The sequence below is a fragment of the Pseudomonas sp. MF6767 genome (genome assembly GCF_016405475.1).
Classification (GTDB): Bacteria; Pseudomonadota; Gammaproteobacteria; order Pseudomonadales; family Pseudomonadaceae; genus Aquipseudomonas; species Aquipseudomonas paracarnis.
Window position 1 is genome coordinate 1 of sequence record NZ_JAEKCY010000016.1, and the last position, 57229, is coordinate 57229.

A 57229-nucleotide genomic window follows, 5' to 3' on the forward strand; every position below is an offset into this window, starting at 1 on the left:
AAACGATGCATCGCCGATGGTAGTGTGGGGTTTCCCCATGTGAGAGTAGGTCATCGTCAAGATTAAATTCCAAAACCCCAATTGCGAAAGCAGTTGGGGTTTTGTTTTGGGCGCTCGAAAAGTGTCCGCCTTGTCGCCGTACACTTGTTCGCCTTGTGTTCGCCCCGTGCACCACAGTGCTAAAGTCCATCCCTCGATTTTGCTTTTCCCAAGGAAGCCGTTATGCCGGACGCGACGTCCCTCAGTCCTGGATTCATGGTGGTTCATGGCAACCGCCTGGACGAGCTGCGAAGCCTGGTGGTCAGTTGGATGCGCCGTTACCCACTGGCGCCTTTGGAAAACGAAATCGCCCTAGTACAAAGCAACGGCATCGCCCAATGGCTCAAGCTGGCCTTGGCCGAAGACCCGCAAGCCGATGATATGGGCGGCTGTGGCATTGCCGCAGCCATCGACGTGCAACTGCCTGGCAGCTTTATGTGGCAGCTTTATCGTATGGTTTTGGGCCGTGACGAAATCCCGCCCAAGTCCCTGCTTGATAAAGCCCCGCTGACCTGGCGCCTCATGCGGCTGTTACCCGAGCTGATCGACCAACCGCACTTCGAGCCTCTGCAACGCTTCCTGACGCAAGACACCGACCTGCGCAAACGCTACCAACTCGCCGAGCGCCTGGCTGACCTCTTCGACCAATACCAGGTCTACCGTGCCGACTGGCTGGAAGATTGGGCCGCAGGCCGGCACCAACTGCGCAATGGTCGAGGCGAGTCCAAACCGCTCAACCCAGCCAACTGCTGGCAAGCCGAGCTGTGGCGCGCGCTCCTGCTGGATGTGGGTGAAGCAGGCATGGCCGAAAGCCGGGCCGGCGTACATCAGCGCTTCATCGAGCGCATCAACAGCCTTGAACAAGCACCGCCCGGCTTGCCTCCCCGGGTGATCGTCTTCGGCATCTCATCGCTGCCGGCCCAGGCGCTGGAAGCCTTGGCGGGTCTGGCCCGTTTCAGCCAGGTCCTGCTCTGCGTGCATAACCCCTGCCGCCATCATTGGTCGGACATCGTCGCCGACAAGGACTTGCTGCGTAACGAATACAAACGCCAGGCGCGCAAAACGAGCATGCCCGTCACTATCGACCCACAAACTTTGCACCAGCACGCCCATCCGCTGCTCGCTGCCTGGGGCAAGCAGGGCCGTGATTACATCAGCCTGCTGGACAGCTACGATGACCCCAACAGCTACCGCGCCGCATTTCGCGACGGTCGTATTGACCTGTTCAGCGACAGCGAACCCACCACGCTCCTCAACCAACTCCAGGACGATATCCTCGAACTGCGCCCGTTGAATGAAACCCGTGAGCTCTGGCCCGCTGTCGACATGCAACGCGATACGTCGATCCGTTTCCATATCGCCCACAGCGCCCAACGCGAAGTGGAAATCCTCCACGACCAATTACTTCATCGCTTCAGCGCTGACCCCACCCTGCGCCCTCGGGACATCATCGTCATGGTCCCCGACGTCGACAGCTATGCCCCGCATATTCGCGCGGTCTTCGGTCAGCTCGAACGGCATGACCCACGCTTCATCCCCTTCACCCTCACAGACCAAGGCCAACGTGGTCGCGACCCGCTGTTGATCGCCGTCGAGCACTTGCTCAAACTTCCCGACAGCCGCTTCCCTGTCAGCGAAATCCTCGACCTGCTCGACGTCCCGGCCCTGCGCGAACGCTTCGCCATCAAAGAGCGTGATCTGCCCACCTTGCATCGCTGGATCGAAGGCGCCGGCATCCGCTGGGGCTTGAATGCCGAGCAACGCGCCGGTTTGGGCCTGCCCGCGGAACTGGAGCAAAACAGTTGGCGATTCGGCCTGCGCCGTATGCTGCTGGGCTATGCCGTCGGTACCGGCACGGCCTGCGACGGTATTGAACCTTATGACGAAATCGGTGGCCTCGATGCGGCCTTGATCGGCCCACTGGTCGCCTTGCTTGACGCCTTGAACGATGCCCATCAAGCGTTATCGGAACCCGCGTCGCCACAAACCTGGGGCGAGCGTCTACAACGGTTGATGCAGCTGTTTTTCCTGCCCAGCAGCGAGCACGATGACTACCTGCTGGGCCAGCTCGAACAATTAAGAGAAACCTGGCTGGAAACCTGCGAATCCGTCGGCTTGCAAGACGAGTTACCTCTTACGGTAGTACGTGAGGCATGGCTGGCCGGATTAGATCAGGGGCGCCTGTCCCAGCGCTTCCTGGCGGGGGCGGTCAATTTCTGTACGCTGATGCCCATGCGTGCGATCCCGTTCAAGTTGGTTTGCCTGCTGGGCATGAACGACGGCGATTACCCGCGGGCCCAGCCCCCCCTGGATTTTGACCTGATGGGCAGCGATTACCGTCCCGGCGACCGTTCTCGCCGCGAAGACGACCGCTACTTACTGCTCGAAGCGCTGCTGTCAGCCCGTGACCAGCTGTACATCAGCTGGGTAGGCCGCAGCATCCGTGACAACAGCGATCGCCCGGCCTCGGTGCTGATCGGCCAACTACGCGACCACCTCGCCAGCGGCTGGCAGCACGCCAGCAACGATCTGCCGCTGATCGACGCAATGTCCCAGGAGCACCCGCTGCAACCCTTCAGCGCCCGCTATTTCCACGAAGGCGATTCGTTGTTCAGCTATGCGCGCGAATGGCAATTGCTGCATCAGGCACCGGCGGTCATCACCCAAGAGCAAGGCTTGACGCCTCACCATCAGGAAGAACCCCTGAGCCTTGGCCAGTTACAGGACTTCCTGCGCAATCCGGTCAAACACTTCTTCAGCCAGCGCCTGAAAGTATTCTTCGAAGCCGCTGAAGTGCCCCTGGCTGACGAAGAACCCTTCGTGCTGGACGCATTGCAACGCTACAGCCTAAGCGACAGCCTGCTGAACGCGGCCCTCACCCAACCCGACCAACTCGATCAGGCGCTCACCGCCCAGGCCCTGCGGCTGCAAGGCAGCGGCCTGCTGCCGATGGTGGGTTTCGGTGAATGCCTGCGTAACGAACTGATCGAGCCGCTGCCGGACCTGGTGCAACGCTATCAACAGCTTCTGGCGTTGTGGCCCACCCCGCATACTGGTGCTGAACCGGTCAGCTTTGCGTACCAAGGCATCCAGCTGGAAGGTTGGATCAGCGGTCTGCACCGACGCAGTGATGGCGGACTTTTAAGCGTCACCACCATCCCCAACAGTATTGGTTCGATCAAGACACGTAAGTGGCACCGCCTCATCCGCCCCTGGGTCAATCACGTGGTGGCCTGCGCCTGTGGCCTGCCCTTGAGCACCGGCCTGGTAGCCAGTGACGACACCTTGTTGTTGGCCCCACTGGACAAGGCCGGCGCCGAGGACATTCTCGGTAACCTGCTGTTGGCCTGGCACACGGGAATGAGCGCGCCGCTTCCGGTCGCAGTGAAAACCGCGTTCGCCTGGCTCGGCCAGGCTGATCCCGCCAAGGCCCAAGCGGCTGCGAGCAAAGCCTATGAAGGCGATGGCATCACCACTGACGGCGAACGCCGCGAAACGCCTGCCCTTACGCGGCAATTTCCCGACTACGCGGCCCTGGTCGCCAGTGAAGAGTTCGAAGGCTGGTGCGAAACCCTGTATCGCCCGCTGATCAACGCCCCCTGGCGATCGCTTTCCAGCACGGAGGCCAGCGCATGATCGGCAAACCCTTGGCCCTGGCGTTCCCGCTCAAAGGCAGCCAGTTGATTGAAGCCAGTGCTGGCACCGGCAAGACCTTCACCATCTCCGCCCTGTACCTGCGTCTGGTGCTCGGCCACGGCGGTGATGAATCCGGTTTCGGCCGCGAACTGCTGCCACCGCAAATCCTCGTGGTGACGTTCACCGACGCCGCCACCAAGGAACTGCGTGAACGTATCCGCATCCGCCTGGCCGAAGCCGCGCGCTTCTTCCGTGACGAAATCGAACAGCCTGATGCGCTGATTGCCGACCTGCGCGAGCAATATGATCCGCAGCAATGGCCCGCCTGTGCCAATCGCCTGGACATCGCCGCGCAATGGATGGATGAAGCCGCAGTCTCCACGATCCACAGTTGGTGCCAGCGCATGCTGCGCGAACATGCGTTCGACAGCGGCAGCCTGTTCACACAAACCCTGGAAACCGACCATAGCGACCTGCTGGGCGAAGTGCTGCGCGACTACTGGCGCTTGTTCTGCTACCCAATGCACGACGATGCGCTCAACTGGGTGCGCAATAATTGGGGTGGCCCCGCGGCGCTGATGCCACGGGTGCGTGCGTTGTTCGGCAGCGAGCGGCCCACCGACGAAACCCGCGAGCCAGCCGAACTGATCAGCGCCTGCCTGCAAGAACGCCGCGCCGCGCTAGTTGCCCTCAAGGCACCCTGGCAACAATGGGCTGCCGAGTTGCGGGATATCTGCCTGCAAGCCGTCGCTGCCAAAGCGGTCGATGGGCGCAAGATGCAAGCACGTTACTTCGAGCCCTGGTTCGAAAAGATCAGCGCCTGGGCCGCTGACGAAACCCTGGAACAACTGGACATCGGCACCGGCTTCACCCGCCTGACGCCCGACGGAATGGCCGAAGCGTGGAAAGGCGAGCCGCCGCAGCACCCTGGCATCGAGGCTATGGCCAGCCTCAAAGCCAGCCTCGACGCCTTGCCAACGCCCGACGCGGCGGTGCTGCAACACGCTGCCGGCTGGGTCGGCAAACGTTTCGAGGAAGAGAAACGTCGCCGCGCCGAGATGGGGTTTGACGACATGCTGATCCGCCTCAACGCCGCCCTCCAGGCAGACGGTGGCGAGCGCCTGGCCAGTGTGATCCGCGAGCAATTCCCGGTGGCCCTGATCGATGAATTCCAGGACACCGACCCGGTGCAATACAGCATCTTCGACAGCATCTACCGCATCGAAGAAAACCACCTCGACAGCGGCCTGTTCCTGATCGGCGACCCCAAGCAGGCGATCTACGCCTTTCGCGGCGCCGACATCTACACCTACCTGCGCGCCCGGCAGGCCACCACCGGCCGCCATCACACCCTGGGCACCAACTTCCGCTCCAGCCATGCGATGGTCGAGGCGGTGAACCATGTGTTCCAGCGTGCGGAAACCGGCCGTGGTGCGTTCCTGTTTCGCCAGCCTGATGGCGATAACCCGGTGCCGTTCCATTCGGTACTGTCCCAAGGCCGCAGCGAGCAGTTGCAGGTCGACGGTCACACGCTACCGGCCATGAACCTTTGGCACCTGCCCACCGACCAGCCGATTTCCAACGCGGTTTATCGTCAACACCTGGCCGCCGCCTGCGCCACGCAAATCGTTGCGCTGCTCAATGGTGGGCAGCAAGGCACCGCGGGCTTTGTAAAAAAGGGCACCCTAAAGGGCGTGTTGCCGTCAGACATCGCCATCCTCGTGCGTGATGGCAAGGAAGCCCAAGCCGTACGTGCCGAACTGGCCCGCCGCGGCGTGCGCAGTGTGTACCTGTCGGACAAAGACTCGGTGTTTGCCGCCCAGGAAGCCCATGACCTGTTGGCCTGGTTGAAGGCTTGCGCGGAACCGGATGTCGAACGCCCGCTGCGTGCAGCCCTGGCCTGCGTCACTCTGAACCTGTCCCTGTCGGAGCTGGAGTGTCTGAATCAGGACGAACTGGCGTGGGAATCACGGGTGATGCAGTTCCGTGGCTACCGTGCCATCTGGCGTACCCAAGGCGTGTTGCCGATGCTGCGTCGCCTGCTCCACGACTTCAAGCTGCCGCAAACCCTCATCGCCCGCAGTGATGGCGAGCGGGTGCTGACCAACCTGTTGCACCTCAGTGAATTGTTGCAACAGGCCGCCTCGGAACTGGATGGCGAGCAGGCGTTGATCCGTCATTTGGCCGAGCATCTGGCGCTGTCGGGGCAGGTCGGTGAAGAACAGATCCTGCGCCTGGAAAGCGACGAGCAACTGGTCAAAGTGGTGACCATCCACAAATCCAAGGGCCTGGAATACGACTTGGTGTTCCTGCCGTTCATCTGTTCGGCCAAGCCCGTGGATGGCAGTCGCTTGCCGTTGCATTACCACGATGAACACGGCAAGTCCCACGTCAGCCTGCGACCCACGGCCGAGTTGATCGCCCAAGCCGACGATGAGCGCCTGGCCGAAGACCTGCGTTTGTTGTACGTGGCCTTGACCCGCGCCAAACACGCCTGCTGGCTGGGCATCGCCGACCTCAAACGCGGCAATAACAGCAGCTCGGTCTTGCACCTGTCTGCATTGGGCTATTTGCTCGGTGCCGGCGCGTCGTTGAGCGAATCAGCGGGTCTGGCGCGCTGGTTGCTGGACTTGCAGCAAGGCTGCGCGGCCATCGGTTTTGACCTTGTGCCGGACGCCCAAGACATCTTGTTCCACCCGCCGCGCAACCAAGCGACCCTGCTCGCGCCGTTGCTGCCTGCACGCAAGGCCGCAGAAAACTGGTGGATTGCCTCCTATAGCGCCTTGCGCATTGGCGACAGCATGAGCGCCGCCAACCTCGAAGCCCCCGAAAGCCCACAGGCCCAGAAGCTGTTCGATGACGAACGCCTCGACCCCGATGCCCCTCGGGAAACGGTCGCGGCCGGCGGGGATATTCACCGTTTCCCACGCGGTCCCAACCCAGGCACTTTCCTTCACGGCTTGTTGGAATGGGCCGGTGAAGAAGGTTTCAACGTGACCCCGGAGGCGATCGAAAAAGCCGTGGGCGCGCGCTGTAACCGCCGCAACTGGGAAGGCTGGATCGTCACCCTCAGCGGCTGGCTGGAGCACCTGCTGCACACGCCACTGCCCCTGTACAACGAGCGCTTCACCCTCAGTGGCCTGCAGCAGTACCAGATCGAGATGGAATTCTGGTTTGCCAGTCACACCGTCGACGTACTCGCCCTCGACAAACTGGTGTGCCAGCACACCCATGGCGGCGTGTCCCGTGTGGCCGCCGAACCGGTGCTGCTCAACGGCATGTTCAAAGGCTTTATCGATCTGACGTTTGAGCACGATGGCCGTTACTACGTGGCCGACTACAAATCCAATTGGCTCGGCCCTGACGACTCTGCCTACACCCAGGACGCCATGGAACACTCGATCCTCGAGCATCGGTACGACCTGCAATACGTACTTTACCTGCTGGCCCTGCACCGCCAACTCAAGGCGCGCCTGCCGCATTACGATTATGACCAGCACGTCGGCGGTGCCCTGTACCTGTTCCTGCGCGGTAGCCAGTCGGTGAGCCAGGGCGCGTATTTTACCCGACCGCCTCGTGAGTTGATCGAGAGCCTGGACCTGTTGTTCCAGGGCAAGCCCATCCCACCCAAGGTTGAGCCCGCCTGGGAACAAGGAGTGCTCTTATGAGCCTGTCGCCGTTACCGCTGGAGGCGCTTTTGCCCCTCGATCGTGCCGCCGACCTGCTGCAGTTGCTTGCACGTTGGGTCGAGCGGGGTTGGCTGCGCGCCTTGGACAAAGCCTTTGTCGGTTTCCTGTACGAGCTGGACCCAAAGGCCGATCCCCTGGTGCTGCTGGCGGCGGCCTTGACCAGCCATCAACTGGGCCATGGCCACGTCTGCCTGGATGTGTTCGAAACCCTCAAGGCGCCGGATTTCGCCCTGTCATTGCCGCCCGAAGGCGACCTGCACACCGGCGCCATGCTGCTACCCTCACAGTTGCTGCACGGCCTGGATGGCGCGCATTGGTGCCATGCCCTGGCTTCAAGCCCGTTGGTTGCGCTGGCCGTCGATGGCAGCGAGGAGGCTCGTAGCCGCCCGTTGGTGTTGTCCGGCAAGCGCCTGTACCTGCGCCGCTACTGGGCCTACGAGCGGCGTATCGACCGCGCCCTGCGCCTGCGCCTTGCCAGCGTGGAAGACGCCGCCGCCGATCTGCCGCAACGGCTCAATCGCCTGTTCGACCAACCGGCGCCCGATGGGGTGATTGACTGGCAAAAGCTCGCCTGCGCCCTGGCGACCCGCGGCGCCTTCAGCATCGTCACCGGCGGCCCCGGTACCGGTAAAACCACCACCGTCGTGCGCCTGCTCGCGCTATTGCAGGCGCCCGCCGTGGAGTCCGGCAGCCCGTTGCGTATTCGCCTGGCTGCGCCCACCGGTAAAGCCGCTGCGCGCCTGACCGAATCCATCAGCCAGCAAGTGCTGTCACTGACAGTGCCCGACAACGTGCGGGAAAAAATCCCCACCCAGGTCACCACGGTCCACCGCTTGTTGGGCAGCCGTCCGGGCACCCGTCACTTCCGTCACCACCCGGGCAACCCGCTGCCTTTGGATGTGCTGGTGGTGGACGAAGCCTCGATGATCGACCTGGAAATGATGGCCAACCTGCTCGACGCCCTGCCGCCCCATGCACGCCTGGTATTGCTGGGCGACAAAGACCAACTGGCCTCGGTAGAAGCGGGGGCCGTACTCGGCGACTTGTGCCGCGATGCCGAAGCCGGCTGGTACAGCCCGCAGACTCGCCACTGGCTGCAAGCCGTTAGCGGTGAAGACCTCAGCAGCAGCGGCTTGCAAGAAGACCTCGATGGCAGCCATCCCCTGGCCCAGCAAGTGGTGATGCTGCGCTATTCGCGCCGCTTCGGCGAGGGCAGCGGTATTGGTCAACTGGCGCGTTGGGTCAACCAGCAAAACGCCGAAGAGGCCCGCCAGCTGTTAGCTGCAGGCCGTCACGACGACCTGTTCTGCGTCAGCCTCAAGGGTGAGCATGACCACGCCCTTGAGCGCCTGGTACTGGACGGGCAGGGCGATGGCGCCCAAGGTTATCGCTACTACCTGAACCTGCTGCAATCGGCGCGCCCCTCTGCGGACACACCGCGTGACGGTCCAGCCTGGACTGCTTGGGCGCAACAACTGCTGCACGCCTTCGACGCGTTTCAACTGCTTTGCGCCGTGCGGAAGGGCCCGTGGGGCGTCGAAGGGCTCAACCTGCGCATCACCGCGGCGTTGCGCAAGGTACGCCTGATCGAAGGTGACGAGCAGTGGTACGAAGGCCGACCGGTGCTGATGACCCGCAACGATTACGGGCTCGGCCTGATGAACGGCGACATCGGCATCGCCCTGAAATTGCCCGAAAGCGACGGTGGCCCCCACGTCCTGCGGGTGGCCTTTCCACGTAACGATGGCCAGGGCGGCGTGCGCTTTGTATTGCCCAGCCGCTTGAATGATGTGGAAACCGTGTACGCCATGACCGTGCACAAATCCCAGGGCTCGGAGTTCACTCACACCGCGCTGATCCTGCCGGATGCCCTTAACCCGGTGCTGACCAAAGAGCTGATCTATACCGGTATCACCCGTGCCAAACGTTGGTTCAGCCTGGTTGAGCCGCGCGGCGGCGTGTTTGAGGAAGCGGTGCGGCGCAAGGTCAAGCGTCTGAGCGGATTGATGTTGGAGTTGGACCTTCCGTCTGAAAAAAATGACTGGTAGGTCAGGCGATATTTCTTATTCAGATGTCTGATTTTTCTGAAAAAATAGCGAACCCCTCGAATGCTGTGCTTCGTGGGGATGTCCGCCGCTGTGCTATCGTTGCGGCATCATCCTGGAAAACACTTGAGAGTATCGCTGCATGAACGTGGCTGTCTCGCCCAAAGCGCGCAGTTTGAGTTGGAGACGCCTGTTACTGGTGACGGTGCTGTGCCTGCTTGCGCCGCGCCTATTTGCGCAGACGCCCAGCCTGGCCGAGCACCGTGCGCAGGCGGTCACCCAAGTGGTGCTCGGTATCCTCAGCTACGCCCGTTGGCCGGTTGAGCCTGCGCAATTGCGGCTGTGCATTGTCGGGCCGACTCAGTACACCGATGACCTGGTCAAAGGCACCACCCAGGCCACCGGTCGTCCGGTGCTGGTGCGGCGCCTGCTGGTCGATCATCCGGATATCGTCAATGCCTGTGATGCCGTCTACATCGGCAAAATCACCCCCGACGAACGCAACCGCCTGTTTACCTCATTGATCGGCCATCCCGTACTCAGCATCAGCGAAGGGGGCGACCAATGCACGGTGGGCAGCCTGTTCTGCCTGCGCGTCAGCGATGAGCAGGTGTCGTTCGAGGTCAACCTGGATTCCGTCGCCCGTAGCGGCGTGCGCATCCATCCCAGTGTGTTGCAGTTGTCCCGTCGTCGAGCGCCTGGCTCATGAGTCGCGATAAAGTGCGGCCGACCCTGCGCTCGGTAATTGCCCGCGGGCATATGATCCTGGCGCTGGTAGCCGTGACCCTGGCCAGTGTGTCCCTGACCCTGCTGGGCGTACTTGCCCTGCGGGTTTACGCCGAGCACAACCTGCACCTGATCGCCCGCTCGATCAACTACACCGTGGAAGCAGCCGTGGTGTTCAACGACAGTGCGGCGGCCACCGAAGCCCTGAGCCTGATTGCCTCTACCGAAGAAGTGGCCCAGGCAGAAGTATTCGATATCAACGGCAAGCTGCTGGCGCGCTGGGTTCGCCCGGAAACCGGCATGTTGTCACGGGTCGAGCTGCAAATAGCGCACGCCCTGCTCGAACAGCCCATCAGCCAGCCGATCCTGCGCCAGGGGCAAACCGTCGGCAGCATCCATCTGGTCGGCCACGGTGGCAGCCTGTTGCGCTTCTTGCTCAGTGGCTTGATCGGGATTCTGATCTGCACCGCCCTCAGCGCCTGGGTGGCGTTGCATCTGTCACGGCGTCTGTTAAATGGTATCACCGTGCCATTGCAACGCCTGGCTGCCGTCGCCCACGCCGCCCGCAGCGAGCGAGACTTCGACCGCCGCGTACCCTCGGCGCAGATCGCCGAACTCGACAGCCTGGGCAGCGACTTCAACGCCCTGCTCGGTGAGATGGAGGCCTGGCAAAGCCACCTGCAAAGCGAAAACGAAACCCTGGCCCACCAGGCCAGCCACGACAGCCTCACCGGCCTGCCCAACCGCGCGTTCTTCGAAGGCCGGCTGATCCGTGCCCTGCGCAGCGCGGCCAAGGTCAACGAGCGGGTGGCAGTGCTGTTCCTCGACAGCGATCGTTTCAAAGACATCAACGACAGCTTCGGTCACGCCGCTGGCGATGCCGTGCTGGTGGCCGTTGCCGACCGCGTGCGGGCGCAACTGCGCGAGGACGACCTGGTGGCGCGCCTGGGCGGTGATGAATTCGCGGTATTGCTGGCGCCCCTGCACAAGGCCGAAGACGCCCAGCGCATCGCCGACAAAATCATTGCCAGCATGGACATGCCGATTCCACTGCCTGGAGACACCCAGGTGTTGACCTCCCTCAGTATCGGCATTGCGATTTATCCCGAGCATGGTGCCACGCCAGGGACCTTGCTCAACGCTGCCGACGCGGCGATGTACCAGGCCAAACGATTGTCTTCGGGCGGCCAGCAAACGGCGGAGTCGGAGCACCCCGTCGCCAACGTTCAACACAGGAGTTGATTCCCTTGTTCGCTAACACACGCGTTTTATTTATTTCTTTGCTCGTGGCCTTCCTGGCCCTCAGCGGCTGCCAGACGCCACCCAAAGGCCTGACCCCGGCGCAAGTCGCCGTGCTCAAGCAGCAAGGCTTCGAGCTGACCGATGAAGGCTGGGCCTTCGGCCTGTCCGGCAAAGTGCTGTTTGGCAGCGACGTCGAAACCCTCAACAAACCCAGCACCGACATCGTCGAACGCATCGGCCAGGCCCTGGTAGGCGCGGGTATCGAGCGTGTGCGTGTCGACGGCCACACCGACGCCTCGGGCAAAGAGCCCTACAATGTTGCCCTGTCCCTGCGCCGCGCCAAAAGCGTGGGCAAGGTGCTGACCCGCGTGGGCATGAAAGAAGAAAACATCCAACTGCGCGGCCTGGGCAGCAGCGAGCCGGTAGCGCCGAATACGACCACAGCAGGCCGCACCGAGAATCGCCGGGTGTCGATCGTAGTGATCGCAGACTAAGCGGGTTCACCTTTCCCAAGCTGAAATGCAATCCAATGTGGGAGGGGGCAAGCCCCTCTCACAGTTGTTCTGCGATGTGCTAGCAAGAATGTTCGCTCAACGGCTCGGTGTCATCGCCCGCGTCAAGTCATCCACCACGGCCTTGCCCCTCTCATACATATAATGCGCGGCCCATGCGTATTGGTCGCCGCGAAAACCTACCAACGACCATTAGGAGTTTTCTCTGTAGGAAAGACCTGTCATGACGAATTTTAATGGCTGGGCTGATGAAGTTTCGCTTTTTCGCAAATGGTGGGCTTAGTTAAATGGACGCTATAAGTAACTACCGTAAAGGATTGCGATGACTATAAATGTCAGTCATTTTCGCCAGGAAGTATCTAAAGTCAGGCTTTCAAAAGATGCATTTGCTGAGCTATTGACGATAAGAGAGTTGTTCGAGACGGTAAGTCAAGGTGTTAGATTCGATACCAAGGTCGCTTACATTAATCCTTTACAGTCAAGCGTGCTGAGAGAGGAGCTGAATAGAATACGAAATATGATCGATCATGAAAGTCATGTCTTGATTCTCGATGGCTTTAAGGTGGATAAACTTTCAACGTTCAAATCTCTGGTGTGGACATTCGGTTCCTTACTCGGTGTCCCAATGGTACAGAATCATCTTGGTCATAAAGTGATTGAGGTTTATGACCGAGGTGGCAAAAGCATTGAGTAAGGTGCGAGATACCATCAGACCCGTCAAGGCGCCTATGTACATAACGATGGTGTGAGCGACCCGTTGCCTATCGATTACTTGATCCTGGCCTGTGGACAGAAAGCACTTTTAGGAGGTGAGAGCATTCTCATCGATGCAAGCGCGGTATACGCCGAGCTGATGGCGTTCCCAGAAGTATTGGAAGCGCTCAAATGCGACTTCTTTTTTGAGAATCGCGGCATGTCAGAGGATGAAAAACTGTTTAAAGCCCCCATCCTCAGCTTTTCCAGTGAAGGTATTCCACTGATCAGATACTTTCGAGTCTACATTGAGTCAGCTCACCTTAAGGCAGGAGTGCCTTTAACAGCAGCTCAAACCCAGGCACTGGACTTTCTGGATACCGTTCTCGATCAGTCATCGGTTCAGCATCGAGTACTGCTGGAGCCAGGGCAAGTGCTTATTTCAGCCGATAACAAGTTTCTGCATACGCGCACGCACTTCATTGATATGAACGCTCCACGTTCCGAGATCAATGATGCTGAGCCTTTGAGTGATCTTAATCGTTATATGCTACGGCTGTGGTTACGCAAACGATGATGCATCGGTATTCATAACGTAAGTCCTCCCATATCCGACATAAGCCGAGCCCCATGGACAACTCCGATATCGCGATCACGTTGGTCTTGATTTCTGCCTTTATGCACGCCACTTGGAATGCCGTAGTTCGCGCCGGTAGCAGTCGCTTCATGACCTTGGCCATGGTCGACGGCACCGCGCTAGTGATATGCCTGCTGGCGTTGCCGTTTGTAAGTGTGCCTAGCCTGGAGGTATGGGGCTATATACTCGTCTCTGTGGTGCTCAATACGGTCTACCGGCTATTTTTGATTAAAGCGTACGAAACGGGTGACTTCGGTCAGGTTTACCCGGTGATGCGTGGGGTGCCGCCCGTATTGGTCGTGCTGTTTTCTTACTTTCTGCTGCATGAACAGTTGTCCTCCCAGGCGTTGACGGGAGTGTTGCTGATTTGTGTGGGGATTATCAGCTTGACCTTTGTGCGCAGGATGACGGCGCAGATGTTCAAGCCGATCCTGATGGCGGTGTGCGCCGGTGCGTTTATTGCGTCTTACACGGTGGTGGATGCTAAAGGTGTAAGAGCCAGTGAGACGGTGCTGCAGTACATTATTTACCTGACAGTATTCCAAAGTATCCCGATCCCGATGCTGGCGTTTTCCAAAGAACGTTCAACCTTGGCTCGTGCGATACGTGGGCACTGGCGAGTTGGGCTATTAGGCGGTGTTTTTTACCTGGCGTCTTACGGATTGGTGTTGTTTGCCTTGTCGCTGGACGCGGTGGCCAAGGTCTCAGCTCTGCGGGAAACCAGTGTTATTATCGGCGCCATTATTGCTGCGCTGTTCTTTCACGAACGGTTCGGTTGGCGACGGATGCTTTCGGCGTTCGTCATTGTTTGCGGGATCATTTTGATCAAAGTGAGCACCTGATGGCCCAGCGTCCGCCCCCCACACCTATGCTTCAGGCGTTCGTCAGCGCAGCGCAAACCGGTAGTTTCGCCCGTTCAGCGTCTGAGCTTAACCTCACCGCCAGTGCCATTAGCCATCAAATCGCGGGCTTGGAGGAATGGTGGGGCGTGTCGTTGTTTGAGCGGCACTCACGCGGCGTCAAGCTGACTGCAGCAGGGCAGGCTCTGTTGCCAGTTACCGATGAGTTTTTCAAGGCGCTGGATGGGGTATTGCATTCACTCAATCCCGGTAAGTCCCAACCGTTATACCTATCATGCACGTCTTCCCTCTGTTCGACGTGGCTAATCCCCAGGATGCACGGCTCTCACACGCAGGCTTCATTCAACCTGGATCTGGTGTTGACCAGCGCCGACATGAGCAGCACCAGCCTGGAGGCCCATCAATACGATGTCGCCGTGGTGATGGGGTACGGTGACTATCCGGATCATTATGTCGAACTGTTGATGCGCGACGCCGTATTCCCCGTGTGTTCGCCCGATTTTCTGCGGTTGAAGGGCGGCATTGTTCTGGAGGATGTCGCCCGCTATCCGCTGATTCATCGGGTGGACGATCAGGTATGTCCGGGGTGGGAAAGCTGGTTTGCGTTTCAGGGGCTGGCGCCGCCGCCTTATCACCACGGGCCGAGATTTCCGGATTCGAGCCTGGCGATCAGCTTGGCGGTGAAGGGCGGAGGGATTGCGCTGGGCAGGACTGCGTTGGTGTATGACCAACTGGAAGACGGTGCGTTAGTTGCGTTGAATAGCCCTGTGATGATGTCCCCTGCGGCCTACTACATCATTTGTCGAAACGGGCGTCAGTCGGAGCCGGAGATTGCTCGGCTGATTGAATGGCTCAAGAGCAGCGCGGGTGAGTTTCTGCGCGAAGTTCGGCTTCGGCATCCGCAAATTGCTGCAGCAGGAGCGGTCTAAAGGTAGGAAGCCTCTGTTGCTCCTTTTAGCTTCGCAAACCTGATCTCCCGCGTCTGCCCCATCAACAACCCCTGATTCTGCTCTGTCACTTCCCGAATGTAATCCCACAACAAAGTAATCCGCTTCAACTTCCTCAAATCCTCCCGGCAATACATCCAGAACTGCCGCGTAATCGCAATCTGCTCTCCCAGCACCGGCAGCAAGCGCGGGTCCTGCGCGGCCAGAAAGCACGGCAATATCGCCATCGACCGGCCTTGCTGGGCCGCCACGTACTGCGCGATCACGCTGGTACTGCGCAAACTGGCGCTGGCGCCGGGCACCACATTGGCCAGGTACAGCAACTCTGAGCTGAAGGCCAAATCATCCACATAGCTGATAAACGGATGTTCGGCCAGATCCGCAGGTTTGCGGATCGGCGGGTGTTGGTCGAGGTAGTCCTGGGTGGCGTACAACTGCAATTTGTAGTCGCACAGTTTGCAGCACACATACGGTCCGTGTTCCGGGCGTTCCAGGGCGATGACGATGTCGGCTTCGCGCTTGGACAGGCTGATGAAGTGGGGCAGGGGCAGGATATCCACCGAGATCGCTGGATAAGTGTCGACGAAATGGCTCAGTTGCGGGGTGACGAAGAAGCTGCCGAAGCCTTCGGTGCAACCCATGCGCACATGGCCGGAAAGTGCCACGCCGGACCCGGACACCTGTTCGCAGGCCATGTGCAGGGTGCTTTCAATGGATTCGGCATAACCCAGCAACCGCTGGCCTTCGCTGGTGAGCACGAAGCCGTTGGTCCGGGATTTTTCGAACAGCAGCGTGCCGAGGGACACTTCCAGAGAGCTGATGCGCCGCGACACGGTGGTGTAGTCCACCGCCAGGCGCTTGGCGGCCACGCTAGCCTTGCGGGTGCGGGCTACTTCGAGGAAAAACTTCAGGTCATCCCAGTTCAGGGCGCCCAGGGAGGTGATGTTTTTTTGCATATTGGACCGGCTTTTATGTGCGTTCTTATTAGAGATTTGCACATCTATACTCCAAAAACAGTCCGAACGCCTCATTCTTCAAGGCGATTCAACGCCTTGGTTCTCTGCATAACTACAAGATTCTGGAGACCCCATGAACGCATCTGCCGATATTTCCGTGCAACAGGTCAAGTTGCTGATCAACGGTGAGTGGGTCGAGTCCAAGACCACCGAGTGGCAAGACATCGTCAACCCGGCCACCCAGCAAGTGCTGGCCAAAGTCCCGTTTGCCACCGCCGATGAAGTCAACGCGGCCATCGACGCTGCCCATCAAGCGTTCCAGACCTGGAAACTCACGCCGATCGGCGCGCGCATGCGCATCATGCTTAAGCTCCAAGCCTTGATCCGCGAACATTCCAAGCGCATTGCTGTAGTCCTCAGCTCCGAGCAGGGCAAGACCATTGCCGATGCCGAGGGCGATATTTTTCGTGGCCTGGAAGTGGTGGAGCACGCTTGTTCCATTGGCACCCTGCAAATGGGTGAGTTCGCCGAGAACGTGGCCGGCGGCGTGGACACCTACACCCTGCGCCAGCCTATCGGGGTGTGCGCCGGCATCACCCCGTTCAACTTCCCGGCGATGATTCCGCTGTGGATGTTCCCGATGGCGATTGCCTGCGGTAACACCTTTGTACTCAAGCCTTCCGAGCAAGACCCGTTGTCGACCATGCTGCTGGTGGAGCTGGCGCTGGAAGCCGGTGTGCCAGCCGGCGTGCTCAACGTGGTGCATGGCGGCAAGGACGTGGTGGATGCGCTGTGCACTCACAAAGACATCAAGGCGGTGTCCTTCGTCGGTTCGACGGCTGTGGGCACCCATGTCTACGACCTGGCCGGCAAACACGGCAAGCGTGTGCAGTCGATGATGGGCGCCAAGAACCACGCGGTGGTGCTGCCGGATGCCAACCGAGAACACACCCTCAACGCCCTGGTCGGTGCCGGTTTCGGCGCGGCTGGCCAGCGTTGCATGGCCACCTCGGTGGTGGTGCTGGTGGGCGCGGCCAAGCAGTGGCTGCCAGACCTCAAGGCCCTGGCACAAAAGCTCAAGGTCAACGCCGGCAGCGAAGCGGGCACGGATGTCGGCCCGGTGATCTCCAAGCGCGCCAAGGCACGTATCCTGGAACTGATCGAAAGCGGCGTGAAACAAGGCGCCAAGCTGGAGCTGGACGGCCGCGACATCAAAGTGCCGGGCTTTGAGCAAGGCAACTTTGTCGGCCCCACCCTGTTCTCAGGCGTGACCACCGACATGCGCATCTACACCGAGGAAATCTTCGGCCCGGTGCTGGTGGTACTGGAAGTCGACACCCTCGATCAAGCCATCGCCCTGGTCAACGCCAATCCGTTCGGCAACGGCACGGGCCTGTTCACCCAGAGCGGTGCGGCGGCGCGTAAATTCCAGAGCGAAATCGATGTGGGCCAGGTCGGCATCAACATCCCCATCCCGGTGCCAGTGCCGTTCTTCAGCTTTACCGGCTCCCGCGGTTCCAAGCTCGGCGACCTGGGCCCTTATGGCAAGCAAGTGGTGCAGTTCTACACTCAGACCAAAACCGTCACCAGCCGCTGGTTCGACGATGACACCGTCAACGATGGCGTCAACACCACCATCAACCTGCGCTGAACCTGGGAGACGATCATGAAGATTGCATTTATCGGCCTGGGCAACATGGGTGCGCCCATGGCCCGCAACCTGATCAAGGCTGGGCACGCGCTTAACCTGTTCGACCTGAACCAGGCGGTACTCAAGGAACTTGCCGAACTGGGCGGCACCATCAGCAGCTCGCCGCGTGATGCGGCCCAAGGTGCCGAACTGGTGATTACCATGCTGCCGGCAGCCGCCCATGTGCGCAGCGTGTGGCTGAATGAAGACGGTGTACTCGCCGGCATCGGCAAAGGCATCCCCGCCGTGGATTGCAGCACCATTGACCCGCAAACCATCCGTGAAGTAGCGGCTGCGGCAGCCAAACAAGGTGTGGCAGTGGCCGATGCGCCGGTCTCCGGTGGCACCGGCGGTGCCCAGGCCGGGACGCTGACCTTCATGGTTGGCGCCAACCCGGAACTGTTCGCCACCCTGCAACCGGTGCTGGCGCAAATGGGCCGCAACATCGTGCACTGTGGTGATGTCGGCACTGGGCAAATCGCCAAGATCTGCAACAACCTGCTGCTGGGTATCAGCATGGTCGGCGTCAGTGAAGCCATGGCCCTGGGCGATGCACTTGGCATTGATACACAAGTGCTGGCCGGCATCATCAACAGCTCCACGGGGCGCTGCTGGAGTTCCGATACCTACAATCCTTGGCCAGGCGTGATCGAGACCGCGCCATCATCGCGTGGCTATACCGGTGGTTTTGGTGCCGACCTGATGCTCAAGGACCTGGGCCTTGCGACTGAGGCTGCGCGCCAGGCGCATCAGCCGGTGATTCTCGGCGCAGTGGCCCAGCAGTTGTATCAATCCATGAGCCAGCGTGGGGAAGGGGGCAAGGACTTCTCGGCGATCATCAACAGCTATCGCAAGCCCAAATAAATACCTGTGGCGAGGGAGCAAGCTCCCTCGCCACAGGTTTTGCTGGGTCAGGCAAACACAAAATACTTACGCACAGTCTCGACCACTTCCCACGTCCCCTTCATCCCTGGCTCCACTACAAAGATATCCCCAGCGCGCAGATGGATCGGCTCCATGCCTTCAGGCGTGATCACGCAGTAGCCTTCCTGGAAATGGCAGTATTCCCACTTCACGTATTCCACGTACCACTTGCCCGGTGTGCAGATCCAGGTGCCCATGATCTTGCTGCCGTCTTCGCTGGTGTAGGCGTTGAGGTTGACAGTGTGCGGGTCACCTTCGAGCTTTTCCCATTTGCAGGCATCCAGGACCGGCAGTGGGTGGGTGTCGCGCAGTACGGTGATGGGCTTGGACATGATGACTCCGAGGCAGGGAAGGGAAAGCTCAACCCTAAGGCCTCGGGCGTTGCGCCAGTGGTCTGAACTCGACATTGGGATGCCCAGAAGCGCAGTCACCTGAACACCGCGGTCCCCTGTTGGAGCCGGGCTTGCCCGCGATGGCGGTGGCACAGCGAGCATCTCGATTGCCTGACACTCCGCTATCGTTGGCAAGCCAGGCTCCCACGAGAGGTCGTGGCGTATCTGAGCGACAGATCTGTGCATCAAACCGATGTTTCCTCGCAGTAACTGCGAAAGATTTCCCGTGTCGCGCCAGAATTCGCAAGAAAATTCACATCCCTCCCTCGTATCATTCACCTCAGTAACGAGTGAGAGCCTTGCAATGAACCCAATAAAAACGTGGTGGGATATCAGCCCGCCCTTGAGCACGGCCACCCCGACCTGGCCGGGCGATACGCCGTTCCAGGAGGAGCGCGTGTGGCAGTTCGGCCCCGAGTGTCCGGTAAATGTGGGGCGCGTCACCCTGTCGCCGCACACCGGTGCCCATGTGGATGCGCCGCTGCATTACAGCGCTGATGGCGCGCCGATTGGCGAGGTATCGCTGGATGTGTACATGGGCCCTTGCCGGGTATTGCATTGCCTGGGCAGCGGCGCGTTGGTTGAGCCCCATCAGTTGCAAGGGCGTTTGGATAACCTGCCCGAGCGCGTGCTGCTGCGTACTTATCCACAAGCGCCACTGACTGAATGGGATTCGAATTTCACTGCCATCGCCCCGCGAACCATTGAGCTGCTCGCCGGCCTGGGTGTGCGTCTGATCGGTATCGATACGCCGTCCCTGGACCCGCAGCAATCCAAGACCATGGATTCGCACAACGCCGTGGCGCGCCATGGCATGGCGATCCTCGAAGGCATCGTGCTCGATGACGTACCGGAGGGCGACTATGAACTGATCGCGCTGCCGCTGCGCTTCGCCAACCTGGACGCGAGCCCCGTGCGCGCCATTCTCCGCCCGCTCAAGGAGCCCACGCGATGAGCCAATGTCCTTTCTCAGCTGATTACCAACCGCCGGAAGAATGGCATAACGCCGAACTGAATTTTTCCGAGTCCATGAGCTATGGCGATTACCTGGACCTGGGCAAAGTCCTCAGCGCCCAGCACCCGCTGTCGCCGGATCACAACGAAATGCTCTTCATCATCCAGCACCAGACCTCGGAGCTGTGGATGAAACTGATGCTGCACGAACTCAAGGCCGCCCGCGAACATGTGCGCCTGGGTGAGCTGCCACCGGCGTTCAAGATGCTGGCGCGGGTGTCGCGGATCTTCGATCAACTGGTGCACGCCTGGGCGGTGCTGGCGACCATGACCCCGTCGGAATACAAGGCGATTCGCCCGTTCCTGGGGCAGTCGTCGGGGTTCCAGTCGTTCCAGTACCGCGAGATCGAATTCATCCTCGGCAACAAAAGCCCGGCGCTGCTGCGGCCCCATGCTCATCGCCCGGAGTTGCTGCAGCAATTGCAGGTGGCGATTGCCACGCCGTCGTTGTATGACGAGGCGGTGAACCTGATGATCAAGGCAGGGCTGGCGATTGACCCTCAGCGCGCCGAACGCGACCCGACGGCGGCCACGGTGCACGATGAATCGGTGGAAGCGGCGTGGCGCGAGGTGTATCGCGACCCGAATCGCTACTGGGACTTGTATCAATTGGCCGAGAAGTTTATCGACCTGGAAGATTCGTTCCGCCAGTGGCGCTTCCGGCATGTCACCACGGTGGAGCGCATCATCGGCTTCCAGCCGGGTACTGGTGGTACTGAAGGCGTGGGGTACCTGCGCAAGATGCTCGACACGGTACTGTTCCCTGAACTCTGGCGAGTACGTTCCACGCTCTAATAAAAAAGCCCCGGATTACCGGGGCTTTTTTCTAGGTGAAATACAGTCAATTGTGGGAGCTGGCTTGCCTGCGATTGCGGTGTATCAGTCGGCTCATCCATTGGCTGACACGCCGCAATCGCGGGCAAGCCCGCTCCCACAGGGGTTACTGCGCCACGGCAACTTTCCCGTTTCTGATCCTAAACCGGTAGGCGATATAGATAATCCCCACCCATACCGGCATCGCGTACACCGACTCACGAATTCCCGGAATCGCCAGCATCACCCCGATGATCATCACCATGAAGGCCAGACACAGGTAGTTGCTGAACGGGAACCAGAAGGTCTTGAACGACGGCGTCACGCCTTGCTCGCCCATGGCCTTGCGGAACTTGATATGGGTCAGGCTGATCAGCGCCCAGTTGATCATCAACGAAGCAACCACCAGCGCGAACAGCAACTCCAGGGCACTGTGCGGCGCGACGTAGTTGACCACCACGCACAGCATCGTCACCAACGCCGAAATCGCCAACGCCCGCAGCGGCACGCCTTGCTTGTTGAGCTTCATCAGCGCCTTGGGCGCGTCACCTTGCTCGGCCAGGCCGAACAGCATGCGGCTGTTGCAGTACACGCCGCTGTTGTACACCGACAACGCCGCGGTCAGCACCACGAAGTTGAGGATGTGGGCGGCGGTGTCGTTGCCGATCAGCGAGAAGATCTGCACAAACGGGCTGCCGCTGTAGGCATCGCCTGACGCGCCGAGGGTTTGCAGCAGTTGATCCCACGGGTACAGCGACAACAGCACGGTCAGCGCACCGACATAGAAAATCAGGATGCGGTACACCACCTGATTGATTGCCTTGGGGATCACCTTGCGTGGTTCGCTGGCCTCGGCGGCGGTGATGCCGACCAGTTCCAGGCCACCGAACGAGAACATGATGAAGGCCATCGACATCAACAGCCCCATGCCGCCATTGGGGAAGAAACCACCGTGGCTCCACAGGTTGCTGACCGAGGCCTGGGGGCCGCCGGTGCCGCTGAACAGCAGGTAGCAGCCGAGCACGATCATGCCGACAATCGCCACCACCTTGATGATCGCAAACCAGAATTCGGCTTCACCGAAGAACTTCACGTTCAGGGTGTTGATCAGGTTCACCGCGACGAAGAACACCAGCGCGCTGACCCAGGTTGGGATCTCCGGCCACCAGAACTGGATGTACTTGCCCACCGCCGTCAACTCGGCCATGCCCACCAGCACGTAGAGCACCCAGTAGTTCCAGCCCGCCAGGAAGCCTGCGTAACCGCCCCAGTATTTATGTGCGAAGTGGCTGAAGGAACCGGCCACCGGCTCTTCGACGATCATCTCGCCTAGCTGGCGCATGATCAGGAACGCGATAAACCCGGCCACCGCATAGCCCAGGATCATCGACGGCCCCGCCGACTTGAGTACCCCGGCCGAGCCGAGGAACAAGCCTGTACCAATCGCACCTCCCAAGGCGATCAGCTGAATGTGCCGGTTTTTCAGGCCACGCTTGAGGCCCACCGGGTTAACCATGTCATCCGCCATTAACATTCCCTTCTACTTGTTTTTCTCAAGGGTGATTGCACGCCGCATCGGCCCCTCAGAACTGCTGAGGGTCAGATATTACTCTGCGTAAACTTTTCGTAATACAGCTGAACGCCATCAAGTGCCTGATCCGCCAGCCATTGCTGGATGGATTCGACCATCGGAGGGGGGCCGCACACGTACATATCCGCCGATCTGTCCCGCAGTTCGGCCAGGTCGAAATGCTCGGTGAGGTAGCCGCGTTTGCCCGTCCACTCGGCTGAGGCGTCGCTCAGCACTTCGGTGTAGCGAAAGTTCGGGATTTTTGCCGCGTAGGCGTGGATACGCGCCGCTTCACATAAATCTTCGGCGCCGCGCACGCCGTAGTACAGGTGCACAGGTTGCGTGCAGCCGTTGACGGCCAGCTCATCGAGCATGCCCAACAACGCCGACAACCCGGTGCCGCCCGCCACCAGTACCAACGGTTGGGTGACATGCCGCAGATAAAACGCACCCAAGGGCGCCTCCATCAACATTTCATCACCTACTTGGCAGCGTTCACGCAGGTAGTTGCTCATGACTCCATCGGGCAGCAGGCGTACCAGGAACTGCAACTGATTACCCGGCCGGTTGGCGAAGGAGTAGGAGCGCCAGCTATCGGTGCCGGGCACCGACAGACGCGCATATTGGCCCGGCAAAAAATCCAGTGGCTGGTCCAGTTGCACCTGCAAGATGGCGGTGCTGGTCGAGACCTGCTGCACCGCGCTCACCGTGCCGCGTACCTGCACGGGCCCGGGGGCGTTGCACAGGCTCGAATCAAAGTCGAAATAGAAGGTGGCGTCGGACTTCACCCGGGTCTGGCAACTGAGCATCTTGCGCTGTTGCAGGTCGAGGCTGGAGAGCGCTTCCTCGTCGACGTAGTCCTGGGTGTACTCACCGGATTCGCAACGCCCCTGGCAGGTGCCGCACACACCTTCGCGGCAATCGAGCGGGATTTTGATGCCGTTGCGCAGGGCTGCGTCCAACAGGATTTCATGGGCGCCCACCGGGAAGAACAGGGTCTTGCCATCGGCAAAGCTGAAGGCCACTTTGTGATTCATTGATGAAACTCCAAGCGTGCCCCTGTGGCGAGGGAGCTTGCTCCCGCTGGGCTGCGAAGCTGCCCCAAAAAACTGGGAGCGCTGCGCACTCCAGCGGGAGCAAGCTCCCTCGCCACAGGGGGGGTGCTGGTTTTTAAAGGTGATAGAAATCCAGCACCGAGTTGATGGTGTCGTTGAGCAGCAAGGCGTGCTTGCGCATGATCAGCCAGCTGTCGCCCTCGGGCTTGAGGCGATAGGTTGCGTGCCCATAGAACTGCTCGGAAGTAGCCAGCCGATAAAACAGCGTGTGCCAGTTCAAGCGCACCTCCAAGGTGCTGTCACTTTGTTCGGCAATGCGCACGTTATTGATCAGGTGCAAGGTGCGCGGCATCGGCGTGGCAGAGGCGGCTTTGCCGGTGCGCAGGCGGAACACGCGGTCTTCCAGGCCCGAGCGGTTGGCGTAGTAGATCAACGACATCTCGCGCTTGGGGTCTTGGGTGTAGACGTGTTCGGAATCCCATTGCGGCAGGTGGAATTCGCTCTGCGGGTCGAACAACTGCACGTAGGCGTCCCAGTCCTGGGCGTCGCACAGTTCGGACTTGCGGTAGAAGAACTGCTCGATCTGGTACTGCAATTGCGCATTCATCACTTCACCTCCCGCAGGCTCAGGGCCCGCTGGTCCAAACCCTTGAGCAGAAACCGTTGCCAATTGCGGTGCTGGTTGACGTACAAGCCTTCGTGGGTGAACTCAGTGCCGGTCATCGCCGGTTGGATGCCAATGGCCTCGCTGTTGGGCGTCGGCCCGGTCTCCCAGCGATGGCTGCCGCGAGAAATATCGCTCCAGCGCTCCAGGCGGCCCTGGAAACCGCGCTGGGCTTCGCGAAATTCCACCAGGTCGTCGGGCGTGCCCATGCCCGAGACGTTGAAGAAGTCCTCGAACTGGCGGATCCGGTTTTCGCGATCGGCGTCGGACTCACCTTTCACGCCCAGGCACTGGCTGATGATTTCGGTCTTGTTCCAGGCCACCGGGCGGATGATGCGCAGCTGCGAGCTGATCTGGTCGAGAAAGAACAGGCTGGGGTAGATGTTCAGGTTGCGCAGGCGGTGCATCATCCACTCGGCCTTCTGCTGGCCGTGTTCTTCTACCAGGCGCGGCATGATGGTGGCGTAGCCGGAGCGCACGCTGGGGTTGGGCATGTCGCTGAACAACACACTGTGGCCGTTATTGAAGGCGAACCAGCCGTCATCGGTATTCGCGTCGCCGGCGCCGAGCTTGCTGTAGTCCAGCGTCGTGCTGGAACCTGCGCCGTTCTCGGTGTTGACCTGCTGGCGATGCTGCACGGTGGCCACGTAGTTGTAGTGCACGGTGCTGACGTGATAACCGTCCAGGCCGTTTTCGTTTTGCAGCTTCCAGTTGCCGTCGTAGGTGTAGGCAGACTTGCCCGCAAGCACCTCCAACTCTCCGGTGGCCGATTGCGCCACCATCATGTCGAAGAACACTTTGGCGTCGCCGAGGAAATCTTCCAGGCTGTCGGTGCCGTTCACGTCCAGGCTGATAAACACAAAGCCCTTGTAGCTGTCGATGCGCGCTTTTTTCAGGCCGCGGGTGGCCTTGTCGAAACCTTCCGGGTATTCCCCTGGCGCCTTGACCTTCACCAGTCGGCCATCGCTCTTGTAGCACCAGGCGTGGAACGGGCAGGTGAAAGTGGATTGGTTGCCCTTGCCCACGCGGGTGAGGGTAGTGCCGCGATGCTGGCAGGCGTTGATCAGCGCGTTGAGCCGGCCTTCGCCGTCACGGGTGATGATCATCGGTTGGCGCCCGGCGCGCATCGTCACGAAGTCGTGGTTATTGGCCAGTTCGCTTTCGTGGCAGGCGTAGATCCAGTTTTTTTCGAAGATCAGCTCCATCTCCAGGTCGAACAGTTCGGGCTCGGTGAACATGTCGCGGGCGATGCGGAACACTTCATCTGCCGGGCGAAAGTCCAGGCAGCTTTCGATAAAGGTTTTCCACTGCTCGACGGTTCTTGCACCACTCATGGGAGGCACCTTTTGATCATGGCTAAACGGTGAGCCATTAAGCGGCTGCAATGCGGTAGCGGGCTATCCGCTTAATGGGGGAACGCAGGCCGCAAAGTTGGGCAACAAATACCCATGGCGGTGCGCGCAGGTGACGGCATGCGCTACTGTGATGGTGGGCGATGGTCGTAGAACCCTGGGATTTATCCACATAGTCGACCCTTACTATCCACCCAGTGGCCACGCTACTGGCGTGGCCTGGAACTTGCTGTCGAGGTTCAACGACGCGCCGCCAGAGCGCGCAAATGCCTAACCGCCGTGGGTGCACCCTGATGAGTAGCCAGACACGCGATATTCATATTCAACGCTTCGACCTGGAAGGCGCGCGCAGCTGGATGTCCGGCATCTGCGGGCCCCATCGCCTGGCGACGGCCACCCCCGAGCGCCTGCGCTTTCACCACAGCGCCAACGTGTTCAAGTCCCGCGCCACCACCCTGGGCGTGATCGAATACGGTACCGATGTGACCATCGACATCGAAGACGCCGAGCACTTTCGCAGCTACAGCTTGAGCCTGCCGCTGGTGGGCGAGCAGGAGCTGAGCAAGAACGGTGAGCGCCTCAGTTCCAACCGCGACCAGGGCGTGATCATTTCACCCAATGAGCATCAGGTGCTGGCGATTTCCGGTGACTGCCGCAAGTTGCAGGTGGTGATCACCCGCGCGGCGATGAGCGAGTCACTGGAAGGTTTGCTGCAACGGCCCATCGATGCACCGCTGCGGTTTGAGTCGGTGATGGATGCTGTGGACGGAGCACCGGCCTCGTGGTGGCGCATGGCGCGATACTTCATCGCCGAACTGGAATGCAGCAGCGAGTTGTACGAGCAGGCGGCGTTTACCCGTGACCTGGAAAGCTCGCTGATCAAGGGGCTGATCCTGGCCCAACCCAATAACTACTCTGAAGAACTGCGCGAGGTTCTGGGGGTGAAACTGCCGCACTACTTGATCCGTGCGCGGCAATTCATCCACGACAACGCCCGTGAAGTGCTGCACCTGGAAGACCTGGAAGCGGCAGCGGGCGTGTCGCGGTTCAAACTGTTCGATGCGTTTCGCAAGTACTTCGCACTGTCGCCCATGGCGTATCTGAAGAAGCATCGGTTGGGGGCGGTGCGCCAGGAGATTCTGGAGCAGGGCTCAATGCGCACTATTTCTGAAATCGCCCTGGGCTGGGGGTTTACGCACCTGGGGCGGTTTTCGGCGGAATACCGCAAGCTGTTCGATGAGTCGCCCAGCCAGACATTGCAACGCAAGCGCCTGCGCATTACTTGAACTGGATGAAAAGCAATCTGTGGGAGCTGGCTTGCCTGCGATAGCGGTCGGCCGATCAATACGATGCCAACTGTTCCGCCGCCATCGCAGGCAAGCCAGCTCCCACATGGAATATGGGGCGTCTGGAGAACCTCAGATCAGTTCCTCAACCAGTTGCAGGCAATGAGTCAGCCCCGGCGACTGGTCATTCACCCGCCGGCTCAGAATGATCGGCGAAGTCGCAGTGGCCTCCACAATCGGCGTATAGCCAATATCCGCCCGATGCAGCACCTGCACCGACGCCGGCACCAACGTCACCCCCATACCTGCGCCCACCAGGCCAATAGCGGTCTGCAATTCGTTGGTCCACTGCGCCACCTTCAGGCTCAAGCCATGGGCGTCGAACAGCGCGATCACATGGTCGGCATAACTGGGGCGCGGGTTGCCGGGGTAGAGCACAAAGGGTTCGCCGGCCAACTGGGCGAGGGTGGCCGGGGCGCCCAGCAACGGGTGACCACTGGGCAGCACTGCTACCAGGCGGTCCTCCACCAGTACGCGCTGGACGATGGCCGGATCGTCGATGCGAATCCGCCCGAAGCCTACGTCAATGCGGCCAGCCTTGAGCGCTTCGACCTGCTGCAAAGTGGTCATCTCCGACAAACCCAGCTCCAGCTCCAGGGCCTCGTGAGTGCGCAGGCGCCGAATCAGCTCCGGCAGCACGCCATACAAGGTCGACGGCGCAAAGCCGATGCCCAGCCAGGTTTTCTCGCCTTGGCCGATGCGCCGGGTGGTGTCGCAGACCTTGCCCAGTTGTTCGAGCAGCATATTGGCATGCTCATAGAAAAACCGTCCGGCCTCTGTCAGCCGCAAGGGCCGGCTGCGCTCCAGCAGCACCACCCCCAGTTCGTCCTCCAGTTGCTGGATCTGCCGGCTCAAAGGCGGCTGGGCGATATGCAAGCGTTCGGCAGCTCGGGTGAAGTTGAGGGTCTCGCCCAGCACCTGGAAATAGCGCAAGTGACGCAGTTCCATATCGACTCCTTTCATACCTTGAGGGTATCGCACGAGACCAATTCTATATTGGAAGCCCAAAAAAATGCGGAACAGAATCGACGTAAATTTATAAAGAACCCAATGGGTATTGCCATGCCGATTTGCACCATCGAGTCGATTGAAACTGTCATCGTCGACCTGCCCACCCTTCGCCCGCACAAGCTGGCGATGCACACGATGCAAAACCAGACCCTCGTCATCATTCGCCTGCGTTGCACCGACGGCATCGAAGGCATCGGTGAAGCCACCACCATCGGTGGCCTGAGCTACGGCAACGAGAGCCCCGACAGCATCAAGGTCAACATCGACTGTCACTTCGCGCCGCTGCTGATCGGCCAGGACGCGAGTAACGTCAACGCGGCGATGTTGCGCCTGGAGCGCAGTATTCGCGGCAACACCTTTGCCAAGTCCGGTATCGAAAGCGCCTTGCTCGACGCCCTTGGCAAACGCCTCGGGCTCCCGGTCAGCGAGCTGCTGGGCGGGCGTGTGCGTGATGCGTTGCCGGTGGCCTGGACCCTGGCCAGCGGTAATACCGAACAGGACATCAACGAGGCCGAGAAAATGCTCGACCTGCGCCGCCACCGTCTCTTCAAATTGAAGATCGGCGCGGGGGAGGTCAACCGCGACCTGGCCCATGTGATCGCGATCAAAAAAGCCCTGGGCGAGCGCGCCAGTGTGCGCGTCGACGTCAACCAGGCCTGGGATGAAGCCGTGGCCCTGCGGGCGTGCAAGGTGCTCGGCGACAACGGTATCGACCTGATCGAACAACCGATCTCGCGCAACAACCGTGGTGGTATGACTCGGCTCAACCTGTCGAGCCCGGTGCCGATCATGGCCGATGAGTCCATCGAGTGTGTCGAGGATGCATTCAACCTGGCCCGTGAAGGCTCGGCCACAGTGTTCGCCCTCAAGATCGCCAAGAATGGCGGCCCTCGCGCTGTATTGCGCACGGCGGCGATTGCCGAAGCGGCTGGCATCGGCCTGTACGGCGGCACCATGCTCGAAGGCGGCATTGGCACCCTGGCTTCGGCCCATGCCTTTCTCACGCTGAACACCCTGGCGTGGGGCACCGAATTGTTCGGCCCGCTGTTGCTCACCGAAGACATCCTCACCGAGCCACCGGTGTACCGCGATTTCCAGCTGCACGTTGCCAGCGCGCCGGGCCTGGGCCTGGCGCTCGATGAAGAGCGCCTGGCGTTCTTTCGCCGTGACAAACACTAAGAGGCCTCTGCCATGTTGTTCCACGTAAAAATGACCGTGAACCTGCCCCTCGACATGCACCCCGAGCGTGCCGCCAGCCTCAAGGCCGAGGAGAAAGCCTTGGCTCAGCGCCTGCAAGAGGAGGGCAAATGGCGCCACCTGTGGCGCATCGCCGGGCATTACGCCAACTACAGCGTGTTCGATGTCGACAGCGTGCAGGACCTGCACGACCTGCTGATGCAACTGCCGTTGTTCCCCTACATGGCCATCGAAGTGAACGCGCTGTGCCGCCATCCGTCGTCGATCCATGCGGACGACCGCTGAGCCGGCTTCCACCTATAACTACAAGATGAGGAATGCACCATGTCCATCCGCCTGTCCCAGACTGCCCACGCCCAACAGTTTCTCGAAGAAGCCAGCGGTAATCTCAATGACGCGGGCAACCCGCGCACCAAGGCGCTGATCTATCGGATCCTGCGTGACACCGTGAACATCATCGAAGACCTGGAAGTGACCCCGGAAGAATTCTGGAAGGCGGTCAACTACCTCAATGAACTGGGCAAAAACCAGGAGGCCGGCCTGCTTGCCGCCGGCTTGGGCCTGGAGCATTACCTGGACCTGTTGATGGATGCCGCCGACGAGGAGGCCGGCAAGTCGGGCGGCACGCCGCGCACCATCGAAGGCCCGTTGTACGTGGCCGGTGCGCCGCTGTCCAAGTACGAGGCACGGCTGGATGACGGCAAGGACGACGCGGTGCCGTTGTTCATGCGCGGGCAAGTACGCGATACCGAGGGCAAGCCGTTGGCAGGGGCGATTGTCGATGTGTGGCAGGCCAACACGGGCGGGACCTATTCGTGGTTCGACCCGGCGCAATCGGAATTCAACCTGCGTCGGCGCATCGAGACCGACGCCCAGGGCAACTACCGTTTTCGCAGCATCGTGCCTTCAGGCTACGGCTGCCCACCGAGCGGGCCGACGCAACAGTTGCTTGACCAACTGGGGCGCCACGGGCAACGGCCGGCGCATATCCACTTCTTCATCTCGGCGCCGGGGCACCGGCACCTGACCACGCAGATCAACCTGTCGGATGATCCGTACCTGCACGATGACTTTGCCTATGCCACCCGGGATGAACTGATTGCCGAGATTCGCTTCAGTGACGATCCGCAACTGGCGCGCGAATTTGGCGTGCAAGGGCGGTTTGCGCAGATTGATTTTGACTTTGAGTTGCAGGTGGCGGATGCGCCAATAGAGCAGCAGCGCATGCAACGAGTCCGCGCCCTCGAAGACTGATCTGTGGGAGCTGGCTTGCTGTGGCGAGGGAGCTTGCTCCCGCTCGACAGCGAAGCTGGAGCCGGCTTTTGGGGGCGCTGCGCACCCCAGCGGGAGCAAGCTCCCTCGCCACAGCAAGCCAGCTCCCACATTGGTTTTTTGGTGATTTAGTTATTTGCGCACGACCAGGTCCAACACCTCATCCCGGTCTTTGATCTTCTGCAGCACTATCTCCGAGCGGATATCCATCACCCCCGCCGTGCGGTTCAGATGATTCACGATAAAGTCCGAAAAGTGCTTGAGGTTGCGCGCCTGCACCCGCAGCACATAGTTGCTGGCGCCGGTGATTACATAGGCGCTCGCCACCTCCGGCCAGCCTTGCACCTTCTTGATAAACGTCTCATGCCAGTCCTCCACATCCTGGCGCAGCGACAGGTGCACGATGGCTTCCAGCTCGATTCCCAGCTGTTCGGCGTTCAATACCGCGCGGTAACCGCTGATGATTCCCTCGCTCTCCAGCAGGCGCAAACGGCGCAGGCATGCAGACGGCGACAGCGCGACTTTTTCCGCCAATTCCTGGTTGCTGATGCGGCCATCCTGTTGCAGGAAATGCAGGAGGCGCAGGTCGGTAGCGTCGAGAATCATGCTTGGAAGATATCCGCGTGTTTGGAGGTTAAATTCGAATTTTCTACAGCTTAAATAGCCGTTCACCCACCACTTTGCACGAAAATTCTCTAAAAGTTCGTTCATTATTTGGTTCATCCTCACTTATAAAAACCAGGACGACCCATGACCACTCGAAGCCATTGCCAAGCCCTCGACGCCCAGGACCCGTTGGCCCACCTGCGTGCCCAATTCGCCTTGCCCGAAGGCGTGATCTACCTCGATGGCAACTCCCTCGGCGCTCGCCCGGTGGCGGCGCTGGAGCGGGCACAACAGGTGATCGCCGAGGAGTGGGGCAATGGCTTGATTCGTAGCTGGAACAGCGCCGGCTGGGCGGATTTATCCCAGCGCCTGGGCAATCGCCTGGCGCCATTGATTGGTGCGCGTGAGGGCGAGGTGGTGATCACCGATACCACCTCGATCAACCTGTTCAAAGTGCTCAGCGCCGCCTTGAGTGTGCAGCGCCAACGTACACCTGCGCGCAAGGTCATCGTCAGCGAAGCGAGCAACTTTCCCACCGACTTGTACATCGCCGAAGGCTTGGCCGAATTGCTGCAACAAGGCTATTCCTTGCGCCTGGTGAACAGCCCGGCGGAACTTCCCCAGGCTATCGATGCGGACGTGGCGGTGGTGATGCTCACCCACGTCAACTACAAGACCGGCTATATGTACGACATGGCGGCCCTGACCGCGCTGAGCCACGAGTGCGGCGCGCTGAGCATCTGGGACCTGGCGCATTCGGCGGGCGCGGTACCTGTCGACCTGCATCAGGCCAATGCGGATTATGCGATTGGCTGCACCTACAAATACCTCAACGGCGGACCGGGCTCCCAGGCGTTTGTGTGGGTCAACCCGGCGTTGGTGGATGTGGTGCGCCAGCCGTTATCGGGTTGGTTCGGGCATACCCGGCAGTTCGCCATGGAGTCCACCTACGCCCCCAGCGCCGGCATTGCCCGCTACCTCTGTGGTACGCAGCCGATTACCTCGTTGGCCATGGTGGAATGTGGCCTGGAGATTTTTGCCCAGACCGACATGGTGCGCCTGCGGACTAAGTCCCTGGCCTTGACTGACCTGTTCATTGCGTTGGTCGAAAGTCGTTGCGCCGCCCACGGCCTGGAGCTGATCACCCCGCGTGAACACACCCGGCGCGGCAGCCACGTCAGCTTTGAACACCCCGAAGGTTACGCGGTGATCCAGGCCTTGATCGCCCGAGACGTGATCGGCGATTACCGTGAGCCGCGGATCATGCGTTTTGGTTTCACGCCGTTGTACACCAGCTTTACCGAAGTGTGGGACGCCGTGGAAATTCTCGGTGAAATTCTCGATAACGCTACGTGGGACCAAGCGCAATTCAAAGTGCGCAACAGCGTTACTTAAGGGCAACACAGATCAAATGTGGGAGCTGGCTTGCCTGCGATAGCGTCGGTGCATTCACTACCGTTATCGCAGGCAAGCCAGCTCCCACAGGTTCAGCGTCAGCCACTATCACAATAATAAAGGGGCACACCAGTGACCACGCCAGACAACGGCTTTGCAGAAATTACCCACCGTGAACTGGGCCTGAGGCGCCAGCTCACTTCCGGCCAGATGAGCATGATCGCCATCGGTGGCGCCATCGGCACCGGGCTGTTCATGGGCAGCGCCTACGCCATCGGTTATGCCGGGCCGAGCGTGCTGGTGAGCTACGCCATCGGCGCGTTGATTACCTTGCTGCTGATGGGCTGCCTGGCGGAGATGACGGTGGCCCATTCCACCTCCGGCTCCTTTGGCGCTTACGCCGAGTTCTACATCAGCCCGTTGGCCGGGTTCCTGGTGCGCTATGCCTACTGGGCGGCGATTGTGCTGGCGGTGGGGGCCGAGGTCACGGCGGTGGCGATGTACATGAAGTACTGGTTCGCCAACGTGCCGGAGTGGGTGTGGATCGTGTCGTTTTCCAGTGTGCTGATCCTGCTCAATGCGATCAGCGTGAAGACCTTCGGCAACTTCGAATACTGGTTCTCGACGATCAAGATCAGCGCCATTGTCGGTTTCATCATCCTGGCGGTGTATGTGGTGTTCGGCTCCGGTAACCCTGACTACGGGGTGCAGAACTACACGGCCCACGACGGCTTTTTCCCCCATGGCTTGAGTGGCATGTGGATCGCGGTGATCGTGTCGATCTTCAGCTACCTCAGTGTCGAGATGATCGCCGTGGCCGCCGGTGAAGCCGCCGACCCGGAGCAGGCAGTGAAGAAAGCCTTCCGCGCTACCATCGTGCGGCTGGTGGTGTTCTATCTGCTGACCCTGGCGCTGATGCTCGCCATCGTGCCGTGGAACCAGGCCGGCCAGGCCCAGAGCCCGTTTGTCACAGTGATGCAGACCATCGGCATTCCCGGTGCCACCGGGGTGATGAATTTCGTGATCCTGATCGCGGCGCTGTCGGCCATGAACAGTCAGCTCTACATCACCACGCGCATGATGTTCAGCCTGTCGCGCGCTGGTTTTGCGCCCAAGTCCATGGGCGCGCTGAGCAAGAACGGCATCCCGCTCAACGCATTGCTGCTGTCCAGTTCGGGCATTGCCCTGGCGACGTTGCTCAACGTGGTGTACCCGGAAAGCTCGTTCACCCTGATGATGGCGATCTCGATGTTTGGCGCAATCTTCACCTGGTTCATGATCTTCCTCACTCACCTGTTTTTCCGCCGCTATCGCAAGCGTCATGGCGGGGCGAAGTTGTCGTTCCAGTTGCGCCTGTTTCCCTACAGCACGTTGCTGGGGTTGGTGCTGATGGGGGCGGTGATGATCACCACCTATTTCACCGACGCCTTCAAGATGACGTTGGTGTTTGGCGTGCCGTTCCTGCTGATCTTGTCGGCGGTTTACTACACCTTCTTCCACAAACGCGCATCATCTGTAGGAGCGAGCTTGCTCGCGAAGAACCCGAGAGCGCCGCGTTAAACCTGATAGCTCGCGTTATCGTTGGCGATCTTCGCGAGCGAGCTCGCTCCTACAAGGGGGGGCGGTGAGCGCAGCGAGTAATGTGCTGACGTAACCGGGCAGTTGCTCGAACGAGCGTGCGCATAACAACAGTTTGCGGCAGGCCCATTCTTCTTGCAGGGGGTGGGCTTTGAAGCGCCGTGCAGGTGGCCAACGGTCCAAGGCGGCCTGAGGCACGATGCCCAGGCCCGCGCCGCCGGCGACCATGCGAATCACCCCATCAAAACCGTCGGCGCGAATGCGCGTCTGCAAGCGAAAGCCCGCGTGCAGTGCCTGTTCTTCCAGGTAAACCGCCAACGCGCTGTTGGCCGCCAGGCCCACGTAGTCGTATTGCAAGCTCTCGATAAAACTCGCGCTGGTCAACGGGTGGTCCAGGGGCATGATCAGCACCAGCGGGTCGTCGCGAAACGCCAGGGTCTGCAAGCCGTGGGTGTCTACCGCATCGGAAATAATCCCCAGCTCGGCGGTGCCCTGGCGCAAGGCGTGGGTGATGCGCAGGCTGGGCAATTCTTGCAGGTCGATATCGAGGTTGGGGTGCTCGCGCAAAAACTGAGCGAGCAGTTCAGGCAGGTACTCGCTTAGAGCGGTGGTATTGCACAGCAGGCGTACCTGGCCTTTGACGCCATTGGCGTATTCGGCCAGGTCTTGCTGCAGATGGTCGGCCTGCTGCAACAGCAGGCGAGCATGCCGCGCCAGGGCTTTGCCCGCGGGTGTTGGGGTTACGCCACGGCGGCCGCGCTCGAGAAACGCGATGCCCAGTGAAGACTCCATGGCTCGGATGCGTGCGCTGGCGGCAGCCAGGGACAGGTGGCTGCGGGCCGCGCCGGCGGTGATATTGCCGGAGTCCAGGATGTGCAGGTAGAGGCGCAGGTCGATGAGGTCAAAGTGCATTAAGTTTTCCAGTGACTGGAAGGGCCTCATCGCAGGCAAGTCAGCTCCCACACTTGAATGTATTCACAATTCCAAATGTGGGAGCTGGCTTGCCTGCGATAGCGTCATCAGCCTCACACAAAACAAGAGGCTACCTCAGTATATGGCGAATTTTCAGCCACTCTCCAGCCCTGCACAATCGGTGCATGAATACCTTCCTCGCGTTCTACCAAAACCTCGGCCCCGCCCTGACAGCGCTGGTCATCACCACCTTCCTGCTGGCCGGTACGGTGAAGGGCGTCATCGGCCTGGGCTTGCCCACTGTAGCCATGGGTATGCTTGGCCTGGCTATGCTGCCGGCGCAGGCTGCGGTATTGCTGATCATTCCTTCGACGGTGACCAACCTCTGGCAACTGTCCTTTGGCGGGCACTTGGGTGCCTTGCTCAAACGCCTGTGGTCGATGCTGTTGCTGATCTTCCTCGGCACCGGGCTGGGCACCTTGTGGCTGGGCATGGGTAGCGGACCTTGGGTGGTGCGTGCCCTGGGCGCGGCTTTACTGGTGTATGCGCTGAGCGGGTTATTCCTGCCAACCTTCAAGGTCGCGCCCCGAACCGAGCGTTGGCTGGGCCCCTTGTGCGGGGTGATCACCGGCATCATTACCTCGGCCACCGGTGTCTTCGTGATCCCGGCGGTGCCGTACCTGCAGGCGCTGGGCTTGAGCCGTGATCAGTTGGTGCAGGCGCTGGGGCTGTCGTTCACCGTGTCGACGTTGGCACTTGCCGCCGGGCTGGCCTGGCGCGGGGCACTGGGCGGCGGTGAAATGGGCGCGTCATTGCTGGCGTTGGTGCCGGCATTGCTGGGGATGTGGCTGGGTCAGGTGGTGCGCCGACGCATCAGTGCGCTGTGGTTCAAACGTGGATTTTTCACCGGCATGGCGTTGCTGGGAGGCCATTTGTTGCTGGCTGGTTAATAATGGCCGTGCCTGTGTCAGCCGACAAATCAAGGACCGCCCGTGAAAGCCCGTTCCGATGAGCTACAGATCTTCGTCAGCGTGATTGAATGCGGCTCGATTTCCGCCGCCGCCGAAAAGGTCGGGCAAACGCCATCGGCAGTCAGCCGTACCTTGTCGCGCCTGGAAGCCAAACTCGACACCACCTTGATCAACCGCACCACGCGGCGCATGGACCTGACCGAAGAGGGCAAGTACTTCTTCGAGCAGGCCAAGCTGATCCTTGCGCAGATGGATGAGCTGGAAGAGCGCCTGTCATCGCGCCAGAAAAAACCGGCCGGCCGCCTGCGTATCAATGCCGCCGTGCCGTTCATGCTGCATGGGGTCGTGCCGTATATCGCCGAATTTCGCAGCCTTTACCCGGATATCCAGTTGGAGCTCAACAGCGATGATTTGATCATCGACCTGCTGGAGCAAAGCACCGACATCGCCATTCGCATCGGCGCCCTTGCCGACTCGACCCTGCATGCGCGTTTCCTGGGCAGCACGCCGCTGCATGTTCTGGCCAGCCCCGGCTACCTCAAGCAATACGGCACGCCGACGACCGTTGCCGAGTTGGCTGATCACACCTTGCTGGGTTTCACCCACACCGAGACCCTCAACCACTGGCCGCTGCGTCACGGCGAAGGTGACCGCTGGCTGATCCAGCCCGGCGTCAGCGCCTCCAGTGGCGAAACCGTGCGCCAGTTAGCGCTGCAGGGGCAGGGCATTTGTTGCCTGTCGAATTTCATGACCGTCGCTGACATCGACGCCGGCCGCCTGGTGCCCATGTTGGAGGCGTTCAACAGCGGTTATCGCCAGCCGATCCACGCGGTGTTCTATCGCAACTCGCAATTGGCACTGCGCATCCAGTGCTTCCTGGACTTTATTCAGGCCAAGCTGGCGCGGTATGCGCGCTGATTCGTGACCTGAACGCAAGAGTGAATTGGGCCGCACGGGCTTATTCGGCAGCCGTGGGGGCTGGATACTGGGCGCATCACTTACCCAGTCAGGAGCAACCTCCATGAATGTATTCGTTACCGGTGCAGCAGGGTTTATCGGCGGTTCGATCGCCACCGGCCTGGTCAACGCCGGCCATCACGTCACCGGCCTGGTGCGCAGCGCCGAACAAGCCGCTGAACTGACCGCGCTGGGCATCACGCCGGTGATCGGCACCCTCGACGACGCAGCCGTGTTGACGGCGCAGGCGCAGAAGGCCGATGCGGTGATCAACGCCGCCAGCAGCGACCATCGCGGTGCCGTAGAAACCTTGCTGGCTGCCTTGAAAGGCTCAAACAAGCCGTTCCTGCACACCAGCGGTTCGAGCATCGTCGGCGATGCGTCGGGCGGCAAGGCCAGTGAAGTCATCTACTTTGAAGACAACCTGCCAGAGCCGACCGTCGACAAGGCCGCACGCGTGGCGATCGACAACCTGATCCTTGCGGCGGCCAATGACGGTGTGAATTCGGCGGTGATCTGCAACACCCTGATCTACGGCCACAGCCTGGGCGTAAAGCGTGACAGCGTGCAATTGCCACGCTTGCTCAAGCAGGCGCGCAAAAGCGGGGTAGTGCGCCATGTGGGCAGCGGGCAGAACATCTGGTCCAACGTGCATATTGAAGATGTGGTCGCCCTGTATCTGCTGGCGCTGACCAAAAACGTCCCGGGTACGTTCTACTTTGTGGAAAGCAGCGAAGCAGCATTCATCGACATGACCACGGCGATTGCCCAAGCGCTGAACCTGGGTAAACCACAGGATTGGTCATTGGCCGAGGCTGAGGCCGAGTGGGGGTATGAAATGGCCAACTATGGCTTGGGCTCCAATAGCCGAGTGCGCGGCAAGCACGCTCGTGAGCTGTTGGGTTGGGTGCCCAAGCGTACTTCGGTGGTGGAGTGGATTCGCGACGAGATGGTGTGATGTTCGCTTAGCACCGCGGTGCGGTCATCGCAGGCAAGCCAGCTCCCACATTTGAATCTATTCACAGATCCAAATGTGGGAGCTGGCTTGCTCGCGAAAGGAGCGACTCGGTGTATCGGACCTGACACTTCACTAGCCCCACCCGCCGCAATTCCGTACCATCCCCCGCCTAATCCCCCGCAATTCCCTGGTACTCCATGAACCTCACCCGTCTGCGCGCCGACGCCCTGGCCGGCCTCACCACGTCTTTCGCCTTGCTGCCCGAATGCATCGCCTTTGCGCTGGTGGCTCATCTCAACCCGCTGATGGGCCTCTACGGTGCTTTCATCATTTGCACCCTCACCGCGTTGTTCGGCGGCCGCCCGGGCATGGTCTCGGGCGCCGCCGGTTCGATGGCGGTGGTGATCGTCGCGCTGGTGGTGCAACACGGCGTGGAGTATTTGCTGGCGACGGTACTGCTGGGCGGGTTGATCATGGTCGCTTTCGGCCTGCTGCGCCTGGGCAAGCTGGTGCGCATGGTGCCGCATTCGGTGATGCTCGGCTTCGTCAACGGCCTGGCGATCATCATTGCGCTGGCGCAACTGGAGCATTTCAAGAGCGGTGAAACCTGGCTCAGCGGCACGCCGTTGTACGTGATGGCCGGGTTGGTGGCGGCAACCATGGCCATTGTGTATCTGTTGCCTCGTCTGACCCGTGCTGTACCGCCCGCGCTGGTGGCGATTCTCGGTGTGGGCCTGGCGGTGTACCTGCTTGGCCTGCCGACCCGCACCTTGGGCGATATGGCGCACATCGCCGGTGGCTTGCCGACTTTCACCCTGCCGCAGATCCCCTGGACCCTGGAAACCCTCGGTATCATTGCGCCCTACGCATTTTTGATGGCGATGGTTGGCCTGTTGGAAACCTTGCTGACCCTCAACCTCACCGACGAAATCACCGAGACCCGTGGTTATCCTGACCGCGAAAGCGTGGCCCTGGGCGCGGCGAATATGGTCTCGGGCCTGTTTGGCGGCATGGGGGGTTGCGCGATGATCGGGCAAACCGTGATCAACCTCAGCTCCGGCGGGCGTGGGCGCTTCTCCGGGGTGTTTGCCGGGGTGATGATTCTATTGTTCATTCTGTTTCTGTCGCCACTGATCGAGCGGATCCCGCTGGCGGCGTTGGTGGGCGTGATGTTCGTGGTGTCGCAACAGACCTTCGCCTGGGCGTCGTTGCGGGTGATCAACAAGGTGCCGCTCAATGATGTGCTGGTGATCATGGCGGTGACGATCATTACGGTGTTCACCGATCTGGCCACCGCCGTACTGTGCGGTATCGTCATCGCCGCGCTGAACTTCGCCTGGCAGCAGGCGCGGGAACTGTACGCCGATGAACACCTGGAGGCCGATGGCAGCAAGCTCTATCGGCTGCATGGCACGTTGTTCTTCGCCTCGACCACGCCGTTTTTGAATCAGTTCGACCCGGCCAACGACCCGGCCCAGGTCACACTGGATTGCCGTCACCTGAGCTTTGTCGACTATTCGGCGATTGCCGCCCTGATGACCCTGCGCGAGCGCTACACCAAGGCTGGCAAGCACCTGCGGGTGCTGCATTTATCCGAGCGCTGCAAAAAACTGCTCAAGCGCGCCAAGGTTCATCACGACTGATTGAGCCCCTGTGGCGAGGGAGCTTGCTCCCGCTGGCGTGCGAAGCGCGCCCAGGATTTTGGGGCCGCTGCGCAGCCCAGCGAGAGCAAGCTCCCTCGCCACAGGGGTGGAGCTGTAGCAGTTACGGGCCGACCAGGTCTTCCAGCTCCTGGGCGCGGGTCTGGGTCATGTCCAGCACGCAGCCTGAGCCGTTTACCTGATCAATCGTGCCGCCGGTGGCGCTGCCTGCGAAGGCGCAGTTGGCGTCGCGGTATTTGATCCACAGGCGCTGCACGTCTTGCAGTTGCTGTTTGCGCGGCCCTTCCTGGGCGGCGAGGGCGGTTTTGTAGGCGCGGTTCAGGCGGTCGTCCTGCACCTTGGTTTGCCGGGCGTTGCAATTGACCATGTCGGCGGTGGTATTGGCGCTGTCCATGCATTTTTTCAAGGCAGGGTTGTCGGCGGCATAAGCGCTGCTGCACAAGAGCAGGACGCTGGCGGCAATTGTGGTGCGAATCATGAGCGGGTTCCTGGGCAATGGATGCGCATTCTATGACTCAAGGGCAGCGACTGAGTTTCCGCCTTCTCTGATCTTCATGTAAGAACACCCCCCGAATTTTCATCCACCCATGTCGGGCATATCCCCAAGCGACAGCGCTTATCCGTGGGCGAAAATTACTTTCATGAAAATTGAAAATGCTCCTCGGGAATGATTTATGAGTTTCACAACCAATTCGACGTGACCCTTTCCGAGGAGTACCGCATGGCCGCATCACCGGGCTTCGGGCTGTTGGCATACGCTGCCATCGCCATCATTGCATTGATCGTGCTGATCGCACGCTACCGACTCAACCCCTTTATCGTGATTACCCTGGTGTCCATCGGCCTGGCGCTGATGGCCGGGATGCCGGCGGACACCATCATGGGCTCGTACGAGGCGGGTGTCGGCAAGACCCTGGGGCATATCGCCCTGGTGGTGGCGCTGGGCACCATGCTCGGCAAGATGATGGCCGAGTCGGGCGGCGCTGAGCAGGTGGCGCGCACGCTGATCAACCGCTTCGGTGAGCGCAATGCCCACTGGGCGATGGTGTGTATCGCGTTCCTGGTGGGGCTGCCGCTGTTTTTCGAAGTCGGCTTTGTGTTGCTGGTGCCGATTGCCTTTACCGTGGCGCGGCGCGTGGGCGTGTCGATCCTGATGGTCGGGCTGCCGATGGTCGCCGGCCTGTCGGTGGTGCATGCGTTGGTGCCGCCGCACCCGGCGGCAATGATGGCGGTGCTGGCCTATAACGCCTCGGTCGGGCAGACGGTGCTGTATGCGATTTTGATTGGTATCCCCACGGCGATTATCGCGGGTCCCGTCTACGCCAAGTTCATCGTGCCGCACATCCATTTGCCGGCGCAAAACCCTCTGGAGCGCCAGTTCATCGAGCGTGAACCGCGTACACGCCTGCCCAGCTTTGCGCTGACCATGGGCACCATCCTGTTGCCGGTGGTGCTGATGATGATCGGCGGCTGGGCCAACGTGATTTCTACGCCGGGCAGCGGTTTCAACCAGTTCCTGTTGTTTATCGGCAACTCGGTGATCGCCCTGTTGGTGGCTACCCTGGTGAGTTTCTGGACCTTGGGCCTGGCCCAGGGCTTCAACCGCGAGTCGATCCTCAAGTTCACCAACGAATGCCTGGCGCCGACCGCCAGCATTACCTTGCTGGTGGGCGCGGGCGGTGGTCTGAATCGCATCCTGGTGGACGCTGGTGTTACTCATGAAATACTTGGCCTGGCCCATGCGTTCCAGTTGTCGCCGCTGGTGATGGGCTGGCTGTTCGCCGCGTTGATGCGTGTCGCCACCGGCTCGGCCACGGTGGCCATGACCACCGCGTCCGGGGTGGTCGCGCCGGTCGCCTTGGGCCTGGGTTATCCACACCCTGAATTGCTGGTGTTGGCGACCGGTGCAGGCTCGGTGATCTTTTCCCACGTGAACGACGGCGGCTTCTGGCTGATCAAGGAATACTTCAATATGACGGTCATCCAGACCTTCAAGACCTGGACCGTACTCGAGACCCTGATTTCGCTGGTCGCCTTCGGCCTGACCTACGGTCTATCCCTTGTGTTATGAGCCTGTAACCCGGAGCCCCCATGGACATCCTCTATCAGATCCGCGCCCGCCAGGACACTTTCAGTGCCGGCGAAGGGCGTATTGCCAAGCTGATGCTTGAGGATGTGGGCTTTGCCGCGTCCGCCAGCCTGGAGGAACTGTCGCAACGGGCTGAGGTGAGTACCGCCACCTTGTCACGCTTCGCCCGCAGCGTGGGCTGCCGTGACTTGCGCGATTTGCGCCTGCAGTTGGCCCAGGCCAGCGGCGTGGGCAGCCGCTTCCTGGACCCGGCGGGCAAGCCAGAACAGTCAGCGTTTCATCGGCAGATTCTGGGGGATATCGAGGCGACGTTGCGTCAGCACCTTTCGGGTTTCAATCAGCGCAGCTTTGGCGATGCGGTCACCCTGCTGGGCAAGGCGCGGATGATCCATGCGTTCGGCATGGGCGGGCCGTCGAGCCTGTGCAGCGATGAGTTGCAGGTGCGCCTGGTGCGTCTGGGCTATCCGATTGCCGCCAGCCACGACCCTGTGATGATGCGTGTCACGGCGGCGACCCTGGGGCCCGAACATGCCGTGATCGCCTGCTCACTCACGGGCCTGACCCCGGAGTTACTGGAGGTAGTGACGCTGGCGCGCAACTACGACGCGCGGATCATTGCCATCACCCTTGCCGATTCGCCGCTGGCGCAGTTGGCGGATGTCGTGCTGCCGCTGCAATCGGCGGAAACCAGTTTTATCTACAAGCCCACTGCGGCCCGCTACGGCATGCTGCTGGCTATCGACCTGCTCGCCACCGAGTTGGCGCTGGCCCTGCCGGACGACAACCAGGAACGCCTGCGCCGGATCAAACTGGCGCTGGACGATTACCGCGGCGGCCCTGGTAGCCTGCCGCTTGGAGATTGATATGAAGTACGACACGCTGATTCGCCAGGCGCTGATCATCGATGGCAGTAACACCCCAGGGTATGTCGCCGATGTGGGCGTGCAGGCAGGGCGCATCCGTACGATTGGCGACTTGTCCACAGCCCAGGCGGAGCAGATCATCGACGGCCATGGCCGGGTATTGGCACCGGGTTTTATCGACGTGCACACCCACGACGACACGGTAGTGATTCGCCAGCCGCAGATGCTGCCCAAGCTCAGCCAAGGCGTGACCACGGTGATTGTCGGCAACTGTGGCATCAGCGCTTCGCCGGTCAGTTTGCGCAGCGACCCGCCGGACCCGATGAACTTATTGGGCAACCGTGAGCAGTTCTGTTATCCGCGGTTCAGCGATTATCGCAACGCGGTGCAGGGCGCCCATCCGGCAGTGAACGTCGCGGCATTGATCGGTCACACGGCGCTGCGCAGCAACCATATGGACGACCTGCATCGCACCGCCACACCGTATGAAATCGCGGCCATGCGCGTGCAGTTGCAAGAGAGCCTGGAGGCCGGTGCCCTGGGGTTATCCACAGGCCTGGCCTACGCCAGCGCCTTCAACGCCAAGACCGATGAAGTGCTGCAGCTCGTTGAGGAGCTGACGGCCTACGGCGCGGTGTACACCACGCATTTGCGCAGTGAGTTCGAACCAGTGCTGGAAGCAATGGATGAGGCGTTTCTGATCGGTCGACACGCCAGGGTGCCGGTGATCATTTCCCACCTTAAATGCGCCGGTGCCGGTAACTGGGGGCGCAGCCCGCAGCTGTTGGCGGCCCTGGAAGCAGCGGCAAAAGATCATCCGGTGGGTTGTGATTGCTACCCCTATGCCGCCAGCTCCTCGACCCTGGACCTCAAGCAGGTGACTGACGCGTTTCGCATCACCATCACTTGGTCCACACCGCACCCGCAAATGGGCGGGCGTGATTTGCAGGAGATTGCCGCCGAGTGGGGCGTTTCGTTGATGGATGCCGCCCGCCGTTTGCAACCTGCGGGGGCGGTGTACTACGGCATGGATGAGGCGGATGTACGGCGCATTCTTGCGCACCCATTGTCGATGGTGGGGTCGGATGGGTTGCCTGAAGATCCGTTTCCTCATCCGCGCTTGTGGGGCGCTTTCCCACGGGTGCTAGGGCATTTCAGCCGGGATGTCGGATTGTTCCCGTTGTACACGGCGATACACAAAATGACCGGGCTGTCGGCGGCGCGTTTCGGCTTGGCCCAAAGAGGAGAAATTCGCGAGGGGCACTGGGCTGACCTGGTGCTCTTCGACCCTGGGCGGGTGCGTGACATGGCGGATTTCAAGACGCCTCAGCGTGCGGCCGAAGGGATTGAGCGAGTGTGGGTAAACGGCGTCTTGAGCTACAGCGAAGGGCAGGCGAATACACGGCGTGCGGGTCGTTTTCTGGCGCGCAGCGGTGATTTGCGCCGAGGTTTTCAGCTTGGTGCGCGGGATGCGATCTGACAGTGCTCGGCCCGATAGCGTGTCTGAATATGGCCAATCAGCGCTTACAAAAAGCTAATTGATTGCAAAGGACGGCTCTCTAGCATGTGCAGGTCTTATTACGGAGAGCCTGTATGAACACTCAGCCTGTAAGCCCCAGCCAACTCGCTAACCGGGCCGGCAACGCCGTCATTTCATCTACCGTCACGTCGCCTGACGCCGCGGTGAATGAGGGCGTCGATGCGATGTCGGCGTTCCCTTTTCCGCGTGACACGATCAAAGGCTGGATCCAGGAAAAAGTCTGGAACCTGACCAATCAATGGATCGACCCCGACAAGGTATACCTGCATCAGTTTTCTCCTGCCAACAGTACCCACACTGGCAGCGCCGTGACCGGGTGGGAACATCGCGGAGTTCCCGAGTCGTCCATGACGCTGACCGATGCCGTGGCCAGTGATTTTTTCTCGGCGGAACGCTACGGCACGGCCGGCAAGGCTCAGGCGCTGGCGCATTTCGTGTCTTCGAATACCAGCCCGTTTTCGTTGCTGGACAGCGAAAGTGTGCCGGATTTTTTCAGCCGGCTGGGCAAGTTCATTTTCGACCGGACGGGGCCGGGATACCTCTACTCGAAAATTCACGATGACGTGCCCAACGCCGTGGAGACCTGGCGTGATCTGGACGCCGCCTATGGCCTGTACCTGGATGGGCCGGGAAGGGGCACCTACGACGCCGGCAACCAACTGCGCATGAAGCCCAGCGAGCTGTTGAACCTGGTGCGTGAGGGGGACCTGCAGAAAAAGGTGATGACCAGGCTGGACAATTTTTGGATGCAGCACGGCGACGAGTGGCGGATGCTGGCCAAGCAACAGTTCGTGATGGAGGCCCGGGCCGCGCGCGCCCTCAACCAACAAGACTCCAGCCAGGGCCTTAGCCCGCAGGCTTATGCCGAGGTGATGAAAGCGGCGGCGTCAGGTGTACCGCTCGAGGGGCCGATGTCCAAGGCCCAGTTACAGGCGCAGACGACGCCGGGTCCGGACACCAGGGTGTTTTGCTTCGATATCAATGGTTATAAGTCCAATGACATCCTGCGCTTCATCTCCAAGAGTGGTACCGAAACCCTCTATGTCCCCGGCGCAAAACCCGCGATCCAGACTTTCAAGGACCGAGCCGCCGTGGACCAGTGGGTGCTCGAACAAAGCAAGGACCCCGCCAAAGCCAAGGTGCTGGAGGAACATTTCTCGCTGCGTGATCGTCAGCAGGGCGTGTTTGGCGCCCTGAGTGCCAACGGCGTGGACGTCACCCTGGCCAAGCTGGGTGCAGGCACCCAGGCAGCGAATGACAGTGTTATCGATACTTTGAATTATCCAATCGGCGGGGACGTGTTTTCCTTCATGGCCAGCCAGACACGCCAACGCATCGACAATGATGCAGACACCGAAATGAAATCCAACGCCGAAGTGCGCAAGGACGACGCACTGGCTCTGTTGCAAGCCGGCAACGCAATATTCTCCATCCCCATGGCCTTGCTCGGGCCTATTGGTCTGGCGCTTGGCGCCGTCTCTTACACGGCACAGGTAGGAATGGAAATCGACCAGGCCGTGGAGGGTGACACTCAGGCCGAGCGCAAGAATGGGCTGCATTCGGCTGTGATGGACGTCGCGACGATGGCTTTTTTTCACGCCCTCGGCAAGGCCGGCCCTTCCACGGCCGATCCCGCTGTCGAGTCCGGCGCTCAACCGACGACGGCGCAAAAGCCGTTTTTCAACTATCGCCGCGTGAACGGGCAGATCGGTGTGCTGATGAGTCCGACCGAACCTGCGCGGCTACCCGAAAAACCAGCAAACGGGTTGAATCCTGCGTGGGACCCATCCATGGAGATTTACCTGCAAGGGGGGGCCAAGCGTCCCTCAGTGCAGCCCCGTTATGAGATCGTCGAGGAGGGCCCGTCTACGGCGAAGAAGCCCAAACTCGAAGACTCGGAAAACGAACTGTCGGAGAATGAGGAGTCGCCGTCTTCGGTGGTTTCCGATGCCACGTCCTCCGGGGATTACGAGCCGTACGACGATAGCAACGTGCTCAAGGTCAATCCGTTCAAGGCCGGCGTCCAGGTGCCTGATGGTGGGTATTTCAACAGTCGAGGCATGATTGAACGTACCGATATACCCAAGTTGTACCGCGTCGAAAAGGCGGATCGCGTAGAGCGTCGCGGTGATCCGGCAAATTATGGTTTTCGGGACTCAAACTTCTTTTCCGGGCCTGCAAAAATGATGGACGGCAATGTCGTGATGGCGTCTCGCTCAAAGGCGGCGGCGATACATTTTGGTGATGCTGCACTCGGCGGCAAGTACCACCTTTACGAAATCGACAGTCGCGGTGTTCCCGTCGTCTCTTTCAACGAAAATATCGAGGTAAACCCGCAGTTCGTCGAGGCTCGCCAGTGTGTGGCGCCTGGCACCATCGAGCGGATGCGCAAGTCGGGCCACTTGAATCAGTTTGAAGAAAGTTCCTATGAGTTCGATGAAGTGCATGTGGACAATAATCAACTGTCGAGCGCAAGGATCAGGGAAATTCACAACCATTGAGCGTGTTCACTTTGAGCGCTTGCTGAGCTAGGGTGGTCGCTCGCCAGCAACGAGCGACCGGCACTTGGAGAGTTAAATGCACTTAGGAAAAGTCACCCCCATCCTGCGGATTTTCGACGAGGCCAAGGCGTTGGAGTTCTACGTCGATTTCCTGGGGTTCAAGGTCGATTGGCAGCATCGCTTCGAGGCGAATTTTCCGTTGTACGTGCAAGTGTCGCTGGGGGAGTGTGTGCTGCACTTATCCGAGCATCATGGCGATGCTTCGCCAGGGGCGGCTGTGCGGGTCCAGGCCCAAGGGGTCGATGCGTATCAGCAGCAATTGCTGGGCAAGGAATACCGGTATGCCAAGCCTGGGGTGGAAGACACGCCGTGGGGGACGCGGGAGATGAGCATCAGAGACCCGTTTGGGAATCGATTGGTGTTTGTTGAGGAGAGCGAGGGCTGATTCTCCCATTGGCCTGTTCGCAGGTAAGGCCCTTGTGGCGAGGGAGCAAGCTCCCTCGCCACCATGGTTGTGGTGCTACACCCGGAAATGACTGACCATCTGCTGCAACTGGCTACCCAGGCGTGCCAGTTCAACACTCGACTTGGCTGTCTCATCACTGGCCGTAGCGGTCTGCTCAGACACGTCACGCACGTTCACGATACTGCGGCTGATCTCTTCCGCCACGGCGCTCTGTTGTTCGGCGGCTGCGGCAATCTGCTGGTTCATCGACTGGATATTCGACACGGTGCGGGTGATGTTTTCCAAGGATACCCCGGCCTTGCGCGTCAGTTCGACGCTGCTGTCGGTGAGGCTGCGGCTGTTGTTCATCACGCTGGCGACTTGTTGGGTGCCGTTCTGTAAGCCGGCCACCAGGCCTTCGATTTCCTCGGTGGACTTCTGTGTACGCTGCGCCAGGCCACGCACTTCGTCGGCGACCACCGCAAACCCACGGCCGGCTTCTCCGGCACGCGCAGCTTCAATGGCGGCGTTAAGTGCCAGCAGGTTGGTCTGTTCGGCCACGGCCTTGATCACGTCCATCACGCTGCCGATCTTGTTGCTCTCTTGTTGCAGGTGCGTCATGGCGTCGGTGGAGCGCGCCACTTCGGCCGCCAGGCGTTCGATCTGGGCGATGGCTTCAGCCACCACTTTATCGCCTTCGCGGGCCTGGCCGTCAGCGTCGGAAGCGGCTTGGGAAGCCTGTTCGGCATTGCGCGCAACTTCCTGCACGGTGGCGGTCATTTCATGCATGGCGGTGGCGACCTGATCGGTCTCGATCTTCTGGCTGTTCACGCCGGCGCTGGTTTGCTCGGTCACGGCTGACAACTCTTCGGCGGCGCTGGCGATCTGAGTGACGCCGTCGCGAATGCCGCTGATCAGCTCGCGCAGGGTGGTGCCCATGCGCTGGATGCCTTGCTGCAACACGCCCAGTTCGTCGCGACGGGTCACCTGGATATTGTGGCTCAAGTCGCCCGAAGCGATGCGCTCCACCACGGCCAGGGTGTCCTGGATCGGGCGGGTGATCTGGCGGGTGATCACCCACGCGGCAATCACGCCGACCAACAGGGCCAGCAAGGTGCTGATCAGTTGCAGGCTGCGGGCCTGGGTGCTTTCGGCGTCGCGACGTTCCAGTTGGATGTCGTACAGCTTGTCGCTGATTGTCACGATGTCGGCGCCCTGGGTGGTCATTTCGGCACGGGCGGTGACGATATTGGCATTGGCCGCCTTGTAGCTCTGCACGGCGCTGCGGTAGGCGCCTAGCGCGGTTTCCAGTGCGGACAATGCGCTTTGCTGGCCAGTACCGAAGGCAACGCTGAGGCCTTTCAAACCGGCGACAGCTTTTTCCAGCTGTGTAGCCGCGCGGGCTTCGGTTTCTGCGTTGGGGCTATTGGTATAGCCGCGCACTTCGTAGCGAGCCTGCAGGAATTCGTTCTTGGCCTGGGTCACGGCCAGGAACTGCGTGAAGCGTTCCGGGCTGTCGGATGACTGCTGCACACTGGTTTCCAGCGCATTGATTTGCGCGTTGGCAATGTCGGCCTTGGCGCCCATGACATCGCGCGCAGCGTTGCCATTGCGGTAGGCCTCGCGCATTTTGTTCAGGGACTGGCGGTAAGCGGTAATGACGGCTTTCTGCTCATTGAGCAGCTTGAGGTTTTCCGGGCTCTTGAAGCTGTCGAGCAGCTTCTGTTGCTGGGCGGCGAAGGCATCGAGGCTGGTCTGCACGTTCTGCGCCACAGCTTCGTCGCCATTGGCCAGCATGTATTGCAAGCGGACGATACGCAGCTTGGTCAGCGAGGCATTGAGCTGGGTGATGTCGCTCATCCAATTGCTACGGTCGATCAAGCCGCCCAGGCTGGTCCAGCCAGTGAGTGCCAGGATCGAGGTGAGGACCAGCACCAGGCCGAAGCCCAGGCCGAGTTTGAGATTGACGCTGATGTTACCGAACCAGCTGTTCATCGAAAGCTCCTTGAAGAGTGATGTCTGTCTGCTGGACGGTGTGTTTTTGTTTGAGCCAGCCAAGATGTGTAGGGCTGTATCGGCGGGAAAGGATGATTCTGAAATACTTTTATTGTTCGTCGACGAAGGGTCGCCGGCGCGCAACGGCGATGCCGGGGTGGGGCTGATCACGGCCCGCTCATGTGTGCTAGTCTGCGGGCCCTTTTAGTTCTGGGCGGCGCGGGAAACCGTGACGTCCTACAGCGGAGCCTCTTCATGTCCGAAGTTAATCTGTCCACCGACGAAACCCGCGTCAGCTACGGTATCGGCCGTCAGTTGGGCGACCAACTGCGCGACAACCCGCCACCGGGCGTCAGCCTGGACGCGATCCTGGCCGGCCTGACCGACGCATTCGCAGGCTCGCCAAGCCGTGTTGACCAAGAGCAAATGGCGGCCAGCTTCAAGGTGATCCGCGAAATCATGCAAGCCGAAGCCGCCGCCAAGGCTGAAGCTGCAGCGGGCGCTGGCCTGGCTTTCCTGGCAGAAAACGCCAAGCGTGATGGCATCACCACCCTGGCTTCCGGCCTGCAATTTGAAGTGCTGACGGCCGGTACCGGCGCCAAGCCGACCCGTGAAGACCAAGTGCGTACTCACTACCACGGCACCCTGATCGACGGCACTGTGTTCGACAGCTCCTACGAGCGCGGCCAGCCTGCAGAATTCCCGGTGGGTGGCGTGATCGCCGGCTGGACCGAAGCCCTGCAACTGATGAATGCCGGCAGCAAATGGCGCCTGTACGTGCCGAGCGAACTGGCTTACGGCGCTCAAGGCGTTGGCAGCATCCCGCCGCACAGCGTTCTGGTATTCGACGTCGAGCTGCTCGACGTTCTGTAAGGCCTGCTGGTTACCTGTTTCTTCATGGATGGAACTTGCCATTCAAGTCGGTCGCCGGGCGCAACGCTCGTGCATAGCAGAACAGAAACAGATTCCTCACCACTTCCTTCAGCACCCCAGGCTCACTGGAACTCAGGCCATTCACGTCCAGATCGCCTTGGTCCTGCAGCTCGTTCAGCGCTTCTTCCTCAAGCACCGCACAGACTTCACCGGTTTCCCGATGCAGGATTCGCAGGTAAGGGTGGGGGCGATCCAGCCAGGCATCTATCAAATAAGTCATGGTCGTTCTCCTTGATGAGTTTCAATGAGAATAATTCTTATTCGTAGAATAGCAAGTGTCTATTGGCAATTTCTGGGTTTTTCTGTGTGGGTATTGCGTTCGATCAACGCAGAGGGCGAAACGCCATCCCGCGGCGGGCGCGGGATGGAATGCAGCAGGTTCAGACTTTGCGCACGAACTCGGACTTGAGTTTCATCGGGCCGATCCCGTCGATCTTGCAGTCGATATCGTGGTCGCCGTCGCACAGGCGGATGTTCTTGACCTTGGTGCCGACCTTGACCACCAGGGAAGTGCCCTTGACCTTGAGGTCCTTGATCACGGTGATGGTGTCGCCATCCTGCAGGACGTTGCCCACAGAGTCTTTCTTCACGGTCTCATCGCCGACCACTTCGGCCTCGCCGTTGGCGGACCACTCATGGGCGCATTCCGGGCAGACCAGTTGGGCGCCGTCTTCGTAGGTGTATTCGGAATTGCATTTTGGGCAGGGTGGCAACGTGCTCACTAAAGCTCCTAGAAAGTCAGGGATGGCTAAAAGTCGCACATTATATAGGGTTTTAAACGCGGGTGGGGTTGGACTCGTCCTAATGTGGGAGCTGGCTTGCCTGCGATAGCGGCAGTGAATTCACTCCCGTCATCGCAGGCAAGCCAGCTCCCACATTAAACAGCGCGGAATCAGTGAGTACGGGCGACCGCAAACTCACTCAGCTCAACCAGGGCATCCCGGTATTCACTGGCCGGCAGCGCTTCCAGGCATGTGATCGCCCGCGCCACGTAGTCACGCGCCAGTTGCGCGGTGTACTCCAGGGAGCCCGAGGCTTCTACGGCGGCACGGATGGCTTCCAGGTCTTCGATCCCGCCTTTCTGGATCGCCTTGCGCACCAGGGCAGCCTGTTCCGGCGTGCCTTCGCGCATGGTGTAGATCAGCGGCAAGGTCGGCTTGCCCTCGGCCAGGTCGTCACCGACGTTCTTGCCCAGGGTTTCAGCGTCGCCCTTGTAGTCGAGCAGGTCATCCACCAGTTGGAACGCCACGCCCAGGTGATCACCGAACGTGCGCAGGGCCTCGGCCTGTTCGGCGGTGGCGCCACACAGCGCGGCGGCACTGTGGGTAGAGGCTTCGAAGAGCATCGCGGTTTTGCCGCGAATCACTTCCATATAGGTTTCTTCAGTGGTGCTGGCATCGCGGACTTTGGACAGTTGCAACACTTCGCCTTCGGCGATGATGCGTGTGGCCTGTGAAAGAATCTTCATCACGGGCATCGAGCCCAGTTCCACCATCATTTCGAACGAGCGCGAATACAGGAAGTCGCCCACCAACACGCTGGGCGCATTGCCCCACATCGCGTTTGCGGTCTCGCGACCACGGCGCATACCGGACATGTCGACCACGTCGTCATGCAGCAGGGTGGCGGTGTGCAGGAATTCGATCGTGGCGGCCAGTAGGCGCAGGTCATCGCCTTGACGGCCCAGGGCCTTGCCGCACAGCAACACTAATAAAGGACGCAGGCGTTTGCCGCCCGCCGACGTAATGTAGTCGCCAATTTTGGAGACCAGCGGCACTTTAGACGTCAGCTGCTGCTTGATGATGCCGTCGACGGCGCTAAAATCGTCCGCGACCGCGCGGTAGAAAGCTTGGGGTTGCATCAGCGACAGTCGCTCCAGAAGGGTTGCGCGGCATGCTAGGACCCTCACCCCCGGGTGTCAAGGCGCGATAGACGGCCCCTTGCAAGCCTCCCATAGCTTGCGTACAATCGCGCACCCTGAACTTCCTGGGCAGCACCTGCCTTACGCAATTGCATTCGGGACGTCCATCCCATGCAGCCATGCCAGCCAATACCTCTTCTTATAAAGCGCTGGGTGAGCAGGATTATCGGAGAAATACCATGTCGTACGCAGTAATTGTTACTGGTGGCAAGCAATACAAAGTCGCCCCAGGTGAATACCTGAAGATCGAGAAACTGGAAGTCGCTACTGGCGAATCCGTTACTTTTGATCGCGTTCTGTTGGTCGCCAATGGCGATGACGTGAACATCGGCGCTCCAGTTGTTGCTGGCGCTACCGTTGTGGCTGAAGTGATCTCCCAAGGTCGTCACGATAAAGTCCGCATCATCAAGTTCCGTCGTCGTAAGCACCACATGAAGCGTATGGGCCACCGCCAGTGGTACACCGAGATCAAAATCACCGGTATTCAGGCTTAATTTCAGCCTAATTCCTCACTAGGAGAATTGACTCATGGCACACAAAAAAGCTGGTGGTAGTACCCGTAACGGTCGCGACTCAGAAGCCAAACGCCTTGGCGTGAAGATGTATGGCGGCCAGAAAATCATTCCGGGCAACATCATCGTGCGTCAGCGCGGCACCCAATTCCACGCCGGTTACGGTGTTGGCATGGGTAAAGATCACACCCTCTTCGCTAAAATCGAAGGCGTGATCAAGTTCGAAGTAAAGGGCGCGTTCAACCGCCGTTACGTGAGCGTTGTCGCAGCTTAATTGCGAGATCGCTGGAAAAGCCCTGTCTTGCGACGGGGCTTTTTCGTTTGTGGAGTGAGTCTCTTGCAAAGCTGTTTGTGATGAGCTCAGGCGCAGGTTTGCGGTCGCTGATTGAGGTCGCTGCGCTCATTTTTGCAAGAGTCTTATGTCTTGGTTTCTTAAGCTCGTCCATGCGGCGAGAGGCGTTTTGTTATGAAGTTCGTTGATGAAGTTTCCATCCGAGTAAAAGCAGGCGACGGCGGTAACGGTTGCATGAGTTTCCGTCGCGAAAAATTCATCGAAAACGGTGGTCCAAACGGCGGTGACGGCGGTGACGGCGGTTCCATCTACATGATGGCCGACGAAAACCTCAACACCCTGGTCGACTACCGTTACACCCGGCACTTCGATGCCGAGCGTGGCTCCAACGGCGGCAGCACCGACTGCACCGGTAAAAAAGGTGAAGATCTGGTACTGCGCGTACCGGTCGGCACCACGATCATCGACTCTGCGACCCAGGAAGTGATTGGCGACCTGACCAAGGCCGGCCAGAAGCTGATGGTTGTGCAGGGCGGTTGGCACGGTCTAGGTAACACCCGATTCAAGTCCAGTACCAACCGTGCACCGCGCCAGACCACGCCGGGCAAGCCGGGCGAACAGCGCGACCTGAAGCTGGAAATGAAAGTACTGGCGGACGTGGGCCTGCTGGGTCTGCCGAACGCGGGTAAAAGTACCTTCATTCGCTCGGTGTCGGCTGCCAAGCCGAAAGTCGCCGACTACCCGTTCACCACCCTGGTGCCAAACCTGGGTGTGGTCAGCGTCGACCGCTGGAAAAGCTTCGTAGTCGCCGACATTCCTGGCTTGATCGAAGGCGCTTCCGACGGCGCGGGCCTGGGTATTCGCTTCCTCAAGCACTTGTCCCGCACCCGTTTGCTGCTGCACCTCGTCGACATGGCGCCGCTGGATGACACCAGCGCCGCAGACGCCGCCGAAGTCATCGTCAGCGAGCTGACCAAGTTCAGCCCGGCCCTGGCCGAGCGCGATCGCTGGTTGGTACTGAACAAGTGCGACCAGATTCTTGAAGAAGAGCACGAAGAGCGCGTCAAGGAGATCGTTGATCGCCTGGAGTGGGAAGGTCCGGTCTACGTCATCTCGGCCATCGCCAAAGAAGGCACCGAGCGCCTGACCCGCGACATCATGCGTTACCTGGAAGACCGTGCCGACCGCCTGGCGGCCGACCCGGTGTACAAGGCCGAACTCGCCGAACTCGACCAGCAGATCGAAGACGAAGCCCGCGCCCAGTTGCAGGCCCTGGACGACCAGCGTGCTCTGCGCCGCAGCGGCGTGAAGTCGGTCCACGACATCGGCGACGATGATTGGGACGAAGAAGACGTGGATGATGAAGACGGTCCGGAAATCATTTACGTGCGTGACTGATCCGTTGCGATAAACTTGAACGCCGCTCTCTGGAGCGGCGTTTTGGTATCCGGGTATAACGTTATGGGCAGCGCTGGGTCGCGCGGCCCTCACTCTAAGGTTGAAGATGATGCGGAGCAAAGTGACAGGTGCGCAGCGCTGGGTCGTGAAAATCGGCAGTGCGCTGTTGACGGCGGATGGCAAAGGTCTGGATCGCGCAGCCATGAGCGTCTGGGTCGAGCAGATGGTGGCCTTGCATGAAGCAGGCGTTGAGTTGGTGCTGGTGTCGTCCGGAGCGGTTGCCGCCGGGATGAGCCGCCTCGGCTGGACCGCGCGACCCAGCGCGATGCATGAACTGCAAGCCGCTGCCGCCATCGGCCAGATGGGCCTGGTGCAAGCCTGGGAGTCCAGCTTTGCCGAGCACGGCCGCCACACGGCGCAGGTGTTGCTGACCCACGACGACCTGTCCGACCGCAAGCGTTACCTCAACGCCCGCAGCACCTTGCGCGCGCTGGTGGAGCTCAAGGTCATCCCGGTCATCAACGAGAACGACACTGTGGTCACCGACGAAATCCGCTTCGGTGACAACGACACCCTGGCCGCCCTGGTGGCCAACCTGGTAGAGGCTGACCTGTTGGTGATCCTCACCGACCGCGATGGCATGTTCGACGCCGACCCGCGCAACAACCCCGATGCCCAGCTTATCTATGAAGCCCGCGCCGACGACCCGGCGCTGGATGCGGTCGCCGGCAGTGTCGGTGGTGCCCTGGGCCGTGGCGGCATGCAGACCAAACTGCGCGCCGCTCGCCTGGCCGCGCGTTCCGGTGCCCACACCATCATCGTCGGCGGGCGCCTGGAGCGCGTGCTTGATCGCCTCAAGGCCGGTGAGCGCATCGGTACGCTGCTGTCGCCGGAACGCGGCATGCTGGCGGCGCGCAAGCAATGGTTGGCCGGGCACCTGCAAACCCGTGGCACGCTGGTGCTGGATGCGGGGGCCGTATCGGCCTTGTCCCAAGGCAACAAGAGCTTGCTGCCGGTGGGTGTGAAGTTGGTGCAGGGCAGCTTCCGCCGTGGCGAGATGGTGGTGTGCGTTGCGCCAGACGGTCGCGAGATTGCGCGCGGCCTGGCCAATTACAGCGCCCTGGAAGCACAGAAGATTATTGGACAATCTTCCGACGCCATTGTCGGACTCTTGGGCTATATGGCGGAACCGGAACTGGTTCACCGCGACAACCTGATCCTGGTCTAACCATAGGAAATACACGATGCGCGTGATGAAGGGATTGCTCGGCCTGCTGCTGGCCATGCCGCTGCTGGCCTCGGCCGAAGAGGTCGGCCAGGTGTCGACGGTGTTCAAGTTCGTCGGCCCCAACGATCGGATTGTGGTTGAAGCATTTGACGACCCCAAGGTCGATGGCGTGACCTGCTACTTGTCCCGTGCCAAGACCGGCGGGGTAAAGGGCGGCCTGGGCCTGGCCGAAGACCGTGCCGAAGCCTCGATCGCTTGCCGCCAGGTGGGCCCTATCCACTTCAAGGGTGAGCTCAAGGACGGCGACGAAGTGTTCAAGGAGCGCACCTCGCTGGTGTTCAAGACCATGCAGGTCGTGCGTTTCCTCGACAAGAAGCGCAACACCTTGGTGTATCTGGTCTACAGCGACCGCCTGATCGAAGGCAGCCCGCAGAATGCGGTGACGGCGATTCCGATTTTGCCCTGGCCGACCGCTCAGTAACCTGCAGGCGAGTTTTGTCACCGGCGTCTATGATTGCAGCTTTGCCGGTTGTAAGCTCCGAAGGGCTGCAATGCAAAGAACATGGGATATCTGGAGTTCGTCATGAGTGCTTTCCACGATCTGAAACTCAAAGCCCTGGACGGACAAGCGCTACCGCTGGCGCCTTTCAAGGGCCAAGTTGTGCTGGTGGTCAATGTTGCGTCCAAGTGTGGTTTGACCCCGCAATACGCGGCGTTGGAAAACCTCTATCAGCAGTACAAGGACCAAGGGTTCACAGTGCTCGGCTTGCCATGCAACCAGTTTGCAGGCCAGGAGCCGGGCACCGAGGAGCAGATTCAGCAGTTCTGCAGCCTGAACTACGGCGTGACCTTTCCACTGGGCAGCAAGATCGAGGTCAACGGGCCTGATCGGCACCAGTTGTACCGTTTGCTGGCGGGCGAGGGCGCTGAATTCCCCGGGGATATCACCTGGAACTTCGAGAAATTCCTGTTGGGTAAGGATGGCCGTGTACTTGCGCGCTTCTCACCACGCACGCCCCCGGAAGACCCCTCCATCATCCAGGCCATCGAAAAAGCCTTGAGCTGACGTCAGTGAAGGCCTGATCGTTCCTACGCTCTGCGTTGATCGTTGATCGTTCCCACGCTCTGCGTGGGAATGCCACCCTGGGCGCTCCGCGTCCCGCTTTTACTCCTTAATCATTTAGATCAATAGTGCTACTCAGCGCTGCAGGCTCTCCATATTATCCGCATCATAAATTCACTCTCCCGTGGAGCGTTCCATGCCCGTCCAAGCCTTGTTCAAACCCTTCCAGCTCGGTGCATTGCAACTGTCGACCCGCGTGGTCATGGCGCCCATGACCCGCTCGTTCTCCCCTGGCGGCGTACCCAATTCCAAAGTCATTGAGTACTACCGCCGCCGTGCCGCTGCCGGTGTGGGCTTGATCATCACTGAAGGCACCGTGGTCGGGCACCCAGCCTCCAATGGCTACCCCAACGTGCCGCATTTCTACGGTGAAGCCGCCTTGGCTGGCTGGAAGAAAGTGGTCGATGCAGTCCACGCCGAAGGCGGCAAGATTGTTCCGCAGCTGTGGCATGTGGGCAGTGTGCGCCGTATGGGCACTGAGCCTGATGCCAGCGTGCCGGCTTATGGCCCGATGGAAAAGCTCAAGGACGGCAATGTCGTTGTGCACGGCATGACCAAACAGGACATCAAGGACGTGATCAACGCCTTCGCCCAGGCCGCCAAGGATGCCCAGGCCATCGGCATGGACGGCGTGGAAATCCACGGTGCCCACGGCTACCTCGTGGACCAGTTCTTCTGGGAAGGCAGCAACCAGCGCACCGACGAATACGGTGGCAGCCTGGCCAACCGTTCGCGCTTCGCCATTGAGCTGATCCAGGCCACCCGCGCCGCTGTCGGCCCGGACTTTCCGATCATCTTGCGTTTCTCCCAGTGGAAGCAGCAGGACTACACCGCGCGCCTGGTGCAAACCCCTGAGGCGTTGGGTGAGTTTCTCAAGCCACTGTCTGACGCTGGCGTGGATATTTTCCACTGCTCCACCCGTCGTTTCTGGGAGCCGGAATTTGAAGGCTCCGACCTTAACCTCGCCGGTTGGACGCGTCAGCTAACCGGTAAGCCAACCATCACGGTAGGCAGCGTGGGCCTGGATGGCGAGTTCCTGCAGTTCATGGTCAACACCGACAAAGTTGCC

General features: G+C 60.4%; 50 protein-coding genes and 3 pseudogenes (1 of these 53 cut by a window edge). 37 read left to right on the forward strand and 16 right to left on the reverse strand.

The features are described 5' to 3' along the window. The first annotated feature begins 222 nt into the window (after nucleotides 1-222). The 6 genes from recC (at nucleotide 223) to JFT58_RS22200 (ending at nucleotide 11871) form a co-directional block, all read left to right on the forward strand. Nucleotides 223-3675, forward strand: a complete 3453-nt coding sequence (gene recC, locus JFT58_RS22175) for an exodeoxyribonuclease V subunit gamma (protein ID WP_054897003.1) — start codon at nucleotides 223-225, stop codon at nucleotides 3673-3675. Beyond that, nucleotides 3672-7343 carry an exodeoxyribonuclease V subunit beta gene (gene recB / locus JFT58_RS22180; RefSeq protein WP_054897002.1) on the forward strand — a complete coding sequence of 1224 codons (3672 nt, stop codon included), beginning with the start codon at nucleotides 3672-3674 and terminating at the stop codon, nucleotides 7341-7343. The genes recC and recB overlap by 4 nt, the downstream gene beginning before the upstream one ends. Further along, nucleotides 7340-9412, forward strand: coding sequence for an exodeoxyribonuclease V subunit alpha (gene recD, locus JFT58_RS22185; RefSeq protein WP_057975033.1), 2073 nt, complete (start codon nucleotides 7340-7342; stop codon nucleotides 9410-9412). The genes recB and recD overlap by 4 nt, the downstream gene beginning before the upstream one ends. Nucleotides 9413-9551: 139 nt before the next feature. Continuing rightward, the gene (locus JFT58_RS22190; protein ID WP_034128794.1) at nucleotides 9552-10118 is read left to right on the forward strand and encodes a YfiR family protein; all 567 of its coding nucleotides are present in this window, start codon (nucleotides 9552-9554) and stop codon (nucleotides 10116-10118) included. After that, complete coding sequence (locus tag JFT58_RS22195) at nucleotides 10115-11377, forward strand: diguanylate cyclase domain-containing protein (protein WP_034128793.1); 1263 nt, start codon at nucleotides 10115-10117, stop codon at nucleotides 11375-11377. Before JFT58_RS22190 ends, JFT58_RS22195 begins: the two co-directional genes overlap by 4 nt. Nucleotides 11378-11382: 5 nt before the next feature. Further along, nucleotides 11383-11871 carry an OmpA family protein gene (locus JFT58_RS22200; protein ID WP_034128792.1) on the forward strand — a complete coding sequence of 163 codons (489 nt, stop codon included), beginning with the start codon at nucleotides 11383-11385 and terminating at the stop codon, nucleotides 11869-11871. A gap of 96 nt (nucleotides 11872-11967) precedes the next feature. Here the strand turns inward: JFT58_RS22200 and JFT58_RS22205 are convergent. Then, a pseudogene (locus tag JFT58_RS22205) lies at nucleotides 11968-12063 on the reverse strand (DUF3077 domain-containing protein); the annotation flags it as partial. Between the two features lie 148 nt (nucleotides 12064-12211). Between JFT58_RS22205 and JFT58_RS30405 the strand changes: the two are divergent. The 4 genes and pseudogenes from JFT58_RS30405 (at nucleotide 12212) to JFT58_RS22220 (ending at nucleotide 15008) form a co-directional block, all read left to right on the forward strand. Further along, complete coding sequence (locus tag JFT58_RS30405) at nucleotides 12212-12583, forward strand: hypothetical protein (protein WP_229999938.1); 372 nt, start codon at nucleotides 12212-12214, stop codon at nucleotides 12581-12583. 21 nt (nucleotides 12584-12604) lie between these two features. Next, nucleotides 12605-13159: pseudogene (locus JFT58_RS30410) on the forward strand (TauD/TfdA family dioxygenase); the annotation flags it as partial. Nucleotides 13160-13212: 53 nt separating this feature from the next. Continuing rightward, complete coding sequence (locus JFT58_RS22215) at nucleotides 13213-14061, forward strand: EamA family transporter (RefSeq protein ID WP_054897000.1); 849 nt, start codon at nucleotides 13213-13215, stop codon at nucleotides 14059-14061. Beyond that, on the forward strand, nucleotides 14061-15008 hold the full coding sequence (locus JFT58_RS22220) for a LysR substrate-binding domain-containing protein (RefSeq protein WP_054896999.1): 948 nt from the start codon (nucleotides 14061-14063) through the stop codon (nucleotides 15006-15008). Before JFT58_RS22215 ends, JFT58_RS22220 begins: the two co-directional genes overlap by 1 nt. Here JFT58_RS22220 and JFT58_RS22225 read toward each other — a convergent pair. Next, nucleotides 15005-15982, reverse strand: coding sequence for a LysR family transcriptional regulator (locus tag JFT58_RS22225; protein WP_054896998.1), 978 nt, complete (start codon nucleotides 15980-15982; stop codon nucleotides 15005-15007). The genes JFT58_RS22220 and JFT58_RS22225 overlap by 4 nt on opposite strands. 133 nt (nucleotides 15983-16115) lie before the next feature. Between JFT58_RS22225 and JFT58_RS22230 the strand changes: the two genes are divergently transcribed. Together JFT58_RS22230 and mmsB are read left to right on the forward strand one after the other, a co-directional pair. Beyond that, nucleotides 16116-17633: a CoA-acylating methylmalonate-semialdehyde dehydrogenase gene (locus JFT58_RS22230; RefSeq protein WP_054896997.1), complete on the forward strand. Its 1518-nt coding sequence runs from the start codon at nucleotides 16116-16118 to the stop codon at nucleotides 17631-17633. A 15-nt stretch (nucleotides 17634-17648) separates the two neighbouring features. Beyond that, on the forward strand, nucleotides 17649-18536 hold the full coding sequence (gene mmsB / locus JFT58_RS22235) for a 3-hydroxyisobutyrate dehydrogenase (RefSeq protein WP_054896996.1): 888 nt from the start codon (nucleotides 17649-17651) through the stop codon (nucleotides 18534-18536). 47 nt (nucleotides 18537-18583) lie between these two features. Here the strand turns inward: mmsB and JFT58_RS22240 are convergent, their stop codons facing one another. Next, nucleotides 18584-18928, reverse strand: coding sequence for a cupin domain-containing protein (locus tag JFT58_RS22240; RefSeq protein ID WP_003230905.1), 345 nt, complete (start codon nucleotides 18926-18928; stop codon nucleotides 18584-18586). Between the two features lie 364 nt (nucleotides 18929-19292). Between JFT58_RS22240 and kynB the strand changes: the two genes are divergently transcribed. Together kynB and kynA are read left to right on the forward strand one after the other, a co-directional pair. After that, a complete protein-coding gene (gene kynB, locus JFT58_RS22245) occupies nucleotides 19293-19943 on the forward strand; it encodes an arylformamidase (protein WP_054896995.1) in 651 nt (216 codons plus the stop codon). Further along, nucleotides 19940-20797 carry a tryptophan 2,3-dioxygenase gene (gene kynA / locus JFT58_RS22250; protein WP_054896994.1) on the forward strand — a complete coding sequence of 286 codons (858 nt, stop codon included), beginning with the start codon at nucleotides 19940-19942 and terminating at the stop codon, nucleotides 20795-20797. The genes kynB and kynA overlap by 4 nt, the downstream gene beginning before the upstream one ends. A 145-nt stretch (nucleotides 20798-20942) precedes the next feature. On the opposite strand, the gene JFT58_RS22255 is transcribed toward kynA, so the two are convergent. The 4 genes from JFT58_RS22255 to antA all read right to left on the reverse strand — a co-directional run bounded on the left by JFT58_RS22255 (nucleotide 20943) and on the right by antA (nucleotide 25438). Then, nucleotides 20943-22343 carry an amino acid permease gene (locus JFT58_RS22255; RefSeq protein WP_044274391.1) on the reverse strand — a complete coding sequence of 467 codons (1401 nt, stop codon included), beginning with the start codon at nucleotides 22341-22343 and terminating at the stop codon, nucleotides 20943-20945. Nucleotides 22344-22414: 71 nt separating this feature from the next. Next, nucleotides 22415-23422: an anthranilate 1,2-dioxygenase electron transfer component AntC gene (gene antC, locus JFT58_RS22260; protein WP_054896993.1), complete on the reverse strand. Its 1008-nt coding sequence runs from the start codon at nucleotides 23420-23422 to the stop codon at nucleotides 22415-22417. A gap of 133 nt (nucleotides 23423-23555) precedes the next feature. Continuing rightward, a complete protein-coding gene (antB, locus tag JFT58_RS22265; protein ID WP_054896992.1) occupies nucleotides 23556-24047 on the reverse strand; it encodes an anthranilate 1,2-dioxygenase small subunit in 492 nt (163 codons plus the stop codon). Further along, nucleotides 24047-25438, reverse strand: a complete 1392-nt coding sequence (gene antA, locus JFT58_RS22270; protein ID WP_054896991.1) for an anthranilate 1,2-dioxygenase large subunit — start codon at nucleotides 25436-25438, stop codon at nucleotides 24047-24049. Before antA ends, antB begins: the two co-directional genes overlap by 1 nt. Nucleotides 25439-25749: 311 nt before the next feature. Here antA and JFT58_RS22275 point away from each other — a divergent pair, with 311 nt between their 5' ends. Next, on the forward strand, nucleotides 25750-26742 hold the full coding sequence (locus tag JFT58_RS22275; RefSeq protein WP_014719909.1) for an AraC family transcriptional regulator: 993 nt from the start codon (nucleotides 25750-25752) through the stop codon (nucleotides 26740-26742). Nucleotides 26743-26874: 132 nt separating this feature from the next. On the opposite strand, the gene JFT58_RS22280 is transcribed toward JFT58_RS22275, so the two are convergent. After that, entirely contained in the window at nucleotides 26875-27750 is an 876-nt protein-coding gene (locus JFT58_RS22280) for a LysR family transcriptional regulator (RefSeq protein WP_054896990.1), read from the reverse strand. A 114-nt stretch (nucleotides 27751-27864) separates the two neighbouring features. On the opposite strand from JFT58_RS22280, the gene JFT58_RS22285 reads away from it, so the two are divergent. Genes JFT58_RS22285 through catA form a run of 3 tightly spaced genes read left to right on the forward strand, consistent with a single transcriptional unit; the run spans nucleotide 27865 to nucleotide 30264 of the window. Beyond that, nucleotides 27865-28992: a muconate cycloisomerase family protein gene (locus JFT58_RS22285; RefSeq protein ID WP_054897005.1), complete on the forward strand. Its 1128-nt coding sequence runs from the start codon at nucleotides 27865-27867 to the stop codon at nucleotides 28990-28992. A 12-nt stretch (nucleotides 28993-29004) separates the two neighbouring features. Further along, nucleotides 29005-29295, forward strand: a complete 291-nt coding sequence (catC, locus tag JFT58_RS22290) for a muconolactone Delta-isomerase (protein ID WP_003194105.1) — start codon at nucleotides 29005-29007, stop codon at nucleotides 29293-29295. A gap of 39 nt (nucleotides 29296-29334) precedes the next feature. Further along, the gene (gene catA, locus JFT58_RS22295) at nucleotides 29335-30264 is read left to right on the forward strand and encodes a catechol 1,2-dioxygenase (RefSeq protein WP_034128778.1); all 930 of its coding nucleotides are present in this window, start codon (nucleotides 29335-29337) and stop codon (nucleotides 30262-30264) included. 150 nt (nucleotides 30265-30414) lie between these two features. Here the strand turns inward: catA and JFT58_RS22300 are convergent, their stop codons facing one another. Further along, entirely contained in the window at nucleotides 30415-30888 is a 474-nt protein-coding gene (locus tag JFT58_RS22300; RefSeq protein WP_003176072.1) for an Lrp/AsnC family transcriptional regulator, read from the reverse strand. Nucleotides 30889-31032: 144 nt separating this feature from the next. On the opposite strand from JFT58_RS22300, the gene kynU reads away from it, so the two are divergent. Together kynU and JFT58_RS22310 are read left to right on the forward strand one after the other, a co-directional pair. Beyond that, a complete protein-coding gene (gene kynU / locus JFT58_RS22305) occupies nucleotides 31033-32283 on the forward strand; it encodes a kynureninase (RefSeq protein ID WP_054896989.1) in 1251 nt (416 codons plus the stop codon). 132 nt (nucleotides 32284-32415) lie between these two features. After that, complete coding sequence (locus JFT58_RS22310) at nucleotides 32416-33843, forward strand: amino acid permease (RefSeq protein WP_034128766.1); 1428 nt, start codon at nucleotides 32416-32418, stop codon at nucleotides 33841-33843. 15 nt (nucleotides 33844-33858) lie between these two features. Here the strand turns inward: JFT58_RS22310 and JFT58_RS22315 are convergent, their stop codons facing one another. After that, a complete protein-coding gene (locus JFT58_RS22315; RefSeq protein ID WP_054896988.1) occupies nucleotides 33859-34773 on the reverse strand; it encodes a LysR substrate-binding domain-containing protein in 915 nt (304 codons plus the stop codon). Between the two features lie 185 nt (nucleotides 34774-34958). Here JFT58_RS22315 and JFT58_RS22320 point away from each other — a divergent pair, with 185 nt between their 5' ends. The 4 genes from JFT58_RS22320 (at nucleotide 34959) to JFT58_RS22335 (ending at nucleotide 39302) form a co-directional block, all read left to right on the forward strand. Next, entirely contained in the window at nucleotides 34959-35723 is a 765-nt protein-coding gene (locus JFT58_RS22320) for a sulfite exporter TauE/SafE family protein (RefSeq protein ID WP_054896987.1), read from the forward strand. A 42-nt stretch (nucleotides 35724-35765) separates the two neighbouring features. Beyond that, the gene (locus tag JFT58_RS22325; RefSeq protein WP_034128763.1) at nucleotides 35766-36662 is read left to right on the forward strand and encodes a LysR family transcriptional regulator; all 897 of its coding nucleotides are present in this window, start codon (nucleotides 35766-35768) and stop codon (nucleotides 36660-36662) included. Between the two features lie 103 nt (nucleotides 36663-36765). Continuing rightward, on the forward strand, nucleotides 36766-37659 hold the full coding sequence (locus JFT58_RS22330; RefSeq protein ID WP_054896986.1) for an NAD-dependent epimerase/dehydratase family protein: 894 nt from the start codon (nucleotides 36766-36768) through the stop codon (nucleotides 37657-37659). Between the two features lie 197 nt (nucleotides 37660-37856). Next, a complete protein-coding gene (locus JFT58_RS22335) occupies nucleotides 37857-39302 on the forward strand; it encodes a SulP family inorganic anion transporter (RefSeq protein WP_054896985.1) in 1446 nt (481 codons plus the stop codon). 121 nt (nucleotides 39303-39423) lie between these two features. Here JFT58_RS22335 and JFT58_RS22340 read toward each other — a convergent pair whose 3' ends face one another. Continuing rightward, the gene (locus JFT58_RS22340) at nucleotides 39424-39798 is read right to left on the reverse strand and encodes a lysozyme inhibitor LprI family protein (protein ID WP_054896984.1); all 375 of its coding nucleotides are present in this window, start codon (nucleotides 39796-39798) and stop codon (nucleotides 39424-39426) included. A 189-nt stretch (nucleotides 39799-39987) separates the two neighbouring features. Between JFT58_RS22340 and JFT58_RS22345 the strand changes: the two genes are divergently transcribed. From JFT58_RS22345 to JFT58_RS22365, 5 genes are all read left to right on the forward strand, one after another. Further along, a complete protein-coding gene (locus tag JFT58_RS22345; RefSeq protein ID WP_054896983.1) occupies nucleotides 39988-41391 on the forward strand; it encodes a GntT/GntP/DsdX family permease in 1404 nt (467 codons plus the stop codon). Between the two features lie 20 nt (nucleotides 41392-41411). Continuing rightward, on the forward strand, nucleotides 41412-42272 hold the full coding sequence (locus tag JFT58_RS22350; protein ID WP_054896982.1) for a MurR/RpiR family transcriptional regulator: 861 nt from the start codon (nucleotides 41412-41414) through the stop codon (nucleotides 42270-42272). Nucleotide 42273: 1 nt separating this feature from the next. Further along, on the forward strand, nucleotides 42274-43752 hold the full coding sequence (locus JFT58_RS22355) for an N-acyl-D-amino-acid deacylase family protein (protein ID WP_054896981.1): 1479 nt from the start codon (nucleotides 42274-42276) through the stop codon (nucleotides 43750-43752). 113 nt (nucleotides 43753-43865) lie between these two features. Continuing rightward, nucleotides 43866-46313, forward strand: coding sequence for a dermonecrotic toxin domain-containing protein (locus tag JFT58_RS22360; protein WP_054896980.1), 2448 nt, complete (start codon nucleotides 43866-43868; stop codon nucleotides 46311-46313). Nucleotides 46314-46389: 76 nt separating this feature from the next. Beyond that, nucleotides 46390-46758 carry a glyoxalase superfamily protein gene (locus JFT58_RS22365; RefSeq protein ID WP_054896979.1) on the forward strand — a complete coding sequence of 123 codons (369 nt, stop codon included), beginning with the start codon at nucleotides 46390-46392 and terminating at the stop codon, nucleotides 46756-46758. Nucleotides 46759-46833: 75 nt separating this feature from the next. On the opposite strand, the gene JFT58_RS30840 is transcribed toward JFT58_RS22365, so the two are convergent. Together JFT58_RS30840 and JFT58_RS30845 are read right to left on the reverse strand one after the other, a co-directional pair. Further along, on the reverse strand, nucleotides 46834-47697 hold the full coding sequence (locus tag JFT58_RS30840; protein ID WP_370706066.1) for a methyl-accepting chemotaxis protein: 864 nt from the start codon (nucleotides 47695-47697) through the stop codon (nucleotides 46834-46836). Between the two features lie 39 nt (nucleotides 47698-47736). Next, nucleotides 47737-48753, reverse strand: a pseudogene (locus tag JFT58_RS30845) (methyl-accepting chemotaxis protein); the annotation flags it as partial. A gap of 255 nt (nucleotides 48754-49008) precedes the next feature. Between JFT58_RS30845 and JFT58_RS22375 the strand changes: the two are divergent. Next, nucleotides 49009-49626, forward strand: coding sequence for an FKBP-type peptidyl-prolyl cis-trans isomerase (locus JFT58_RS22375; protein ID WP_034128752.1), 618 nt, complete (start codon nucleotides 49009-49011; stop codon nucleotides 49624-49626). Between the two features lie 22 nt (nucleotides 49627-49648). Here JFT58_RS22375 and JFT58_RS22380 read toward each other — a convergent pair whose 3' ends face one another. The 3 genes from JFT58_RS22380 to JFT58_RS22390 form a co-directional block, all read right to left on the reverse strand. After that, nucleotides 49649-49906, reverse strand: coding sequence for a PA4570 family protein (locus JFT58_RS22380; RefSeq protein ID WP_005791321.1), 258 nt, complete (start codon nucleotides 49904-49906; stop codon nucleotides 49649-49651). A gap of 160 nt (nucleotides 49907-50066) precedes the next feature. After that, the gene (locus JFT58_RS22385; RefSeq protein ID WP_034128750.1) at nucleotides 50067-50408 is read right to left on the reverse strand and encodes a zinc ribbon domain-containing protein YjdM; all 342 of its coding nucleotides are present in this window, start codon (nucleotides 50406-50408) and stop codon (nucleotides 50067-50069) included. Between the two features lie 170 nt (nucleotides 50409-50578). Beyond that, entirely contained in the window at nucleotides 50579-51547 is a 969-nt protein-coding gene (locus JFT58_RS22390; RefSeq protein WP_003194086.1) for a polyprenyl synthetase family protein, read from the reverse strand. 239 nt (nucleotides 51548-51786) lie between these two features. On the opposite strand from JFT58_RS22390, the gene rplU reads away from it, so the two are divergent. From rplU to JFT58_RS22425, 7 genes are all read left to right on the forward strand, one after another. Continuing rightward, entirely contained in the window at nucleotides 51787-52101 is a 315-nt protein-coding gene (gene rplU / locus JFT58_RS22395; protein WP_007950961.1) for a 50S ribosomal protein L21, read from the forward strand. A gap of 34 nt (nucleotides 52102-52135) precedes the next feature. Beyond that, complete coding sequence (rpmA, locus tag JFT58_RS22400) at nucleotides 52136-52393, forward strand: 50S ribosomal protein L27 (RefSeq protein ID WP_003176049.1); 258 nt, start codon at nucleotides 52136-52138, stop codon at nucleotides 52391-52393. Between the two features lie 192 nt (nucleotides 52394-52585). Beyond that, nucleotides 52586-53809: an Obg family GTPase CgtA gene (gene cgtA, locus JFT58_RS22405; protein WP_003194084.1), complete on the forward strand. Its 1224-nt coding sequence runs from the start codon at nucleotides 52586-52588 to the stop codon at nucleotides 53807-53809. Nucleotides 53810-53918: 109 nt separating this feature from the next. Then, the gene (gene proB / locus JFT58_RS22410; RefSeq protein WP_019817476.1) at nucleotides 53919-55037 is read left to right on the forward strand and encodes a glutamate 5-kinase; all 1119 of its coding nucleotides are present in this window, start codon (nucleotides 53919-53921) and stop codon (nucleotides 55035-55037) included. Nucleotides 55038-55053: 16 nt separating this feature from the next. After that, nucleotides 55054-55518: a CreA family protein gene (locus JFT58_RS22415; RefSeq protein WP_003194082.1), complete on the forward strand. Its 465-nt coding sequence runs from the start codon at nucleotides 55054-55056 to the stop codon at nucleotides 55516-55518. A 102-nt stretch (nucleotides 55519-55620) separates the two neighbouring features. Further along, entirely contained in the window at nucleotides 55621-56103 is a 483-nt protein-coding gene (locus tag JFT58_RS22420) for a glutathione peroxidase (protein WP_054896977.1), read from the forward strand. A 193-nt stretch (nucleotides 56104-56296) separates the two neighbouring features. Then, a protein-coding gene (locus tag JFT58_RS22425) for an NADH:flavin oxidoreductase (protein ID WP_034128747.1) crosses the window boundary here: on the forward strand, nucleotides 56297-57229 show its 5' portion. The gene runs 171 nt beyond the window's last position; only the first 933 of its 1104 coding nucleotides appear in the window; its start codon is at nucleotides 56297-56299; its stop codon lies beyond the right edge, outside the window.

Bases quoted from the DNA above. Each gene is read 5' to 3' on its own strand.
- JFT58_RS22365 (WP_054896979.1), top strand. From the start codon at position 46,390: ATGCACTTAGGAAAAGTCACCCCCATCCTGCGGATTTTCGACGAGGCC.
- JFT58_RS30405 (WP_229999938.1), top strand. From the start codon at position 12,212: ATGACTATAAATGTCAGTCATTTTCGCCAGGAAGTATCTAAAGTCAGG.
- antB (WP_054896992.1), bottom strand. From the start codon at position 24,047: ATGAATGCGCAATTGCAGTACCAGATCGAGCAGTTCTTCTACCGCAAG.
- JFT58_RS22215 (WP_054897000.1), top strand. From the start codon at position 13,213: ATGGACAACTCCGATATCGCGATCACGTTGGTCTTGATTTCTGCCTTT.
- JFT58_RS22380 (WP_005791321.1), bottom strand. From the start codon at position 49,906: ATGACTTATTTGATAGATGCCTGGCTGGATCGCCCCCACCCTTACCTG.
- rplU (WP_007950961.1), top strand. From the start codon at position 51,787: ATGTCGTACGCAGTAATTGTTACTGGTGGCAAGCAATACAAAGTCGCC.
- JFT58_RS22230 (WP_054896997.1), top strand. From the start codon at position 16,116: ATGAACGCATCTGCCGATATTTCCGTGCAACAGGTCAAGTTGCTGATC.
- recB (WP_054897002.1), top strand. From the start codon at position 3,672: ATGATCGGCAAACCCTTGGCCCTGGCGTTCCCGCTCAAAGGCAGCCAG.
- JFT58_RS22275 (WP_014719909.1), top strand. From the start codon at position 25,750: ATGAGTAGCCAGACACGCGATATTCATATTCAACGCTTCGACCTGGAA.
- kynU (WP_054896989.1), top strand. From the start codon at position 31,033: ATGACCACTCGAAGCCATTGCCAAGCCCTCGACGCCCAGGACCCGTTG.
- rpmA (WP_003176049.1), top strand. From the start codon at position 52,136: ATGGCACACAAAAAAGCTGGTGGTAGTACCCGTAACGGTCGCGACTCA.
- JFT58_RS22315 (WP_054896988.1), bottom strand. From the start codon at position 34,773: ATGCACTTTGACCTCATCGACCTGCGCCTCTACCTGCACATCCTGGAC.
- JFT58_RS22330 (WP_054896986.1), top strand. From the start codon at position 36,766: ATGAATGTATTCGTTACCGGTGCAGCAGGGTTTATCGGCGGTTCGATC.
- JFT58_RS22350 (WP_054896982.1), top strand. From the start codon at position 41,412: ATGGACATCCTCTATCAGATCCGCGCCCGCCAGGACACTTTCAGTGCC.
- antC (WP_054896993.1), bottom strand. From the start codon at position 23,422: ATGAATCACAAAGTGGCCTTCAGCTTTGCCGATGGCAAGACCCTGTTC.
- cgtA (WP_003194084.1), top strand. From the start codon at position 52,586: ATGAAGTTCGTTGATGAAGTTTCCATCCGAGTAAAAGCAGGCGACGGC.
- recD (WP_057975033.1), top strand. From the start codon at position 7,340: ATGAGCCTGTCGCCGTTACCGCTGGAGGCGCTTTTGCCCCTCGATCGT.
- JFT58_RS22390 (WP_003194086.1), bottom strand. From the start codon at position 51,547: ATGCAACCCCAAGCTTTCTACCGCGCGGTCGCGGACGATTTTAGCGCC.
- JFT58_RS22360 (WP_054896980.1), top strand. From the start codon at position 43,866: ATGAACACTCAGCCTGTAAGCCCCAGCCAACTCGCTAACCGGGCCGGC.
- JFT58_RS22345 (WP_054896983.1), top strand. From the start codon at position 39,988: ATGATTTATGAGTTTCACAACCAATTCGACGTGACCCTTTCCGAGGAG.
- JFT58_RS22340 (WP_054896984.1), bottom strand. From the start codon at position 39,798: ATGATTCGCACCACAATTGCCGCCAGCGTCCTGCTCTTGTGCAGCAGC.
- JFT58_RS22240 (WP_003230905.1), bottom strand. From the start codon at position 18,928: ATGTCCAAGCCCATCACCGTACTGCGCGACACCCACCCACTGCCGGTC.
- JFT58_RS22300 (WP_003176072.1), bottom strand. From the start codon at position 30,888: ATGATTCTCGACGCTACCGACCTGCGCCTCCTGCATTTCCTGCAACAG.
- catC (WP_003194105.1), top strand. From the start codon at position 29,005: ATGTTGTTCCACGTAAAAATGACCGTGAACCTGCCCCTCGACATGCAC.
- antA (WP_054896991.1), bottom strand. From the start codon at position 25,438: ATGAGTGGTGCAAGAACCGTCGAGCAGTGGAAAACCTTTATCGAAAGC.
- JFT58_RS22190 (WP_034128794.1), top strand. From the start codon at position 9,552: ATGAACGTGGCTGTCTCGCCCAAAGCGCGCAGTTTGAGTTGGAGACGC.
- kynA (WP_054896994.1), top strand. From the start codon at position 19,940: ATGAGCCAATGTCCTTTCTCAGCTGATTACCAACCGCCGGAAGAATGG.
- recC (WP_054897003.1), top strand. From the start codon at position 223: ATGCCGGACGCGACGTCCCTCAGTCCTGGATTCATGGTGGTTCATGGC.
- JFT58_RS22335 (WP_054896985.1), top strand. From the start codon at position 37,857: ATGAACCTCACCCGTCTGCGCGCCGACGCCCTGGCCGGCCTCACCACG.
- catA (WP_034128778.1), top strand. From the start codon at position 29,335: ATGTCCATCCGCCTGTCCCAGACTGCCCACGCCCAACAGTTTCTCGAA.
- JFT58_RS22285 (WP_054897005.1), top strand. From the start codon at position 27,865: ATGCCGATTTGCACCATCGAGTCGATTGAAACTGTCATCGTCGACCTG.
- kynB (WP_054896995.1), top strand. From the start codon at position 19,293: ATGAACCCAATAAAAACGTGGTGGGATATCAGCCCGCCCTTGAGCACG.
- JFT58_RS22415 (WP_003194082.1), top strand. From the start codon at position 55,054: ATGCGCGTGATGAAGGGATTGCTCGGCCTGCTGCTGGCCATGCCGCTG.
- JFT58_RS22225 (WP_054896998.1), bottom strand. From the start codon at position 15,982: ATGCAAAAAAACATCACCTCCCTGGGCGCCCTGAACTGGGATGACCTG.
- JFT58_RS22375 (WP_034128752.1), top strand. From the start codon at position 49,009: ATGTCCGAAGTTAATCTGTCCACCGACGAAACCCGCGTCAGCTACGGT.
- JFT58_RS22355 (WP_054896981.1), top strand. From the start codon at position 42,274: ATGAAGTACGACACGCTGATTCGCCAGGCGCTGATCATCGATGGCAGT.
- mmsB (WP_054896996.1), top strand. From the start codon at position 17,649: ATGAAGATTGCATTTATCGGCCTGGGCAACATGGGTGCGCCCATGGCC.
- JFT58_RS22420 (WP_054896977.1), top strand. From the start codon at position 55,621: ATGAGTGCTTTCCACGATCTGAAACTCAAAGCCCTGGACGGACAAGCG.
- proB (WP_019817476.1), top strand. From the start codon at position 53,919: ATGCGGAGCAAAGTGACAGGTGCGCAGCGCTGGGTCGTGAAAATCGGC.
- JFT58_RS22280 (WP_054896990.1), bottom strand. From the start codon at position 27,750: ATGGAACTGCGTCACTTGCGCTATTTCCAGGTGCTGGGCGAGACCCTC.
- JFT58_RS22320 (WP_054896987.1), top strand. From the start codon at position 34,959: ATGAATACCTTCCTCGCGTTCTACCAAAACCTCGGCCCCGCCCTGACA.
- JFT58_RS22220 (WP_054896999.1), top strand. From the start codon at position 14,061: ATGGCCCAGCGTCCGCCCCCCACACCTATGCTTCAGGCGTTCGTCAGC.
- JFT58_RS30840 (WP_370706066.1), bottom strand. From the start codon at position 47,697: ATGGGCACCACCCTGCGCGAGCTGATCAGCGGCATTCGCGACGGCGTC.
- JFT58_RS22195 (WP_034128793.1), top strand. From the start codon at position 10,115: ATGAGTCGCGATAAAGTGCGGCCGACCCTGCGCTCGGTAATTGCCCGC.
- JFT58_RS22255 (WP_044274391.1), bottom strand. From the start codon at position 22,343: ATGGCGGATGACATGGTTAACCCGGTGGGCCTCAAGCGTGGCCTGAAA.